Annotated in this window: 47 protein-coding genes, 2 tRNA genes and 1 pseudogene (1 of these 50 only partly in view); 17 read left to right on the top strand and 33 right to left on the bottom strand. The window is 57.0% G+C overall.

What is annotated here, in order from left to right:
- Nucleotides 1-12 precede the first annotated feature (12 nt).
- From GKG36_RS10055 to GKG36_RS10045, 3 genes are read right to left on the bottom strand one after another with little or no spacing between them, the layout of a single operon-like run.
- A complete protein-coding gene (locus GKG36_RS10055) occupies nucleotides 13-1,083 on the bottom strand; it encodes an alpha/beta hydrolase (protein ID WP_243139044.1) in 1,071 nt (356 codons plus the stop codon).
- 15 nt (nucleotides 1,084-1,098) lie between these two features.
- Complete coding sequence (locus GKG36_RS10050; protein WP_223389754.1) at nucleotides 1,099-2,175, bottom strand: alpha/beta hydrolase; 1,077 nt, start codon at nucleotides 2,173-2,175, stop codon at nucleotides 1,099-1,101.
- A gap of 21 nt (nucleotides 2,176-2,196) precedes the next feature.
- Nucleotides 2,197-3,264 carry an alpha/beta hydrolase gene (locus tag GKG36_RS10045; protein ID WP_243139046.1) on the bottom strand — a complete coding sequence of 356 codons (1,068 nt, stop codon included), beginning with the start codon at nucleotides 3,262-3,264 and terminating at the stop codon, nucleotides 2,197-2,199.
- 205 nt (nucleotides 3,265-3,469) lie between these two features.
- On the opposite strand from GKG36_RS10045, the gene GKG36_RS10040 reads away from it, so the two are divergent.
- Nucleotides 3,470-3,988 carry a GNAT family N-acetyltransferase gene (locus tag GKG36_RS10040; protein WP_005945939.1) on the top strand — a complete coding sequence of 173 codons (519 nt, stop codon included), beginning with the start codon at nucleotides 3,470-3,472 and terminating at the stop codon, nucleotides 3,986-3,988.
- 80 nt (nucleotides 3,989-4,068) lie between these two features.
- Here GKG36_RS10040 and GKG36_RS10035 read toward each other — a convergent pair whose 3' ends face one another.
- The 3 genes from GKG36_RS10035 to GKG36_RS10025 all read right to left on the bottom strand — a co-directional run bounded on the left by GKG36_RS10035 (nucleotide 4,069) and on the right by GKG36_RS10025 (nucleotide 5,969).
- Entirely contained in the window at nucleotides 4,069-4,599 is a 531-nt protein-coding gene (locus tag GKG36_RS10035; protein WP_097777640.1) for an HD domain-containing protein, read from the bottom strand.
- Nucleotides 4,600-4,634: 35 nt separating this feature from the next.
- Nucleotides 4,635-5,075: a hypothetical protein gene (locus GKG36_RS10030; RefSeq protein ID WP_005945935.1), complete on the bottom strand. Its 441-nt coding sequence runs from the start codon at nucleotides 5,073-5,075 to the stop codon at nucleotides 4,635-4,637.
- Between the two features lie 114 nt (nucleotides 5,076-5,189).
- Entirely contained in the window at nucleotides 5,190-5,969 is a 780-nt protein-coding gene (locus GKG36_RS10025; protein WP_154260518.1) for an alpha/beta hydrolase, read from the bottom strand.
- A gap of 202 nt (nucleotides 5,970-6,171) precedes the next feature.
- On the opposite strand from GKG36_RS10025, the gene htpG reads away from it, so the two are divergent.
- The 4 genes from htpG to galT all read left to right on the top strand — a co-directional run bounded on the left by htpG (nucleotide 6,172) and on the right by galT (nucleotide 12,480).
- Complete coding sequence (gene htpG / locus GKG36_RS10020) at nucleotides 6,172-8,100, top strand: molecular chaperone HtpG (protein ID WP_097781712.1); 1,929 nt, start codon at nucleotides 6,172-6,174, stop codon at nucleotides 8,098-8,100.
- Nucleotides 8,101-8,258: 158 nt separating this feature from the next.
- The gene (locus GKG36_RS10015) at nucleotides 8,259-9,362 is read left to right on the top strand and encodes a 5-bromo-4-chloroindolyl phosphate hydrolysis family protein (protein WP_154260516.1); all 1,104 of its coding nucleotides are present in this window, start codon (nucleotides 8,259-8,261) and stop codon (nucleotides 9,360-9,362) included.
- A gap of 335 nt (nucleotides 9,363-9,697) precedes the next feature.
- Nucleotides 9,698-10,984, top strand: coding sequence for a galactokinase family protein (locus GKG36_RS10010; protein ID WP_120080264.1), 1,287 nt, complete (start codon nucleotides 9,698-9,700; stop codon nucleotides 10,982-10,984).
- The gene (gene galT / locus GKG36_RS10005; RefSeq protein WP_097775378.1) at nucleotides 10,981-12,480 is read left to right on the top strand and encodes a UDP-glucose--hexose-1-phosphate uridylyltransferase; all 1,500 of its coding nucleotides are present in this window, start codon (nucleotides 10,981-10,983) and stop codon (nucleotides 12,478-12,480) included. Before GKG36_RS10010 ends, galT begins: the two co-directional genes overlap by 4 nt.
- A gap of 191 nt (nucleotides 12,481-12,671) precedes the next feature.
- Here the strand turns inward: galT and GKG36_RS10000 are convergent, their stop codons facing one another.
- Together GKG36_RS10000 and GKG36_RS09995 are read right to left on the bottom strand one after the other, a co-directional pair.
- A complete protein-coding gene (locus tag GKG36_RS10000) occupies nucleotides 12,672-13,409 on the bottom strand; it encodes a YebC/PmpR family DNA-binding transcriptional regulator (protein ID WP_044954219.1) in 738 nt (245 codons plus the stop codon).
- A 181-nt stretch (nucleotides 13,410-13,590) separates the two neighbouring features.
- Nucleotides 13,591-15,138: an RsmB/NOP family class I SAM-dependent RNA methyltransferase gene (locus GKG36_RS09995; protein WP_154260512.1), complete on the bottom strand. Its 1,548-nt coding sequence runs from the start codon at nucleotides 15,136-15,138 to the stop codon at nucleotides 13,591-13,593.
- 105 nt (nucleotides 15,139-15,243) lie between these two features.
- On the opposite strand from GKG36_RS09995, the gene GKG36_RS09990 reads away from it, so the two are divergent.
- Nucleotides 15,244-15,426: a hypothetical protein gene (locus GKG36_RS09990; protein ID WP_154260510.1), complete on the top strand. Its 183-nt coding sequence runs from the start codon at nucleotides 15,244-15,246 to the stop codon at nucleotides 15,424-15,426.
- Between the two features lie 117 nt (nucleotides 15,427-15,543).
- On the opposite strand, the gene GKG36_RS09985 is transcribed toward GKG36_RS09990, so the two are convergent.
- The 13 genes from GKG36_RS09985 to GKG36_RS09925 form a co-directional block, all read right to left on the bottom strand.
- Nucleotides 15,544-15,948, bottom strand: a complete 405-nt coding sequence (locus tag GKG36_RS09985) for a ribonuclease III domain-containing protein (RefSeq protein ID WP_005945912.1) — start codon at nucleotides 15,946-15,948, stop codon at nucleotides 15,544-15,546.
- Between the two features lie 9 nt (nucleotides 15,949-15,957).
- Nucleotides 15,958-17,241 carry a GTPase ObgE gene (gene obgE / locus GKG36_RS09980; RefSeq protein ID WP_097777632.1) on the bottom strand — a complete coding sequence of 428 codons (1,284 nt, stop codon included), beginning with the start codon at nucleotides 17,239-17,241 and terminating at the stop codon, nucleotides 15,958-15,960.
- A gap of 243 nt (nucleotides 17,242-17,484) precedes the next feature.
- Nucleotides 17,485-17,736 (bottom strand): 50S ribosomal protein L27, encoded by a 252-nt coding sequence (gene rpmA / locus GKG36_RS09975; RefSeq protein WP_005945908.1) that lies wholly within the window; start codon nucleotides 17,734-17,736, stop codon nucleotides 17,485-17,487.
- Nucleotides 17,737-17,750: 14 nt separating this feature from the next.
- The gene (gene rplU, locus GKG36_RS09970) at nucleotides 17,751-18,062 is read right to left on the bottom strand and encodes a 50S ribosomal protein L21 (RefSeq protein WP_044954216.1); all 312 of its coding nucleotides are present in this window, start codon (nucleotides 18,060-18,062) and stop codon (nucleotides 17,751-17,753) included.
- A gap of 148 nt (nucleotides 18,063-18,210) precedes the next feature.
- The gene (gene lgt / locus GKG36_RS09965) at nucleotides 18,211-19,263 is read right to left on the bottom strand and encodes a prolipoprotein diacylglyceryl transferase (RefSeq protein WP_154260509.1); all 1,053 of its coding nucleotides are present in this window, start codon (nucleotides 19,261-19,263) and stop codon (nucleotides 18,211-18,213) included.
- Complete coding sequence (locus tag GKG36_RS09960; protein ID WP_154260507.1) at nucleotides 19,260-20,570, bottom strand: pitrilysin family protein; 1,311 nt, start codon at nucleotides 20,568-20,570, stop codon at nucleotides 19,260-19,262. The genes lgt and GKG36_RS09960 overlap by 4 nt, the downstream gene beginning before the upstream one ends.
- Nucleotides 20,557-21,852 carry an insulinase family protein gene (locus GKG36_RS09955; RefSeq protein ID WP_154260505.1) on the bottom strand — a complete coding sequence of 432 codons (1,296 nt, stop codon included), beginning with the start codon at nucleotides 21,850-21,852 and terminating at the stop codon, nucleotides 20,557-20,559. The genes GKG36_RS09960 and GKG36_RS09955 overlap by 14 nt, the downstream gene beginning before the upstream one ends.
- Nucleotides 21,853-21,891: 39 nt before the next feature.
- Nucleotides 21,892-22,704: a M15 family metallopeptidase gene (locus GKG36_RS09950; protein ID WP_097781704.1), complete on the bottom strand. Its 813-nt coding sequence runs from the start codon at nucleotides 22,702-22,704 to the stop codon at nucleotides 21,892-21,894.
- Nucleotides 22,705-23,017: 313 nt separating this feature from the next.
- A complete protein-coding gene (locus GKG36_RS09945; protein ID WP_154260503.1) occupies nucleotides 23,018-24,217 on the bottom strand; it encodes an aspartate kinase in 1,200 nt (399 codons plus the stop codon).
- 93 nt (nucleotides 24,218-24,310) lie between these two features.
- Nucleotides 24,311-25,216 (bottom strand): homoserine kinase, encoded by a 906-nt coding sequence (gene thrB / locus GKG36_RS09940; protein WP_005945895.1) that lies wholly within the window; start codon nucleotides 25,214-25,216, stop codon nucleotides 24,311-24,313.
- Nucleotides 25,217-25,244: 28 nt separating this feature from the next.
- Entirely contained in the window at nucleotides 25,245-26,480 is a 1,236-nt protein-coding gene (locus GKG36_RS09935) for a homoserine dehydrogenase (protein ID WP_005945893.1), read from the bottom strand.
- A 30-nt stretch (nucleotides 26,481-26,510) separates the two neighbouring features.
- A complete protein-coding gene (locus GKG36_RS09930) occupies nucleotides 26,511-26,951 on the bottom strand; it encodes an ACT domain-containing protein (protein ID WP_005945891.1) in 441 nt (146 codons plus the stop codon).
- 180 nt (nucleotides 26,952-27,131) lie between these two features.
- Entirely contained in the window at nucleotides 27,132-29,657 is a 2,526-nt protein-coding gene (locus GKG36_RS09925) for a transglycosylase domain-containing protein (RefSeq protein ID WP_154260502.1), read from the bottom strand.
- A 269-nt stretch (nucleotides 29,658-29,926) separates the two neighbouring features.
- On the opposite strand from GKG36_RS09925, the gene GKG36_RS09920 reads away from it, so the two are divergent.
- Both GKG36_RS09920 and GKG36_RS09915 read left to right on the top strand, forming a co-directional pair.
- A complete protein-coding gene (locus GKG36_RS09920) occupies nucleotides 29,927-30,301 on the top strand; it encodes a hypothetical protein (protein ID WP_097775368.1) in 375 nt (124 codons plus the stop codon).
- A gap of 132 nt (nucleotides 30,302-30,433) precedes the next feature.
- The gene (locus tag GKG36_RS09915; protein WP_154255643.1) at nucleotides 30,434-30,604 is read left to right on the top strand and encodes a hypothetical protein; all 171 of its coding nucleotides are present in this window, start codon (nucleotides 30,434-30,436) and stop codon (nucleotides 30,602-30,604) included.
- Between the two features lie 54 nt (nucleotides 30,605-30,658).
- On the opposite strand, the gene GKG36_RS09910 is transcribed toward GKG36_RS09915, so the two are convergent.
- Both GKG36_RS09910 and GKG36_RS09905 read right to left on the bottom strand, forming a co-directional pair.
- On the bottom strand, nucleotides 30,659-32,437 hold the full coding sequence (locus GKG36_RS09910) for a Na/Pi cotransporter family protein (protein ID WP_154260500.1): 1,779 nt from the start codon (nucleotides 32,435-32,437) through the stop codon (nucleotides 30,659-30,661).
- 588 nt (nucleotides 32,438-33,025) lie between these two features.
- Nucleotides 33,026-33,478 (bottom strand): CBS domain-containing protein, encoded by a 453-nt coding sequence (locus GKG36_RS09905; protein WP_097775366.1) that lies wholly within the window; start codon nucleotides 33,476-33,478, stop codon nucleotides 33,026-33,028.
- 439 nt (nucleotides 33,479-33,917) lie between these two features.
- Between GKG36_RS09905 and GKG36_RS09900 the strand changes: the two genes are divergently transcribed.
- Both GKG36_RS09900 and GKG36_RS09895 read left to right on the top strand, forming a co-directional pair.
- Entirely contained in the window at nucleotides 33,918-34,268 is a 351-nt protein-coding gene (locus GKG36_RS09900) for an Asp23/Gls24 family envelope stress response protein (protein WP_005945874.1), read from the top strand.
- A gap of 60 nt (nucleotides 34,269-34,328) precedes the next feature.
- A complete protein-coding gene (locus GKG36_RS09895) occupies nucleotides 34,329-36,023 on the top strand; it encodes a DAK2 domain-containing protein (RefSeq protein ID WP_097781699.1) in 1,695 nt (564 codons plus the stop codon).
- Nucleotides 36,024-36,139: 116 nt separating this feature from the next.
- Here GKG36_RS09895 and GKG36_RS09890 read toward each other — a convergent pair whose 3' ends face one another.
- The 9 genes and pseudogenes from GKG36_RS09890 to GKG36_RS09850 all read right to left on the bottom strand — a co-directional run bounded on the left by GKG36_RS09890 (nucleotide 36,140) and on the right by GKG36_RS09850 (nucleotide 47,882).
- On the bottom strand, nucleotides 36,140-40,429 hold the full coding sequence (locus GKG36_RS09890; RefSeq protein WP_243145082.1) for a PolC-type DNA polymerase III: 4,290 nt from the start codon (nucleotides 40,427-40,429) through the stop codon (nucleotides 36,140-36,142).
- Between the two features lie 78 nt (nucleotides 40,430-40,507).
- A pseudogene (gene ispG / locus GKG36_RS09885) lies at nucleotides 40,508-41,569 on the bottom strand (flavodoxin-dependent (E)-4-hydroxy-3-methylbut-2-enyl-diphosphate synthase); the annotation flags it as partial.
- A gap of 8 nt (nucleotides 41,570-41,577) precedes the next feature.
- A complete protein-coding gene (locus GKG36_RS09880) occupies nucleotides 41,578-42,690 on the bottom strand; it encodes a site-2 protease family protein (RefSeq protein WP_154260496.1) in 1,113 nt (370 codons plus the stop codon).
- Between the two features lie 74 nt (nucleotides 42,691-42,764).
- Nucleotides 42,765-43,916 carry a 1-deoxy-D-xylulose-5-phosphate reductoisomerase gene (gene dxr, locus GKG36_RS09875; RefSeq protein WP_154260494.1) on the bottom strand — a complete coding sequence of 384 codons (1,152 nt, stop codon included), beginning with the start codon at nucleotides 43,914-43,916 and terminating at the stop codon, nucleotides 42,765-42,767.
- 15 nt (nucleotides 43,917-43,931) lie between these two features.
- A complete protein-coding gene (locus GKG36_RS09870) occupies nucleotides 43,932-44,792 on the bottom strand; it encodes a phosphatidate cytidylyltransferase (protein WP_005945868.1) in 861 nt (286 codons plus the stop codon).
- A 112-nt stretch (nucleotides 44,793-44,904) separates the two neighbouring features.
- Nucleotides 44,905-45,618 (bottom strand): polyprenyl diphosphate synthase, encoded by a 714-nt coding sequence (gene uppS, locus GKG36_RS09865; protein WP_005945867.1) that lies wholly within the window; start codon nucleotides 45,616-45,618, stop codon nucleotides 44,905-44,907.
- 92 nt (nucleotides 45,619-45,710) lie between these two features.
- Complete coding sequence (frr, locus tag GKG36_RS09860; protein WP_005945866.1) at nucleotides 45,711-46,265, bottom strand: ribosome recycling factor; 555 nt, start codon at nucleotides 46,263-46,265, stop codon at nucleotides 45,711-45,713.
- A gap of 81 nt (nucleotides 46,266-46,346) precedes the next feature.
- Nucleotides 46,347-47,057 (bottom strand): UMP kinase, encoded by a 711-nt coding sequence (gene pyrH / locus GKG36_RS09855; protein ID WP_005945864.1) that lies wholly within the window; start codon nucleotides 47,055-47,057, stop codon nucleotides 46,347-46,349.
- Between the two features lie 129 nt (nucleotides 47,058-47,186).
- Nucleotides 47,187-47,882, bottom strand: a complete 696-nt coding sequence (locus GKG36_RS09850) for a DNA alkylation repair protein (RefSeq protein ID WP_154260492.1) — start codon at nucleotides 47,880-47,882, stop codon at nucleotides 47,187-47,189.
- Nucleotides 47,883-48,027: 145 nt separating this feature from the next.
- Between GKG36_RS09850 and GKG36_RS09845 the strand changes: the two genes are divergently transcribed.
- A tRNA-Gly gene (locus GKG36_RS09845) sits at nucleotides 48,028-48,102 on the top strand.
- A gap of 48 nt (nucleotides 48,103-48,150) precedes the next feature.
- Here the strand turns inward: GKG36_RS09845 and GKG36_RS09840 are convergent.
- The gene (locus GKG36_RS09840) at nucleotides 48,151-49,758 is read right to left on the bottom strand and encodes an MBL fold metallo-hydrolase (RefSeq protein WP_097775360.1); all 1,608 of its coding nucleotides are present in this window, start codon (nucleotides 49,756-49,758) and stop codon (nucleotides 48,151-48,153) included.
- A gap of 216 nt (nucleotides 49,759-49,974) precedes the next feature.
- On the opposite strand from GKG36_RS09840, the gene typA reads away from it, so the two are divergent.
- From typA to GKG36_RS09810, 6 genes are all read left to right on the top strand, one after another.
- Nucleotides 49,975-51,798, top strand: a complete 1,824-nt coding sequence (typA, locus tag GKG36_RS09835) for a translational GTPase TypA (protein ID WP_005945857.1) — start codon at nucleotides 49,975-49,977, stop codon at nucleotides 51,796-51,798.
- Nucleotides 51,799-51,957: 159 nt separating this feature from the next.
- Nucleotides 51,958-52,034 (top strand) — tRNA-Asn (locus GKG36_RS09830).
- Between the two features lie 459 nt (nucleotides 52,035-52,493).
- Nucleotides 52,494-54,824 (top strand): peptidase domain-containing ABC transporter, encoded by a 2,331-nt coding sequence (locus GKG36_RS09825; RefSeq protein WP_005945852.1) that lies wholly within the window; start codon nucleotides 52,494-52,496, stop codon nucleotides 54,822-54,824.
- Nucleotides 54,825-55,188: 364 nt separating this feature from the next.
- Nucleotides 55,189-55,638 carry a hypothetical protein gene (locus tag GKG36_RS09820; RefSeq protein WP_005945849.1) on the top strand — a complete coding sequence of 150 codons (450 nt, stop codon included), beginning with the start codon at nucleotides 55,189-55,191 and terminating at the stop codon, nucleotides 55,636-55,638.
- Nucleotides 55,639-55,640: 2 nt separating this feature from the next.
- Nucleotides 55,641-56,753, top strand: coding sequence for an HlyD family efflux transporter periplasmic adaptor subunit (locus GKG36_RS09815; protein WP_005945848.1), 1,113 nt, complete (start codon nucleotides 55,641-55,643; stop codon nucleotides 56,751-56,753).
- Nucleotides 56,754-56,810: 57 nt separating this feature from the next.
- Nucleotides 56,811-57,671, top strand: partial view of an Ig-like domain-containing protein gene (locus GKG36_RS09810; RefSeq protein WP_154260490.1) — the 5' portion only. It continues 660 nt past the right edge of the window; the window shows 861 of its 1,521 coding nt (coding positions 1-861); the start codon lies at nucleotides 56,811-56,813; the stop codon falls past the right edge of the window.

Genomic DNA, 57,671 nt, shown 5'->3' with positions numbered 1-57,671 from the left:
GCGCACCTTATATTATTTTGTCTGTTCTTCCCAGAAGGCAGCGGCTTCGTCCAGCCAGCCATCTGCAGCCGTGCCGCGGCCAAGGCCGATGCCATGGGCTGCGTGGTCATATACCACTTCTTTGTAAGGTACGCCATGCGCGGCCAGTGCCTTGCTGAGGGCCGGCCCCTGCAGCGGCCAGCACAGCAGGTTCAAGGTCAGGTCATCCCTGCCATACCAGAAGTACACCGGCGGATAGTCCTCTGTGATCAGGTCGGCAAGGCTGTATTCATAGTAGAACCGGCCGCACACAAAGGGGTCGATGCCCACACGGTAGATCGGTGTGATCTCGGAAAACTGCACGATGGGATACGCCAGGATCACTGCGCCGGGCTTGGGCAGGCCATAGTTTTTATAGCCCAGAGCGTCCGATGCAAACAGGCCCGCCAGATGTCCGCCGGAAGAATAGCCGATCAGGGCGTAGCTTTCCGTCTGCACGCCGAACTGCTGTGCGTGGCCGGTGATGTACTTCACCGCCCGTGCAATGTCCTCCATGGGGCCGTTGTTGTCGTTATCCGGGTAGGCGCGGTAGCGCATCACGAACACCGCATAGCCTTTCTGGTGCAGCTGGTAAGCTGTGGAGATGCACTCCTTTAACTCTGCCGTGCGGTTGAAGATGTTGCCGGAGAGCACCAGCGCATACTTTGCATCCGGCGTGCTGGCCGGGTAGTAATAGAATTCCACATTGTTGCGGGAGCTGTCCTCGGCGATCTCCTGCTCCGAGTAGAGCTTATAGGTGATCTGCACGCCCGCATTGTAATTGCGGATGAGCAGGTTCAGACCATCGGCACAATCCTGTGCCACATGGCTGCTCACATATTTTTCCAGCGTCTGGTCATTGCACCAGTCCTCGGTGCCGGGCAGGTTCTGCTCCTTGGAATAGGTCCAAACGCCTGCGCCAAGGATGCTGGGGTTTGAGCGGATCTCGCCCATGGTGGTCTGCGGCGTGATATCCGGCTCGCCATACTCTGCTGCAAATGCGGGCAGCGCCATCATCAGCAGAAGACAGATACAGGCTGCTGCGGTGCATATCCTGTGTTTCAACTCAACATCTCCTTTTCATCCGACCTGTTCCTCCCAGAAGGCAACTGCTTCATTCAGCCAGCCCTCTGCATCGGTGCCCTTGCCTGCGGCCACTGCATGGGGAGCATCATCATACACATGGTAGATATGCGTCACATGGTTGCGGGCCAGTGCCTTTTCCAGCACAGGCCCCTGCGCCGACCAGCACATGGTCATAAGGGTCATGTCGTTTTTGCCGTACCAGTGATAGGTAGGCGGGTAATCCGGTGTGATGTAATCAGACAATGTCATTTTATAATACCGCTGCTTGCACACGCCGGGGTCCAGCAGGATATTATAGACCGGTTTGAACTCCAGAAAGGTGTTTACCGGGTAGCCCAGCAGCATGGCACCGGGCTTTGGCAGGCCGTAATTTTTGTAGCCCACCGCGTCGGTGCCGAACAGTCCGGCGATCTGCCCGCCTGAGGAATAGCTTACAATGGCATAATCCTCCGCCTGCACGCCAAACTGTCCTGCATGTTCCGTGATGTATTGCACCGCGCGGACCACATCCTGCAGCGGCGCATTGTTGGAAGCCTTCATGCCGATGCGGTAGCGCAGCACGAACACCGGATAGCCCATTTCGTGCAGGTTCCATGCAGTGGAAATGCCCTCGCGGATCTCCGCGCTGACCACGATCGCATTACCGCCGATCACCAGCGCATATTTCTGGTTCGCCTGCGCCCCTTCTGCCGGCAGATAATACAGTTCCACACCGTCCCGGCTGGTATCCTGCGCGATCTCCTCCGCCGTATAAAGCGGGAAGGTCACCCGCTGCCCAGCGTTATAGGTGCGGATCAGATAGTTCAGTCCATCCGCCGCATCCTGTGCCGTCCAGTGATTGGAAAGGCAGCTCAGCGGCTGCGCGTCCCAGTACATCCGGTCCAGCACACGGTCCTGATCCAGCGAGTAGGTGTAGATGCCCGCACCCACAACGCTGGGGTTGGAGCGGATCTCTGCCATTTTGGTGCGCGGTGTGATGTTGGCCTGACCAAGCTCCTCCGCAAACGCCGGCTGTGCCAGCAGGATCATCAGGCCAATACCAAACATCACCGTGCGCAATCGATTTCTCACAGCAATCCCCCGTTTATCTCTTTATTTGCACTGTTTTTCCCAGAATGCCGTTGCCTGCCGGATCCAGCCGTCCGCATCGGTGTGGCGGCCCGGGCCAATGGCGTGGGGTGCGTTCTCGTACACATGGCACTCATAAACAGCCCCGCTCTCCCGGAGCTTGCGCTCCAGCAGCGGCCCCTGCTGGGAGTAGCACATGCGCTGCATATAAAGATCATTTTTGCCGTAGAAGAAATAGGTAGGGGTAAAGTTTTCGTTCACCACATCCGAAATATCGGTCCAGTAGTAACGCCAGCCAAGCACCAGCGGGTCAATGGCCAGCTGATATAGCGGCTTCACCTCAAAGAAATCGTTGATGGGGTAACCCAGCAGCAGCGCTGCAGGCTGTGGGAGGCCAAATGCCTTATAGCCGAACTTTTCGTTGTCTGAGCCGATCAGGCCCACGATGTGTCCGCCGGAAGAAAAGCCCATCAGCGCATAGTTTTCGCGCTGAACGCCAAACTGATCTGCATTTTCGGTCAGGTACTTTACGGCATTGGCAATATCGTACAGTGGCGCATTGTCGGATGCATTCAGGAAAGAGCGGTACCGCAGCACAAAAGCCGCATAGCCCAGCTCGTGCAGCTGGTTGGCAATGGATGCACCCTCGTTCAGCTCTGCGGTGGTGTTGCCGCCGTTGCCGGGCACCACGATGGCGTACTTTGCGTTGGCTGTTTTAGCCGGGAAATAATACAACTGCACCATGCCCAGAGAAGGATTTTCCGCAATTTCTTCCGGGGTATACACCTGCCATGTGATCTGTACGCCCCTGTTGTAGTTTTCGATCACAAGGTTCATGCCTTCGGCGGCATCCTCGGCAGCCGCGTAGCTTACATAGCCCTCAATGGGCGTATCATCGTACTGCGTGCTGCCCTCGATCCATTCGTTGCAGTAGGTATAGTAGCCGGAGCCTTTGATGCTGGGGTTCTCCCGCAGCTCTTTCATGGTCGTCTCTGTTGTGATGTTCGGCTCGCCGTACTCTGCAGCAAATGCCGAAAGCGATACGCACGCCAGCATTCCCAGCGCACACACCATCGTTCTGATCCACTTCATTTTGGGACATCCTCCATTCTGCAGCGGCGTATCCTGCCGTGCTTTTCTTTGTTATGATTTATTGTATCACAAACCTTCCGCTTGTCAAAGAAATTTCTGTGCAGTACGGCGCTTGTACCGCACCGCAAATTCTGCTATACTGGAGCCGGATATTTTTGAGAGTTGAGGGCGCGGAAAGCTATGCACTTTCCGCCGGGATCGAAATATGAGCAAAATCGAGATCCGGCCCATGGAGCCGGAAGACTGGAGCGCTGTTTCCAGAATTTATTTGGAGGGCATTGCTACAGAACATGCCACTTTTCAGACCACCTGTCCGCCGTATTCTGCGTGGGATGCTTCCCACGCAAAAGAATGCCGACTGGTACTGCTGGCCGACGGCGTGATTGCCGGGTGGACGGCGTTGCGCCGGGTGGACCCGCGCTGGTGCTACCGCGGCGTTGCCGAGGTGAGTATTTACGTGGGTGAGCAGTTCCGGGGCCATGGCCTTGGCTATCACCTGCTGACCGAGCTGTGCCATCAGGCAGAAAAGGCCGGCTACTGGACACTGCAGTCCACCGTGCTGCAGGACAACGCTGCCAGCCGCGCCCTGCACACAAAATGCGGCTTTCGCTTAGTGGGCCGTCGGGAACGCATTGCCCGCGACTGTCACGGCCGCTGGCTGGACACATTCTTAATGGAATACCGCGCTGCCGCCAATGAACCGGAAGGCTATAAAAAGCTGTAAGATACAAAAAGAACTCCGCGCCCTGTGAGGTGCGGAGTTCTTTTTTGTCCATTGATAAAATGATAAAGGTAAAAACAGGCTTACCACTCTTCGCCGTCGATGTCCACGCTGCCGTCCACCACGGCACCGGCACGGGAACGCTGGAACATGCTTTCCACCACGGCGCAGTACTTATCGGCCAGACAGACGATGACTGCTTCGCGGCAGGTGGGCACATGACGGAAGGTCAGCGGCCACATGTGGCTTGCAATGATGCTCTGTTCCTTTGTGGTAATGCTGAACACCCGCTTTGCATTGACGCAGGCATAGCCCGGATGGGAGAAGCCGTGCATCTCAAACAGGCGGCGCAGGCCGTGAAAGGTACCGGTGGTGTGCCAGTCGTACAGATAAAAATCATGCAGCAGGGCACCCACTGCCAGCGAGGTCTCGTCAGCGTGCAGATGCAGACGGCGGTTGAGCCAGAAGCTCACCAGCGCCACATTCTTGCAATGCTGGTAGGTGGTGACAGAGCCGTGCTGGATGTACTCCCGCATCCGCTGCACATCCGGGTGATGATCGTATTTTTCAACGATGGCATAAAGCTGTTCGCGCTCGATTTCAGAAAGCTGCATGCTGCAAAATTTCCTTTCGCTTTAAGGTGATGTTTTCAGGAGCGGAGCTGGACCGGATTGGAATTGCCGAAGTTCTCTGCACTGGAAGGGTTCTCCCGCTTGAGGGAAAAATCTACCAGATACTGCTTGCCGTCGCCCAGTTCTTCCAGCTGGGCCAGTTTTGCCTTTGCGGCGGCTTCGTCTGGGTACCACTGGATCAGGAAGAAATTTTCTTCCTCTACACCGTAGTACAGCCACTGGCCGTCGGCACGCAGCCAGTCGTCCAGATGATCCACTTCTTCGCCGTCCGGCAGTCCAAGGCCTTCTTCGGCATAAAGGTTTTCCGGTTCCACCTGCAGCATTTCGATCACCTGAATGGAGCTTTGCAGGTATTCGTCCTGCGAGACCGTCTTGTCCGAAAGCTCCCATCCGGTGAGAAAAGCCTGCATCATCAGGTCGCGCACAGAGATGCGCGGCAGGGTCGGGTCCATAACCATAGGTATTTCCTTCTTCCTTTAGTTTGTCCCTGCTGACCAGTATACGTCAAAGGCTTATGCAAGTCAACAGTTTAATTGTGAATTTTTTGTAGGTTCGTTCAAATATATCCAGACTTAACAGACGGAAAAGGCAAAAGTGTCTTCCAGCCATTCCACTGCCAGTTCCACCCAGTGATGCCGGTGGTGGCTGGGCTGGTCCACCTCTACCGTGCTGATGCTGGTACCGTGCACCCCCTTTTCAAACAGATGCGCCTCGCATGGCACACCCGCCCGGTGCAGAGCGTTCACCAGCATCAGGGTGTTCTCCACCGGAACGGTGGCATCCTCCATGGTGGTCCATACGAACACCGGCGGCATCTGCGGCGTGATCTTATCCTCCAGCCCGAACACCTGCTGTGCCGCCGGGTCGGCGCTGCCCGCCAGCTGCACAAAGCTGCCGCGGTGGGCATACTGCCCTGCCGTGACCACCGGATAGCCCAGAATGACCGCATTGGGCCGGGGCTGGGCCGCTTCGCCGGGAATGTCCAGCACAGCACCGGAAAGGGCCAGGTGGCCGCCCGCTGAAAAGCCGCACACGGCAATTTTTTCCGGCAGGATATGCCACTGGGCCGCGTGCTGCCGCACAAGACCGATAGCCTCGGCCAGCTGGCGCAGCGGCATGTAGTCCTTTGCCTTTTCGCAGATGGCGTAGTCCAGCACAGCGGTGTGGTACCCCGCCGCCGCAAACTGCAGCGCCACCGGGTCGCCCTCGCGGGCACTCACATGGGTATAGCCGCCGCCGGGCACCACCAGCACCAATGGCCGGTCAAGCACATTCGGCATCCGCTCACAGCAATCACGCAGATAAACGGTCAGCGTCCCACCGCCGGCCAGTTCCAGCTGTTTCAGCTGCATGATATTTCCTCCTTTTACAGCATCCTTTGCGGTTCATTATAGCACAAAACGAACCATTTTTTAAACTTTTTATGAAAGCCCTTGATTTTTGCTTTTTGTCGGTGTATATTAGCACTCGAAAGTTACGAGTGCTAAGTATTCAAAAGCAATATCCTATTCCGAGTGCTTGGTGCCGAATACAGATAAAAAGAGGTTTTGCATTATGGCTAAGAAAGAATTTCAGGCTGAAAGCAAAAAGCTGATGGATATGATGATCAACTCCATCTACACCAATAAGGAAATTTTCCTGCGCGAGCTGATCTCCAACGCATCGGATGCCATCGATAAGCTCTATTATAAGAGCCTGACCGATCCTTCTGTGGGCATGAACAAGGGCGATTTCCGCATCCTCATCACCCGCGATAAGGAGAACCGCATCCTGACCATTGAGGATAACGGCATCGGCATGACCAAAGAGGAACTTGAGCAGAATCTGGGCACCATTGCTCACTCCGGTTCTCTGGATTTCAAGAAGGACAACAAGGACGAGAACATCGATATCATCGGTCAGTTTGGTGTCGGCTTCTACTCTTCCTTCATGGTAGCCGATAAAGTCACCGTCATTTCCAAGGCTTATGGCTCGGATGAAGCATGGCAGTGGGAGTCCTCCGGTGTGGACGGCTACGAAATGACCCCCGCCCAGAAGGACACCGCAGGCACCCAGATCATCCTGCACATCAAGCCGGATACTGAGACGGACCACTACGACAACTTCCTCGATGAGTACGGCATCGTGGCCATCGTGAAGAAGTACAGCGACTATGTGCGCTATCCCATCCAGATGGAGCGCCAGCACGAGCGCCAGAAGCCGGAACCCGATCCCAAGCCGGAGGATTATAAGCCCGAATGGGAGACTTACACCGAGCTGGAAACTCTGAACAGCATGGTGCCCATCTGGAAAAAGCAGAAGAGCGAAGTGACCGACGAGGAGTACGCGAATTTCTATAAGGAAAAGTTTGGTGATTATACCGACCCCGCCCGCGTCATCGTCAGCCGCACCGAGGGCACTGCAAATTATAATGCCCTGCTGTTCGTGCCCAGCCACCGTCCCTACGACTTCTACACCAAGGATTATGAAAAGGGTCTGGCCCTGTACGCATCCGGCGTGCTCATCATGGAGAAGTGCGCCGACCTGCTGCCCGATTACTTCAGCTTCGTCAAGGGCATTGTGGACAGTCAGGATCTGAGCCTGAACATCAGCCGCGAGATGCTGCAGAAGGACAACCAGCTCAAGCTGATCCACAACGCTCTGGAAAAAAAGATCAAGAACGAGCTGCACGCCATGCTGGCCAATGACCGCGAGAAGTACGAGGAATTCTGGAAAGAGTTCGGCCGTCAGATCAAGTTCGGTGCTTACTCCGACTACGGCATGCACGCCGAGCTGCTGCGCGACCTGCTGCTGTTCTGGTCTGCCAAGGAGCAGAAGATGGTCACTCTGCAGGAGTATGTGGACAAGATGCCCGCTGAGCAGAAGTATATCTACTTTGCTGCCGGTGATTCTACCGACCGTCTGGCAAAGCTGCCCGCCGCTGAGCTGGTCATGGATAAGGGCTATGACGTCCTGCTGCTGACCGAGGATGTGGATGAGTTCTGCCTGCAGATCCTGCGCACCTATCCCCGCAAGGATGCCGAGGGCAAGGACGGCACCGTGGAGTTCAAGAATGTCAACAGCGGTGATCTGGGCCTTGAGACCGAGGAAGAGAAGAAGGCCGCCGAGGACGCTACCGCTGAGAACAAGAACCTGTTCGATGCCATGAAGGACGCACTGGACGGCAAGGTGAAAGAGGTCAAGGTCTCTACCCGCCTGAAGGATCACCCTGTGTGCCTGAGTGCTGACGGCCCGCTGTCCATTGAGATGGAAAAAGTGCTGTCCAAGCAGCCCGGCAGCGAAGGCGTAAAGAGCGATAAGGTTCTGGAACTGAATGTCAACCACCCCGTGTTTGCCGTGCTCAAGGCCGCACAGGAGGCCGGTGACACCGACAAGCTCAAGAAGTACAGTGCTCTGCTGTACGCACAGGCTCAGCTGATCGAAGGCCTGCCGGTGGATGATCCCGCCGCCTACGCCGAGGCCGTCTGCAGCCTGATGAAGTAACTTTTTCCGGTAGGCAGCAGACTTACTCCCCTGCCGCTTCCACGCACATCAATATTTCCCCCTTAACAAAAAGGCCGTGCTCCGCTATAATAGAGTGGAACGCGGTCTTTTTCTGTTCTTTTGCCGGACAGTCAGGATAAATTGAGAGGTTTTTGCTCATGCAGCCCAAAAAACATTATTTTGCCCACATCCCCACCATTGCCATCTTTATTGTGTTTGCCATGTCGGCACCGTTGGGCGTGCTGCTGTTCATCTTAAAAAGCATCGATAAAAACGCTGAAAAAGAAGAAAAAGCTGCTGCGCAGGCGCAGGCAGACTATCGTTCCGACCTCGGCCCCGCCCCTGCGCAGACGGCACCCCGGCAGGAAAACGAGCCAGCCTACGGCCACGATGTTCCCACCAAAGAGCAGACGGACGCTAAGGAGCGTCATAAGCTCCTTACCACCCTGTGCACCATCGGCGGTGCTGTCTTTCTGTTCGCGGGCTTCAGCACCCTGTTCATGGATGGTGCTGCCAGCATGATGGAGGCCTTTACCGCCATTGCCCAGATGCTGGGCGGCGGTGCTGCTCTGCTGACCGGCCTGCGCATGGATCGTACCCGCAAGCTGGAACGCCTGTTGGACAAGATCGCAGGCGACCGCGACAATATTCCGCTGGACGAGCTGTTTGCTGCCGCGGGCATCGATGCCGCAAAGGGGCGCACCGTGGTGGAAAGTGCTATTTCCCACGGTTACTTCGGTGCAGATGCTTACATTGATAACCGCACCAATACTCTGGTAGTGCGCGGCGCGGCTCCCCAGCCGCCCCGGAAACCGAAGCCTGCGCCCGCCCCAGAACCTGCACCAGCGGACCAATATACCGCAATTCTGCAGCAGCTGCGGCAGGTCAACGATGCCATCCCGGACCCCGTGATGACCGCCAAGATCAGCCGTCTGGAAGCGGTCAGTGCCCGCATCTTTGAGCTGGCAAAGCAGGACCCCGGCAAAAAGGCTCAGCTGCAGAAATTCATGGACTACTATCTGCCCACCGCCCTCAAGCTGCTGAACACCTATGCCAGCCTTCCTGCGCAGGATGTGCAGGGGGAAAACATCGCCGATGCCAAAAAGAACATCGAGCGCAGCATGGACCTGCTGGTGACCGCCTTTGAAAATCAGCTGGATAAGCTGTTTCAGTCCGACGCACTGGACGTTTCGGCAGATGTGGCCGCACTGGAAGGGATGCTGAACATGGACGGCCTGACCGGAAACGAGTTTACAAAATAATATTTGGGGAAACAGGGAAAAGGCCCATGAGCTTTTTCCCTGTTTTTTCAAAGCGCAAATCTCCATGTTGTGCAGGCCTCGTCCGTCCCACGCAAAGCCGTGGATTTGCAGGCATTTTTGCCAATGGTTTTTCCGTTTTATATCTAATTTTATTTCAACCGTCAAATTCCACTCTGTGCGCCAATTTCAGTCTTTTTGCAACTTTTCATCCAGATGCAACAATAACACATGGTTTTTTCTGTCCGGATTTTATATGATAAGGACAGAAGTGTGCAGAGCATCCTGTATGCGGCCCTGCACTGCAGTTCCAACCCGCTCAAAAGGAGGATTATCCTATGATGAAATCTGTTTCCGCATGGAAGCAGGAGCTTTCCAGCGGCGCTCACGCTGCCCGGCTGGCAGCACTTTACTGCTGTGCGCCCGACGAAACTCCTGCACAGGCTGCCCGCTACGAAGCTGTTCTGAATGGTCTGGATGCCACCTTTGGCCCCCATGCTGAAGCTGGTCTTTACAGTGCCCCCGGCCGCACCGAGATCGGCGGCAACCACACCGACCACCAGCATGGCCGCGTGCTGGCCGGCAGCGTGAATATTGATATGATCGCTGCCGCCGCGCCCAACACCCTGAACCAGCTGCGCGTGCAGAGCGAAGGCTACGACCTGTGTGTGATCGGCCTTGATGACCTTGCTGCCCGCAAGGAAGAGGAAAACACTACCCTCTCTCTGCTGCGCGGCGAATGCGAAGCCTTCCGTCAGCGCGGCGCAAAGCTGGCCGGTCTGGATGTGTACATTTCCTCCAACGTGCCCAAGGGCAGCGGCGTTTCTTCCTCCGCCGCCTTTGAAGTGCTGATCGGCGTGATCCTGAATGACTGCTTCATGACCGATAAAGTCTCCCCCATCGAGATCGCGCAGATCGGCCAGTGGGCAGAGAACGTCTACTTTGGCAAGCCCTGCGGCCTGATGGATCAGATGGCTTCCAGCGTTGGCAACATTATTACCATTGATTTTGCGGACCCTGCCCACCCGGATGTGGAGCCGGTGGCCGTGGATTTTTCCAAGGCAGGCCTTGCCCTGTGCATTCTGGATTCCTGCGCAGATCATGCCGACCTGACCGACGAATATGCCGCTGTGCCCGCCGAGTGCCGCGCTGTGGCTGCTGTGTGCGGCGGCGAAGTGCTGCGGGATGTGCCGTTTGAGACCTTCCTTGCAAAGCTTCCGGAGTGCCGCAAGCAGTGCGGCGACCGTGCCGTGCTGCGCGCCTTCCATATCTATGCCGATAACGACCGCGTGGCAAAACAGGTAGCTGCCCTGCGCGAGGGCGATTTTGACACTTTCCTGCGTCTGGTCAACGAGTCCGGCCACAGCAGCTGGGAATACCTGCAGAACGTGATCCCCGCCGGTTACAAGGAGCATCAGGAGATGGGCGTGACCATTGCAGCTGCCAAGCATTATCTGAACGGCAAGGGCGCTGTGCGCGTGCACGGCGGCGGCTTTGCCGGTACGGCTCAGGCCTTTGTGCCGGTGGAAATGCTGGCCGACTTCAAGGCCCACATGGAAGCCATCCTTGGTGAGGGCCGCTGCCATGTGCTGAGCATCCGCCCGGAAGGAGGCGCAGTCCTGTGATTTCTACCGCCATCCAGCAGCTCGTGAATTACGGGCTGGACACCGGCCTTATCCTGCCCGATGATGAAATTTACATCCGCAACCAGCTGCTTATGACCATGCAGCTGGACGACTTTACCGCGCCGGAGGGCGAGGTGTGCTATACCGATCTGGAAAGCATCCTCAAAACGCTGGTAGATGATGCCGTTGCCCGCGGTGTGTGCGAGGACAACTCCACCGCCCGCGACCTGTTCGACACAAAGCTCATGGGCGTATTGACCCCGCGGCCCAGCATCGTGCGCGCCAATTTCGAGGAACGCTACGAAAGCGAAGGCCCGCAGGCCGCGACCGACTGGTTCTATAAATTCAGTCAGGACACCGATTATATCCGCCGCTACCGCATCAAACGCGACCTGAAATGGGTCACCAAGACCCCCTACGGCGATCTGGATATCACCATCAACCTCTCGAAGCCCGAAAAAGACCCCAAGGCCATTGCCGCCGCCAAACTGGCTCCCCAGAGCGCCTACCCCAAGTGCCAGCTCTGCGCCGAGAACGAAGGCTATGCAGGCCGCATGAACCACCCCGCCCGCGAGAATCACCGCATCATCCCTCTCACCATCAACGACAGCGCTTGGAACCTGCAGTACAGCCCCTACGTCTACTACAACGAGCACTGCATCGTGTTCAACAACCAGCACACTCCCATGAAGATCGAGCGTGCTACCTTCCGCAAGCTGCTGGATTTCGTGGGCCTGTTCCCCCACTATTTCGTGGGCAGCAACGCCGACCTGCCCATCGTGGGCGGCAGCATTCTCAGCCACGACCATTTCCAGGGCGGCCACTATGAATTCGCTATGGCAAAGGCTCCCGTCGAGAAGAAGTGGGTCTTCCCCGGTTTTGAGGATGTGGATGCCGGTATCGTGCACTGGCCCATGAGCTGCATCCGCCTGACCAGCGAGGATGATGCCCGTCTTGTGGAGCTGGCCGATAAAATTCTGACCGCATGGCGCGGCTACTCGGACGAAAAATGCTTCATCTTTGCCGAGACCGACGGCGAGCCACATAACACCATCACCCCCATTGCCCGGATGCGGGACGGCAAGTATCAGCTGGATCTGGTGCTGCGCAACAACATCACCACCCCGGAGCATCCGCTGGGCGTGTTCCATCCCCATGCAAAGCTGCATCACATCAAAAAGGAAAACATCGGCCTGATCGAGGTCATGGGCCTTGCCGTGCTGCCCAGCCGCCTGAAAAAGGAGCTGTTTGAGCTGGCCGATGCACTGGTGGCCCGCACCCCGGTGAGCCAGTACCCGGAAGAACTGCAGAAGCACGCCGAGTGGGCCGAGGATATTCTTGCCCGCCACCCGGAACTGAACGGCGACACCGTGCACCTCATCCTGCAGGACGAGGTGGGCCATGTGTTCGCTCAGGTATTGGCCGATGCCGGTGTCTATAAAATGGACGAGGCTGGCCGCGCAGGCTTTGTGCGGTTCCTTGCAAGCGTGCAATAATCTATTAAAAAACGCTCTCCCCCTTTCCCCCGCCGGTATGCCTTGCCGACGGGGGATTTTTATTGTTCAGTGGAGGTCCCAAGCCGTTTTCAGTCCCGTAACACAGCACAAAAAAGCCGCCTTTCGTGCCAATTAGCACAAAAAGCGGCTTTTTATCGTCTTATTTCAGGAGCAAAGAGCCTTGCGGAAGGTTATTCCGGCAGATCCTCTTCGTTCTCCAGGCTGTGCCAGACGTTCTGGACATCATCATTGTCTTCCAGCGCATCCAGCAGCTTGCCCATCAGCTTCAGCTGGTCGGGGTCGGTCAGGCGGGTGGTGGTCATGGGCACCATGGCCAGATCGTCGGAGAGGATCTCGTAGCCCTTCTCCTCCATGGCCTTGACCACAGCAGAATAGTTCTCGGGATCGGTGGTGATCTCGGCTGCATCCTCGCTGGCATCGAAGTCCTCGGCACCAGCATCCAGAGCATCCATCATAGCCTCGTCGGCATCCTTATCTTCCAGAGAGATGTCAATGACACCCTTCTGGCTGAACAGGAAGCCCACGCAGCCCATAGCACCCAGATTGCCGCCGTTCTTGTCGAAGTAGTGGCGCAGGTCGGCAGCGGTACGGTTGCGGTTGTCGGTCAGGGTCTCCACCATGACAGCAACGCCGCCGGGGCCGTAGCCTTCGTAGGTGATTGCTTCGTACTCAGTCTTATCGCCGCCCTCAGCCTTCTTGATGATGCGCTGGATGTTATCGTTGGGCACGCTCATGCGCTTTGCCTTGGCGATCAGGTCAGCCAGCTTGCTGTTGGAAGCAGGGTTCGGGCCGCCGGTACGCACGGCAACGCTGATCTCGCGGCCGATCTTGGTAAAGACCTTTGCCTTTGCGCCATCGGTCTTTTCCTTCTTGCGCTTAATATTGTTCCATTTGCTATGTCCAGACATGGGAAAGAGCCTCCTGTATATTCTCAAATCTCCGCCTGCGGGCAGACGGGCTGTGGTCGCCCGCATTGTGGCAGCACACAAAATCTAACTCTATTATTGTAGCACAACCGGGCAGAGCGTTCAAGCCTTATCCGCCCGGTTTTCAGCATTCTGCGCGGAAAAATGCGCTTTTTCTGCCCGTTCACAGCAGCCGCAGCGCCTTGGGATAATGGTTTTTCACCCGCCCGCCGGACACCTTGCCGCCGCCCAGCGGCCAGCCGTCCACCGTCACGCAGCACCAGCCGTCAGCAGCGATGCGGGCTTCCACCTCACGGCCGGAAAGATACTCCACGCAGCGCGGGTCATCAAGGGTGAGTTCTTCGCGGTTCACGCACTGTGCGCCAAATGCCGTGAACAGATGGTGCTCCGGCACAAAGCGGCCTTTCTGCACGCTGCCCACAAATACGCCCGCCCGCAGCACATGCAGGTTCGTCTGCGGGAACGGCACCGGCAGCAGCACACCGCCGCCGTGCACCACAGCCGGGCGGTCAACCAGCGCCGGGAAATACTGCCCGGCAAACGCGTGCCATGCTGCAAGGCTCTGGGCAGGACTTGTCTCCCCTGCCTGTGCTTCGCGGCTGCGCTTTTCACCCTGCACCGCTTCCCGGCAGGCACGGGCATTCTCGCGGCGGGCACTGCGGGCATCCGGGGTCTTGGCAGGCTTGCCGCCCTTCCCCTTGGCCTTTTTGCCCGCAGCTTCCGCTGCTGCCAGCCAGAGCTGTTCTTCGGCAGTGTACTCGCCCTCTGCGGGCAGAACGCGCGGAGTGCCAGCTTTGACGAGCCGGGCCATAAAGTGGCCCTCGCCGCCCTGACAGGGCCAGATACGGCGCACCTTGCTCACATCCAGCGGCAGGCCGCCGGTGCGGTTGGCTTCGCCCTCACTGCCAAAGGTGTAGTCCACATTGCCAAGCGCATCCGCAAGGGTGAACTCCGGGTGGCGCTGCAGGAACGCCGCCACCTGTCCCTCGTCCTCCTCGGGTGCAAAGGTGCAGGTGGAATACACCAGCTGCCCGCCCGGGGCCAGCACAGCGGCTGCACAGTCCAGAATTTCTGCACCCAGCTCAGCACACTGCTTCACCAGCGCTTCACAGTGCTGCTGACGGGCCACCGGCTCCTTGCGGAACATTCCCTCGCCGGAACAGGGCGCATCCACCAGAACGCGGTCAAAAAACTCCGGCAGGGCATCCGCAATGCGGGCGGGCGTCTCATTGAGCACCACCGCATTGGACACGCCCATGCGTTCCAGATTGCTTTTCAGGATATCCGCACGAGCTGCAACGTATTCGTTGCTCACCAGCACACCCCGGCCCTGCAGCGCCGCCGCCAGCTGGCTGCTTTTGCCGCCGGGCGCGGCGCACATGTCCAGCACACGCATCCCGGGCTGCACGCCCAGCAGCGGTGCCGCCGAGGACGCAGACGGCTCCTGCGAGTAGAACACGCCCGCATGGTGGTACGGATGCCGCCCGGGCCGGAATTTCAAATCATCCGGCTGATGCACCACGAATGCCGCCTTGCAAAAGGGCGATGCTTCCAGTGGGAAATCGGCTTTTGCGGCAAACTGCTCCGGTGAGCTGCGCAGGGCCGACACCGTTACGCCGCGCTCCGCCGTTTCCTGCGGGGCTGCATACAGGACATCGAACCGGTCTCCCAGCAGAGCGCGCTCCCGCTGTTCAAAATATTCCATGGGCATTCTGCATTCCTCCTGTGGGATGTATAAAGCCGCCGTCTGCGGCCAAACTAGGTCTTGTGAGGGGCACACCGCCCCGCACGGAAAACCGAAAGGAGATCATTCACTATGGCAACCGAAAACCGCAGCAATAACTGCAAGAATCAGACCTCGAACCGCACGTCCAACCAGATCACCAACAGCGCCACCAACGAGCACAAGCACCCCAACCAGTACACCAAGGGTGCCGACGATGAGAGCGCCAAGAACTCCACGAGCAGCCGTTCCAGCAACGCCAAAAACAGCCGCTGACGCTGCCCTTCGCGCCTGATGGACCACGGGCGCGAACCTCTGATCTTTCTCAAATCGCAAAGCCCGCTGCCCTCCGGCACTGTTTTCCAGTGCGGAAAGCAGCGGGCTTTCGCGTTTTTATTTTTCGTTGGGGTCGAACTGCTGCCACAGTGTTTCAAACAGCTCGTGCACACGGCCCAGCTGACCGTTCAGATACAGCCAGCCCAGCAGGCACTCGAAGCCGGTGGAAGCACGGTATTCCTCCGGGGAAGCGTGCTTTGCCACGCTGGCCTTGCTGGCGTTGCGGCCCCGCTTGAACACGGCCAGTTCGTCCTCAGTGAACAGCGGCTCCAGCAGCTGTTCCTCCCGGAACTGTGCCCGGGCCGAGACGTATTTGACCTTTTCTGCGTTGAGCTTTCCGGCAGACAGGCGGTGATGCTCCACCAGACGCTGTCGCACCAGCAGTTCCAGCACGCTGTCGCCCACAAAGGCCAGCGCCAAGGGGCTAAGCTCCCGCGGGTCGATCTTTTCAGGTTCGTTCATAGTGACCTCTTAGAAGATATAATCGAACTGGTAATCGCCAATGAGAATGGTGTCGTTCTCCTGCACGCCCTTTGCCACCAGAGCGTCCAGAATGCCGCTCTCACCCAACTGACGCTGGAAGAACTGCAGGCTTTCGTAGTCGTCCACATTGCTGCCGGCCAGAATGTATTCCAGCCACGGGGCTTCCACGCTCCATACATGGGCTTCCATGCGCTTGATCTCAAACGCACGGTCGTTGGCCTTGGGTTCGGGCTTCTTGTACTCGGGAGCAAACACCGGCACCGGCGGGATATCCTTCAGGCGGTTATACACGAGGCCCGGCAGTTCCTTCACGCCCTGCATCGTAGCGGCAGAGATGGGCACAAAGGTCAAGCCCTTGCCCTCCACATACTTGCGGAAAGCTTCGATCTGCTCCTCGGTGGCCAGATCGCACTTGTTGCCAATGACGATCTGCGGGCGCTCAGCCAGCACAGGGCTGAACTTTGCCAGCTCCTCGTTGATCTTTTCAAAATCCTCAATGGGTTCACGGCACTCGCTGCCAGAAACATCCACCACATGCAGCAGCAGGCGGCAGCGCTCCACATGGCGCAGGAAGTCATGTCCCAGACCGATGCCCTCGCTGGCACCCTCGATCAGGCCGGGGATGTCGGCGCAGACAAAGCTTGCGCCCTCCGCCACGGATACAACGCCCAGCGTAGGCACCAGCGTGGTGAAGTGGTAGTTTGCGATCTTAGGCTTGGCTGCGCTGATGGTGGAAATGAGGGTGGACTTACCCACATTGGGGAAGCCGATCAGACCCACATCGGCGATCAGCTTCAGCTCCAGCGTCACCTGAATGTCTTCGCCGGGCATACCGGGCTTTGCAAACTTGGGGATCTGTCGGGTGGGAGTGGCAAAATGCGCATTGCCGTAGCCGCCGCGGCCACCCTTTGCAATGGTGACTGGGGTGTGGTCGGACAGGTCCGCAATGACAAGGCCGCTCTCGGCATCCTTGATGACGGTGCCCAGCGGCACCTTGATGACAAGGTTCTCCGCGTTTTTGCCGTGGCACAGGCTTGCACCGCCCTTGCCACCCTCCGGGGCCACATACTTGCGCTTATAGCGGAAATCCATCAGGGTGGTCAGGTGATCGTCCACCACAAAGATGATATCGCCGCCGCGGCCGCCGTCGCCGCCGTCCGGGCCGCCAGCGGCCACGAATTTTTCACGGTGAAAGCTCACCGCACCGTCGCCGCCCTTGCCCGCGTGGAGCCATATCGTGGCGATGTCGATAAAGTTGGTTTGTGCTGCCATACAGCCCCTCCTTAGTTTTATATGTTCGTTTATTCTCCTTCCCTTGCCGGGAACTCCTTCCGGCATCGCTGCACGATGCCACCTCCCTCAAGGAGGGAGGCTTTAAGGCCCCCTCCCCGAGGGGGCTGTCGCCACAGGCGACTGGGGGAGTTTCTGCCAGACAGTCAAAAAGAGAATTCTTCATCAAAAAGAGCCGGGCCACGAGGGTCCGGCTCTCTACGTTTTGCAGTTATCCGAAAGAAGTTACTGCTTGACGCTGCACTTCTTGCCGTCCTTACCCACGCGCTCAAAACGGACGGTACCGTCCACCAGAGCAAACAGGGTGTCATCGCTGCCCTTGCCAACGTTCTCACCCGGCATGATGTGGGTGCCACGCTGACGAACCAGGATGTTGCCGGCCAGAACGAACTGACCGTCTGCACGCTTGGTGCCCAGACGCTGTGCTGCGGAATCGCGGCCGTTCTTGGTGCTGCCTACGCCCTTTTTATGTGCCATTGTAATTTACCTCCTTAGCCGTTGATCGCAGTGATCTCAACCTTGGTGAAGGGCTGACGATGGCCCATACGGCGAGCACTGTGCTTCTTTGCGCGATAGGTGATGATGTTCAGCTTCTTGCCCTTGCCATTCTTGATAACCTTGGCAGTAACGGTAGCACCCTCAACAACAGGAGCGCCAACCTTCACAGAACCCTCCTCGCCAATAGCGAGAACCTGATCAAACTTCACTTCGGAGTCGGCCTCAACGTCCAGCTTTTCGATGTAGACGATGTCGCCCTGCTCCACGCGGTACTGCTTACCGCCGGTAACAATGATTGCGTACATTTTGTTCATTCCTTTTCGTTGTACTCGCTGGTCGTAAAGGCAGGCCCTTACACTGGGCCATTTCAGGCGCCCACACCACGCGGCTAGAATAGTATAGCAAAAAAACGATGGAAATGCAAGAGGAATTTTCCTCTTTCCGAAAGATTTTTTATTGTTTCGCCTTCCCGCTTTCCGCGATGGTGCGTTTTACTTCGGCATTATACGCTTCGGTGCGCTCCACGAAGAGCTTACGCGGGCTGGAGGCCAGCAGTTCAGTATCTGCATCCGTCATCAGACCGATAACAGTTTTTTCTTTGCTCAGCTTATTGACTGCGGCTTTGTTGTCCGCCGTCATTGCCAGCTTTACCATCAGGGGCTTGTCCTTGAACTTGTGGGTGAAGTAAATTTCCGCAGCCACACCGACTACCACAGCGATACCTGCCACCAGCTGGGATGCCCGCAGGCCAATGGAAGGCACCAGCATCAGACTGTCGGTGCGCAGGGCTTCGATCCAGAAGCGGCCCGCGCCGTACCAGATCATATACCGCAGGGCAATGTCACCGTTGAACTTGCGCTTTTTAATGTAACGGAACAGCAGGAGAAAGCCCACGAAGCACCAGATGCTTTCGTACAGGAAGGTGGGATGCACCGGCAGATTCGGGTCAATGGTCACGCCGCTCTGGGCCGTGACTGTGCTGCCCATCAGGTAAGCGCGGGTCGTTTCGCTGAACATGCCCCACGGCAGGGTGGTGTTGCAGCCGAAGGCCTCCTGATTGAAGAAGTTGCCCCAGCGGCCGCAGCCCTGTCCCAGCAGAAAACCCATAGCGGTCAGGTCGAACATGGGCAGCACCGGCACGCCCCGCCGTTTGCAGGCCAAGCCGCCGAACAGAAAACCGCCGATGATGCCACCGTAGATGGCAAGGCCGCCATCCCGAATGGCGATCATCTCCCAGATGCTCTCATATTTAAAAGGTGCCATGGCCACGTAGTAGGCGCGGGCGCTGACAATACCCAGCACGATGCCGATCAGGATCACGTCCACCATGCTGTCCGGGTCCACGCCGAACTCGATGCTGTGGCGGAACGCAAATACCAGCGCCAGACAGATGCCAAAGGCAATGCACACGCCATACCAGTAAATATTGAACCCGCCAATGGAAAGGGCCACGCGGTTGATCTCAAAGCTCAGGCCCAGCCCCGGGAACTGCACCAGATTTGTCATTCTGCTTCCTCCTCGTTCTCGGCCAGTGGCGCAGTGCCATCTGGCAAAATATCCATCACAGCCATGCGGTCGGTGCTGAGGATGTGCTGCAGCGCAGCGTCCGCATCCTCGGCAGTCAGCCCTGCCAGCATGGTGATCTGCTGCGCCACCGTCTGGCCGGAGAGGGCAAAGTCTGCCATCTGGCTGGCCGAGTCCTCCACATTTTCCAGATTTTCGATCAGCTGGCCGTACTTTTCGTTCTTGCACAGGGTAAAGATCTCCCGGTCCACACCCGCGGCACGGATGCGGGCGATCTCGTCCAGAAGCATCTGCTTCACGGCATCGGGGGCATCGCTCTCGCCGGTGAACAGGATGCAGCAGCAGCCGTCCACCCGCAGCACTTCCCCGCCAAAGCCGGGGTTCACAAGGCCCCCGTCGTACAGGCGGCGGTACAGCGGCGACATGCCGCCTGTGATGCAGCTCAGGATCAGATCATACAGCGCTTCCGTGCGCAGATCGTTCGGGGGCAACGGCTTCTCCTTGAAGCCCACGCCGAAGCAGGGCTTGGACACCGGCATTTTCAGGGTCTTATGGGTTGCCGCCAGCGTCATGGGTTCCGGCTTCCACAGCCGCTGCACCCTTTCGGTGCTGCGCGGTCTCATCAGGCCGTGGCGCTCACAGGCAGCCAGGATCTGCTCCATGGTAGTGTTGCCGGCAGCCGCCAGCACCATATTGCCCGGTGCATAGAAGGCTTTGCAGCTGTCGTAAAGCATCTCCGGCGTGATCTCAGCAATGCTCTCCACCGTGCCCGCGATATCGCTGCGGATGGGATGCTCGTGGTACAAGCACTCGAACAGGCCGGTGATGAGCCGCCAGTCCGGGCTGTCATCGTACATTTTGATCTCCTGTCCGATGATGCCCTGCTCCTTGGCGATGGTCTGCTCGGTAAAGTACGGATGAGTCACCATGCCCAGCAGCACATCCAAGCTTTCGTCCAGCTGCTGGGTCGCAGTGAACAGGTAGCAGGTGCGGTCAAAGCTGGTAAATGCGTTGGCATTGGCACCGGTCTTGGCATACTTTGCAAAGGCATCGCCGTCTTGATCTTCAAACATCTTGTGCTCGAGGAAGTGTGCCACGCCTGCTGGCAGATGCACCTCTTTGCCGTCCAGCCGGAAATCCCGGTCAATGGAGCCAAAGCGGGTAGCAAAAATGACATGAGTGCTGGAATAGCCCGGCATGGGCCGCACGATAACGGTCAGTCCGGAGGGCAGGGTCTGCCACTGGTCAGCCACGGTCTTTTCCAGCAGGGTCTGGTTATTCTGCGGCATGAGCGGCCACCTCCTTTGTGAGCAGATAGCTGACCGAGAGGGTCAGTTTGCGCAGGATGGCGCGCACGTCGTCCTTGGTCACGGCCTGCAGAGCGGCGCGGGCTTCGGCGGGTGTCTGCACCTTGGCCGGGTCGCCGCCGCGCAGCACTTCAATGTAATACCATGTCTCGATGCCGCCCAAGGTATCCTCTACCCCCTGCATCCCGCTCAGCAGACCCCGACGGCAGTCCTCAAATTCATCGTCGGTGATGGGGCCATCGCACAGGTCGGCCAGTTCCTTCAAGATGGCCTGCTCTGCCCGGGCTGCGTCGGCGTGCTCCACGCCGCTGTTCACAGCCATGCTTCCGGTAAAGCTCTGGAACGAGGACGAGCAGTAGTAGCACAGGTGGTCACGCTCGCGCACATTCAGGAACAGGCGGCTGGTCACACTGCCGCCGTACAGCGCCATGGCAAGGCGCACAGCAGCCAGCTGTTCGGTGCGCATGGGTTCGCCCAGCGTGAACAGCATGCAGAGCTTCGCCTGCACCATATCATAGGTTTCGGTTTTGTGCACCGGCTCCCGGCGGGGCATGGCAATGTTTTCCGCCAGCGGCAGCGGTGCGCGGTCAATTGCCGCAAGCTCTGCCAGCAGTGCATCCTTTACCGCAGCGGTCTGCTCTGCCGTGCAGCCCAACACAAGCAGTTCAATGTTGGCGGTGCGCAGCATCTCGTAATAGGCTGCGGTAAGCTGTTCCGGTGTCAGGCTTTCCACCTCTTCCAGATAGCCCTCCTGCCGCACACCCGCCGGGCTGTCGCCAAAGAATTCCCGGTTGGCCTGATGCAGGCAGTAAAGGCGCTTATCGTTGATCTCATCTTCCAGCGCCTTTTTCAGCATCTGCTTTTCAATGCCCACGGCTTCCGGATCAAAAGTGCCGCCCACAAAATACGGGTGAAAGGCCGCACCCAGTGCAATGGATGCATATTCCCTTGTAAGGGTCTCCCCTTCCAGCGCAAACTGATCCTTGATGCCGGTAACACTAACACACAGGTTGTGGCTGCAGCCCATGGGCCGGGCATCCACTGTGAGGTCTGCACCGTAGAGCTTGGCCAGCTTTTTGGTCAGGCGGGTCATATCCGGGCAGTCGGCATAGCCGCGCTCCAGCACCAGTGGCAGCAGCGCATGTGCTGTGGCCGTTTCCCGCTTTGCCGGAAAGGCAAAGTGGACGCTGATGCGGCAGCGGTTGAATTTTTCCGCCGGGTCACAGGAAAGATGCACACCCGGCGCAATGAGAGTACGTTCCAATTTGTTCCTCCGCCCTGCTTTCACAGGGAGCTTTTATTTTTATGATGCCTTCTGCAAGGCAAGAAATTCTTCCAGACTCAGGCCGCTGGCACGGATGGCAAGGGCATTTTCAACGCCCACATACCGCCAGTGCCACGGCTCAAACACCACGCCGGTAGCAGCCTGCCTGTCCTGCGGATAGCGCAGGATAAAGCCGTATTCGGCGGCGTAGGCGGTGAGCCACTCGTAGGCGCGGGTCGTATCAAAGCCGGTATCACGGGTCGGGTAGTCCGTACTGAGGATATCCGCCGCATAGCCGGTGCCGTGATCATTGCATTCCGCAGGCGGCTGGATATCTGCTGCAAGGCTGGCGGCTTCTTCCTCGGTTTTGCCCTTTTCCAGATACTGCTGCTTCTGCGTCTCATAGGCCGCGCTGCGGGCATCTGCGTCCTGATAGCCTGCCGTCAGCACCAGTGCAACGCCGTCCTCGGCCGCAGCCGCAGCCATTTTCTGGTAGGCTGCAGCTGCTTCGGCTTCCAGTTGGATACCGCTGGCTTCATCGGCATCGGCAAGGGCCGGAGAGGGTTCCTCGGCAAAAGGCAGATTGGTGTTCACCAGCACAAAACGCTCATCGTCAGCATCAAAGCTGTAGCCGGTGCCATCGTAGCTGGCCGCATCAAAGCTCTGCGGCCCTGCAAGCATGGCGTTCACCTTTGGCAGCAGCCAGAGGATGCCTTTGGTCATAAGCGCCACAATGGCAGCGCAGACGAGAATGAGAATGGCCCAGTTGCGGGCCAGACGCAGCCGCTTGCGGCGCTTCCACTGAGCGCGGGTCAGGCGGGGCTTTGCAGCATTTCTATCAGTCGGTTCCATGGTGCGTTGCAGCTCCTTTTGCAGAATTTGCAGCGCACTGCGCCGCACAGATACAGTGTATATTATACACCCCTTTGCATTTTGTGTAAACGCCGGAAGTGTAAAATAAGTATGACCGAAAAAACTCCTTCCGTCTGCTCGCACACTCGCATCCACCTCCCTCAATGAGGGAGGCTCTGGCGAAACAGAAAAGTTTCCCGCTCTGTCAAAGGCCCCCTCTCAGAGGGGGCTGTCGCCGCAGGCGACTGGAGGAGTTTTCCACGCAAAAATGCCGCACCACCTAAAAGGCGATGCGGCATTCCTATATTTTTATTTAATCAAACAGCATATCGTGGATCGCAGAAACAGCCTTGTCGGCATCGTCGCGGTTGATGATGCAGGAGATCTTGATCTCGCTGGTGGAGATCATCTTGATATTGATGTTGTTGTTGGACAGTGCCTCAAACATCTTGGAAGCAACGCCGCTGTGGCTCTGCATACCGGCACCCACAATGGAGACCTTGGCGCAGGTGGTGTCCACGCTCACATCGTTGAAGTGTGCGCTCTCCTTCAGCACGCGCATGGCCAGATCGGCTTCGCCCTCAGAGCAGGTAAAGCTGATATCCTTCTTGCCGTCACGGCCGGTGGACTGCAGGATGATGTCCACGTTGATGTTCTTCTGGGCCAGCAGACCGAAGATCTTGAAGCTCATGCCCGGCTCATCGGGAACGTTCAGAATCGTGATAACAGCAACATCAGTGTCTTTTGCGACACCCTTGATCAGCATACCTTCCATGTCTTTTGTAACCTCCTTGACCACCGTACCGGGCACGGGATTCAGGCTGGAGAGCACCTCCAGCTCCACATTATACTTTTTGGCCAGCTCCACGCTGCGGTTGTTCAGCACCTGTGCACCCAGAGATGCCAGCTCCAGCATCTCGTCAAAGGTGATCTCATCCAGCTTGCGGGTGTTGCGCACCTTGCGCGGGTCGGCCGTGTAAACGCCTTCCACATCGGTAAAGATCTGGCAGCGGTCTGCGTGCAGGGCTGCTGCAATGGCAACAGCGCTGGTGTCGGAGCCGCCGCGGCCCAGAGTGGTGATGTCATCCATCTTGTTCAGGCCCTGGAAGCCCGCCACAACGACCACACGGTTGCGCTCCAGCTCAGAAGAGATGCGCTCTGTCTCCAAGCGGGTGATGCGCGCCTTGGTATAGGCGCGGTCGGTGCGGAAGCCAGCCTGCCAGCCGGTCAGGCTGATGGCATGGCAGCCCAGCTCATTCAGTGCCATGGCCAGCAGCGAAATGCTGATCTGCTCGCCGCTAGCCAGCAGCATATCCATTTCACGGGCCGAAGGGTTGTGGGTGATCTCCCCAGCCTTGGCGATCAGTTCATCGGTGGTATCGCCCTGAGCGGACACCACCACAACTACGTCATTGCCCGCGTTGTGGGTGTTTGCCACAATGCGTGCCACGTTGAAGATACGGTCACGGTCCTTCACCGAAGAACCGCCGAACTTCTGTACGATCAACGCCATATCTTGTCACTCTCCTCTTTTTGTCCCTTTGTCAAAAGGGGGTACACCGGGCGGAAGCGGTCAGCAGCGCCTTGCACTTCCCTTACCCATTTATCATTCCACCGTTGCGCCGGTGTTATCGGCATCCAAACGCAGCAATGTAAATGCTTCACATCCGTCCAGACCTTCCAGCAGCTCCAGACCCTTTTCCAGCTTGGAATAGAACTTTTCGGCCTCCGCCTTTTCCGCTACGGCCATCACGGTGCTGCCCGCACCGGAAACGTAAACAGCCTTTGCACCGCACAGGCGTGCCATATCGAACACTTCCTTGGAGCCGGGCATCAGCGGCATACGGTAGGGCTGGTGCAGCTTATCCTCGGTGGCAATGGCCAGCAGGTCGTGTCTGCCCTCGCAGAAGGCGGCGGGCACCAGCGCAGCGCGCGAAAGGTTATATACCGCGTCCTTGTGGGAGACTTCTTTGGGCAGGGCCGCACGAGCGGCTTCCGTCAGCAGCTTGTAGTCCGGCACGATGGCGGCGAAGCACAGCGTTTCATCCACATTGCGCTTGACCGAGTACACCTTGCCATCCTCGAACACGCTGCTGGTCAGGCCGCCCAGAAGAGCCGGGGCCACGTTATCCGGGTGGCCCTCGATGGAGGTAGCCAGCGTGAGCAGCTCCTGCGTGTTGAGCACATCGCCCAGCATCCGGTTTGCACCCAGCAGTCCCGCAATGATGCAGGCCGAGGAAGAACCAAGGCCGCGCGCCATGGGGATGGGATTCGTCTGGGTGATCTTGAGGGGCGGGATCTGCTTGCCCACCTTCTCAAACAGCCCCTTTGCCGAACGGTACACGAGGTTCGATTCACCGCGCGGGATGCGGGTACCGTCCGCAGACGAGATATCCAGCACTTCGCTCTCTTCAAAGGTGACCGTATTATACAGCGTCACCGCCAGACCCAGCGCATCAAAGCCGGAGCCGATGTTTGCACTGGTGGCCGGGACAGAAACCTTGATCTTCATAGCCGCCGCACCTTTCCTTATTCCGTTATCAGTTTTCTTCCGGCAGACGCTTGAGCACCAGCTTCACGCTGCCGCCCACGGCTTCCACCTTGCGGGCTGCTTCGGCCAGTGCCTTTTCGTCGGCGCGCTCCACAAAGTAAGCGCAGCCTTCGTAGCGTTCGTCCACCACCCTGCCATAGCCGTAGATGGCTTCCACCACCGCCGGAGCAATGCCTGCTACACGCACATAATATGCAGCAGGAGCCGGGTCGGTGAGCATTCCCTCCACCGGCTCAGCAGGCTGCCAGAACAGGCTGTCGTGCACCTTGGAGCCATGCTTCAGGGCATCCACAACGTCGGCCACCACGGCGCTGGCGGTGGGCAGCTTGCCTGCGCCCTTGCCGTAGAACACCACGTCGCCCAGCATATCGCCCTTGACCAGCACTGCATTGAACACATCGTCCACGCTGGCCAGCTGGTTTGCCTTGGGCACCAGACACGGCTCCACACCGGCAGCCACGCTGCCGTCCTTGCCGCGCTTCATCCATGCGATCAGCTTGATCACACAGCCCAGCTTTTCCGCCGCTTCCACATCTGCCGTGGTAATGGCACGGATGCCGCGGGTAGGAATGTTCTGGGGGTAGATCTGATGGCCGCACACCAGCGAGGACAGAATGGCGATCTTGCGGCAGGCATCACGGCCGTCCACATCGTCGCTGGGGTCCTTCGTCTCGGCGTAGCCCAGCTCTTGCGCGATCTTCAGCGCATCGTCAAAGCCCAGATTTTCGCGCACCATCTTGGTGAGCATGAAGTTGGTGGTGCCATTCACGATGCCCTCCACCTCGGTGATGACGTTTGCCGCCAGACACTGGTGCATCGGGGTAATGATGGGCGTACCGCCGCCCACAGAAGCCTCGAACAGGAAGGCACAGCCGTGCTCTTTGGCAAGGCCCAGCAGCTCTGCGCCGTAGGTGGCCACCATCTCCTTGTTGGAAGTGCATACGCTGCGGCCGCTCTCAAGGCAGGCCTTTACATACGGATACGCAAAGCGGGTGCCGCCGATGGTCTCCACCACCACCTTGATCTCCGGGTCTTCCAGAATGGTATCGAAGTTCTTTATAAACAGGTGTGCATCCGGATGGTTTGAAAAATCCTTCGGGTCAAGGATGTACTTGACCTCCACCGGCTCACCTGCACGGCGGGAGACACCCGCAGCGTTGCGGCACAGTACCTCGTACACGCCGCTGCCCACCGTGCCAAAGCCCAGAATTGCAATTTTAGCCATTGTTGTTCTCCCTCGTTTTCTGAAGACTGCTTACAGATTGTACCCGCAGTGCACGCCTACCACCATACGCTGACGCGAAAGTTTTTCGGTCAGCTCTTCGGGGGTCATCTGCATGGTATCGGTGCGGATGGTGACTGCCACCAGTGCGGCACCGTTTTCCGGTGTGGACTGGTTGATGGTCACAATGCTTGCACCTGCGGCGCTGATGCCGGCCAGCAGGCTCTGCAGTGCACCGGTCTCGTCCCGCAGAGTAGCCATGACGGTGATCACCTCACGGCCATTCTCGGAGTCAAAAATGCAATCCTTATACTTATAAAAAGCGCTGCGCGAAAGATCGACTGCGCGGGTGGCTGCGGAAATGCTGCGTGCCTCCCCGCTGGCCAGAAGTTCCTTGGCACGCACCACCTTGAGAAAAACCTCAGGCAGCACCTGCGCATCTACCAGATAAAAGCGGCGTTCCAACTTGTTCACCTCACAAACACAAGTGTTCTTGCAGTGAATATAATAGCATCCGGCCCCCTGCAATGCAAGAGGTCGGATGCGTTTTTGTCAGATTATCCAGTTTTGCTGCGGCAAGCGCGGTATTTCCTTGCCGGATTCACTCCGCGCCGGTGCCGATAGTACGCCTTTTGTCCTTCATATGGCTACAGATCAGTCTGTATCCTGATTACCTGTATCCGCAGGAATGACAGCCTGCTCCGGTGCCGCAGTCTCCGCAGGTGCAGCCGCTGCAGGAGCTGCTGCATGGGAGTAGTTGCAGGTACCAGGCAGATCATCGGCGCGGTAGTAGCCCACGGCGGTGCTGGGGCAGGAGCCGCCTGCCAGCAGGCCGCTCTGGGTGCAGTAGCGGCGCTCCACCACACCGGCAGAGGTCGGGAATGCCTTATACGGCAGGTTTGCCTGCACCTGTTCCATCAGGGCCTTCCACGCCATAACACAGGTACGGGTCTTGGCCTGCTGCTTACCCAGCGTCTTGGTCATATCATAGGGTGCATCGTAGCCCCACCACACGGCGGTAACGTAGTACGGCGTGCCGCCCACGAACCACAGATCCTTTTCGTCGCTGGCGGTACCGGTCTTGCCAAAGGCTTCCATGCCGTTGGAGTTGGGGTAGCGGCCGCCGGCGGTGCCCACGCTGGAGTACAGAACGTTCTTCAGCAGGCGGTTCATCACATAAGCGGTATCCGGGGTCAGGGCCTGATAGCTGGTGGAGTTGTTCTCCAGATAGATATTGCCGTCACGGTCCAGCACGCGGGTATACAGGTGCGGGGTGGTGTACTGGCCATCGTAGAAGATCTGGAACGCAGCTGCCAGCGCCGTGGGCGTAACGCCATGAGTCTGACTGCCCATGACCATCTGCGCCAGACCCACATCGTTTACCGGGTCCAGCGTGTTCAGCTGCAGGGTGTTGTACACAAAATTGAAGATGTTGCTTGCGCCCACCAGATCACCCACACGCACCGCAATGGTGTTCAGCGAGCGGGCCAGACCGTTCCACAGCGGCACATCACTGTTGTCGCCGTAGTTGCCGCCATAGTTGCGGGGCCAGCTGCGCCATGCGTTGGGATAAGCGCGCAGCTGCTTGTCGGAAAGGCCCATCAGGCCGTTCTTGCGGCAGTAATCTTCATCGCGGATCACCATATCCTGCTTCTGATACAAGGGCGAGTTGTTGAGCATGGTGGACCAGTTCACCAGACCATACTCTACACCCAGTGCATATGCACCGATAGGCTTGATGGTAGAACCCGTCTGACGAGTGACACTGTAGGCACGGTTCAGCGAGAGGCTCTTGTTCTTTTCGCCCAGACCACCCACAATGGCGATCACATTGCCGTCATAGTCCAGTGTGACCATGGCTGCCTGAGTACGCACATTGCGGTAATAGTAAACGGTACCGTCGTCGCCGGTGCGGGTCTTGGGCGTACCGTCCTCGTTCATCACCTGTACATCGTCGTCCGAGATAGAGGTCACCTCTTCCTCATGCCAGCCGGCCGGGAAGTAGGCATCATCCGTGTTGAGCATCAGGTTTTCCATGGCGGACTGCACCTTGGTGTTCACAGTCGACTCAACGGTAAAGCCGCCGGTGTACAGCAGCTTCTGTGCCTCGGATTCCGAAATGTTTTCCTTGTCCATGATGTCCTGCACCAGCTCGGTGAACAGTGCATCGGTAAAGTAAGAGGTAACGGAAGAATTCTTCTTGGTATCCTCTTCCTCGGCCAGTACCAGCGGCTGGGCCGCTGCGTTGCGGTAGTCCTCTTCGCTGATCACGCCCTGCTGCCACATGTTGTACATGAGGAAGTTACGGCGGTTGATCAGGTTTTCGGGGTTGGTGTAGGGGTTATAGTTGGTGGGGTTTTTGGTGATGGACGCAATGGTCGCACACTCCCACAGGGTCAGCTGGCTGACGTCCTTATTAAAGTATTCGTTGGCCGCAGTCTGCACGCCCTGAATGGTGCCAGTAAAGCTGATGGTGTTCAGGTACGCTTCCAGAATGGTCTCCTTGGAATAGCTGCGGCTCAGGCAGAGGGCGCGGTAGATCTCGCGCAGCTTGCGCAGTGCACCTTCAATGCCGCTGGCGCTCTTGTCGTCGGTCAGGTTCTTGATCAGCTGCTGCTCCAGCGTGGATGCACCCTGCTTGGAGCTGTAGATGGGCAGCAGGTATTCGTTGACCATTGCGCCGATGGTGCGCTTGAAGTTGACGCCGGGCTCGTTGTAAAAGTCCTTATCCTCGGTGCAGATGAACGCATACTGCAGGTTCGTGGGGATCTGCTCCAGATCCGCCCACACGCGGTGGCTGTTGGAAGAGCGCAGCGTGGCATACTCCACCTGTGCACCGGTGTCCGGGTCGGTAGCCATCACCACACTGGACTGGCTCAGCTCAATGTTGTCCAGATCCAGCAGGTCGCCGTCGTTGGCGGTAGCCTGCACCACGTAATACACAGCACCCACTGCCACCAGACTGCCTGCCATGATGCCCAGACAAATCAGTGTAGCAATGGTTCGGCCAATGAAGCGCAGAATGGGATGTCTGCCCTTTTCACAGGGTTCCTTTGGTTCTTTGGGTTCCCGGCCGTGTTTGGGTCCCGGCTGGGACTCCCGGCGGCTGTTGCTCACATTTACCTTCCGCCCCGCCGGTGCCGGGGAATGCCCCTCACCGGCACGGTTGATCTTTCTCATATCGGAGATAGAAATCGCCTCCTAACATTCAGGCTGCTTTTTCAGCGCCATGCGCTGGTACTTTTCCATCAAAGCGCACAGAACTGCACGCAATACCATATTATAGCACGTGCACAGAACGCGGGCAAGAACCAATCTTCGGCCCTGATAGGTCTAATCATCTGTAGTATAACACAATCTGCCGGACAAAGTACAGCATTCCCGTGTGAAAATTGACTGTTCTCCCCTGTTTTGGGGCATACTTCAGCCGGAAAGGAGCGTGTTTCTCCATGCGCAAACTGTGCACCTGCCTGTTCTACGGGCTGTGCGTATTCACCATCGTGTTCAGCCTGTTCTGGATGGCCCTGCCCAAGCTCAGCCTTCCGGTGCCCGACCCCGGCAGCGAAGCACCGCCTTCCTCCGCAGCAGACCTTGCCGCACAGGCCATGCCGGAGCTTGCTGCCCAGAGCTACCGCCTGTGCGACAAAGGCGGGCGCGTGGCCGTTTACCGCTGCGGCACCAATGGCCAGCCGGATGTGCTTGTCACCGTCACCGGCATCTACACCAATCTTCTGCCGGAGAACGATGCCGTGCGCATCAAGCGCGGTGTGACCGTGTACAGCGAACGGGAACTGGACCTGCTGCTGGAAGATCTGGGCGGTTGAGTGCAGAATGCTCAATTTTTATCTACTTTTACTGATTATTTTTATTGACATCCCGATGTAAAAATTATATAATGATAATAGAAGTAAAGTTTCTTAACCACCTGCAGCGATCATAAAAGGAAGTGCTTCCTCATGTCAGAACAGATCACCCTCCATTACCAGTGCCGTCTTTGCGGCAAGCAGCTGGACCGCGGTATCCACCTCGGCCCGCCCAGCCCCGGCACCTGCAGCAAAGCCGCCAAGGTAGACGGCTTTCACGGGCCGCACCGCTGGGTCATTGTCTCTTTGCCCAAAAGTGCTTGATTTTTAACGCAAAAAAGACCTCCGGGAAAAGCGTCCCGGAGGTCTTTCTTAGTTTCAGGCTTCCATTTCTTCCAGCGGAACAAGGTAGGCCTTGCGGCACTCCTCGTATTCCAGCATGTAGTCCTTGGTGGGGTTGTGGTGCATGATGCTCTTGAGGGTGTGGGAGTCGTAGTCCTCGCCGGCATCCATGCCGATCAGGCGGGCAGCAACGTTGGAGCAGTGATCCGAGATGCGCTCTGCATTGTTCAGCACATCCAGGAACACGACACCCGTATCAATGGAGCACACGCCGTCCTTCAGGCGCAGGATGTGCTGGTCGCGCAGGCGCTCCGCCATCACATCGATCACCTCTTCCAGCGGTTCCACCTGAGCCGCCAGACGCATATCGCTGTTTTCAAAGGCATCGTTGGTCAGGTTCAGGATGCGGTTCAGCGCATTCTCCAGCAGCTGCAGCTCCTTGGTGGCGTTTTCACTGAAGGACGCTTCCTTTTCCTGCAGTTCTTCTGCCTTTTCCATAATGTTCACCGCATAGTCGCCGATGCGCTCGAACTCGGTAACAAAATTCAGCAGTTCGGTCACAGTGTGGCTTTCATCGTCGCCCAGCTCCTGATCGGTCATCTTGATCAGATAGTTGGAGATTGCCACCTCCATGCGGTCGATCAGGTTTTCACGCACCCGGATAGCGCTGACGGTATCCTCGTCCATCTTCAGCAGCAGCGGTGCAGCCAGATTCACATTGCGGGCAGCACGGCGGGACATCTTGACCACAGCGCTCTTAGCCTGCTGCAGGGCCACAGCCGGGCTTTTGAACAGACGTTCATCCAGCACCGGCATGCTCAGCTCCTGTGCTTCCTCGGCGCTGTCCGGCACAGTGAGCAGTGCCAGCTTGGACAGCACACCGCTGCAGGGCAGGAACAGCAGCATGGCGCACACGCTGGAAAGGGTGTGGATGTTTGCGATGGTGCTCTTGTTCATCACGTCGTTCCACATGGGGATGCCAACGGTAAACTGCACCGCATACACCAGCGCCAGCAGGATCACGCTGCCAATGATGTTGAAGTACAGATGGATCAGTGCAGCGCGCTTGCCGTCCTTGGAGGAGCCGCCAATGGTGAGCAGCGGCGTAAAGGCCGTGCCGATGTGTGCGCCCAGAATAATGGGGATGGCAGAGCTGAAGGTGACCAGACCCGTGCTGGACAGTGCCTGCAGGATACCCACCGATGCCGAGGAGGACTGGATGATCACCGTGACCACCACGCCCACCAGAATGCCCAGAACGGGATTCGTCATGGTAACGAACAGATTCTGGAACACGGCGCTCTCACGCAGAGGAGCCACACCGGTGTCCATCAGGCTCATGCCGGTAAACAGGATGCCGAAGCCCAGCATGATCTGGCCGATGTTCTTCCTTTTAGCGCTGCGCAGGAACACATAAAAAATGCAGCCGATAAACGCCACCACGGGCGCAAAGGTCTTGGGCTGGATCAGTGTCAGCCAGAGACTGTCACCGGAGATATCCGCCATGCGGATCAGCTGGCCGGTAACAGTGGTACCAATGTTTGCACCCATAATGACGCCTACCGACTGCGTAAGGGTCATGATGCCGGAGTTTACCAGACCGACACAAATAACGACCGTGCCGGCCGAGGACTGGATGACACCCGTGATGAGGGTGCCAAAAATAACGCCCTTGAGCGTTGAGGAGGTCAGCTTTTGCAGCACGCCCTGCATTTTGCCGCCGGCCAGTTTTTCCAGACCAGCGCCCATAATGGACATGCCGTACAGAAACAGCGCAATTCCACCCAACAGAGAGGTAATGTGTGTGATATCCATAACGATACTCCTAAAAATGATCTTCCTTTTGATCCTTGTACATCTGCCCTGCCCGCACACCGGGCCTGCTTGATCCGGCAGATGCTGCGGCCTGCCGCTCTGCTGCGCAGAACGGCGCACAATGACCGCGCTTGGATCTATTATATCATTTTTTATCCTGTCACAACAAGGTTTATTTTACAAGAAAATCACTTTTTCTACACATTTTTCCGTCTCTTAATGAATTCGTGCTCTTTCCTTTTCAATTATTTTACATCAATTTTACATTTGCACCGAAGTCCCTGTCTGTTTGCGGGCGCTTACTCTGCCAGTTCTTCCATTGCTTCCCGCACCGTATCGGCCGAAAACAGGAACACTCCGCTGCCGGTGTATACTTCCACATGGCTTCCAACATAACGCAGTTCAAAATCTTTCATCCGTGTTCCCTCCTGTATCTCGTTTTTTGCAGCTTTTCAGAACGTTTTTGTTCCATGGCTGTATTATCGCACACAGCAGGTACTATAAATCGGATTTTCAACGCATTTTGCAGACAAAAAGCCGCCCGGCTTCAGATGCGGAACCGGGCGGCTGGCCACCTATTTATATCGTTCAATGCACAGCGGCATATTCCGGGATGCGCTGCTCATGGGCCTGCTGCTCTGTGCGGGCCTTCTCATAGCAGTAACGGATGATCGCCTGCCTGCGCACGATGCCAATGAAGATGCCGCGGTCATCCACAACCGGCACAAAGTTCTGGTTCATGGCCGCTTCGATCAGCTGATCCATGCTGGTGGTCACGGTGACAGCCTTGTAGTCGCGCTTGTGCGGGAAGGCCGAAATGGGGACATCCTCAGCCGCTTCCAGATCCAGACCATGGAACTTTTTCAGCCCCCAGAGAATGTCGCCCTCGGTCAGGGTGCCCACATATTTTCCCTGCCGGTTGAGCACCGGAATGGACGCGTAGCGGTTATTCTCCCACTTTTCCAGCGTCTGCCGAAGGGTGAAATCGTCGTAAACATACATCAGATCCTGCTTGGGTGAAAGGAAAAACAGAATATTCATGACAACAGCTCCTAAACATTGTTCCACGCGCCGTGCGCAAAAAATAACGCAGTTCATCCGCACAAGCGGGACCCTGCGCCGCAGTCCCTATCCTTGTTTCTATTTTAGCACTTTTTCATAGTCGGATAAAGAGTTATCACCCACCTTTTATATTTTTTTAACAGATTGTTTGCTTTCTTTCGTCATACTTTCGATTTTGATAAAAAGCAACCAGCGTCCGTTATGCTATCACCTTCCCGGTGCGAAGCCGCCCGAACCATGCCGTCAATGCAGAAACCTGCGCAAAAAGTTGATATACCAGCATTTTGCGCTGTACAAGCGCGCCCCAAAGTTGTATAATAATGTGGGTGTTTCTCGGCGCAGTATGTGTATCTGTCCGCCGCTGCGCCCCAGACCTTGAATGTGTTTTATGAAAATAACATAAAGGAGCAGAGCGACTATGATCACTTCCCGTTTCCCTCTGGGGGATGTCAGCTTTACGTCCGGGTATTTTGCTACTCTGGTAGGTGAAGCAGCCAAACAGTGTTACGGTGTTGCCGCAATGGCACCCCGTGATATGACCGATGCCGTCAGAAGCATGGTGCACGGTTCTGATTACCCGGAAAAGGGTGTCCGTGTCACGCAGGAGGATGGTCGTCTGGTGATCGAACTGCACATTGCAGTGAGCTATGGCCTGAACATTTCCACCGCCGCACGCAGCATCTCTCACCGCGTCAAGGACGAGGTGGAGCAGGCTACCGGCCTGAAGGTTGCCCGCGTTGTGGTTTCGGTAGACGATGTGATCGCCTGATTTTTGTTGGTTCATCCGAATGCGCCGGGCTTTTCCGGCAAGTACAAGGAGTAAAAAAGAATGATTTCTGGTAAGATTTTGCGTGACGCCATTATCTCTGGCGCCAACAACATCAACAATCAGCGCTCCCGCGTGGACGAGCTGAACGTTTTCCCTGTTCCTGATGGCGACACTGGCACCAACATGGGCATGACCGTGGGTGCTTCTGTGCGCGAGCTGGAAGCATTGGACGACAGCTGCACCGTGGGTGAGGCTTCCAAGACCGCTGCTTCCGCCATGCTGCGCGGCGCACGCGGCAACTCCGGTGTTATCACCAGCCTGCTGTTCCGCGGCTTCTCCAAGGCGCTGGAAGGCAAGAAGGAAGCCACCGCTGCCGACATTGTCGAGGCCCTGAAGAAGGGTGTTGAGGGCGCTTATAAGGCCGTTATGAAGCCCACCGAGGGCACCATCCTCACGGTTGCACGCATTGCCTCTGAGGAAGCTGCTGCCTGCGGTGCCGAGGATGTGCCCGCTCTGTGGGATGTGGTGATGACCGCCGGCCAGAAGGCTCTGGAGGACACCCCCAACCTGCTGCCTGTTCTGAAGAAGGCCGGCGTTGTGGATGCCGGCGGTCAGGGCATCATGGTCATCTTTGAGGGCATGGGCAAGGTGTTCCATGGCGAAGGCATCGTGGCAGGCGGCGAGGCTGCTCCCAACAAGGCAAAGCTCTCCACCGAGAACGCCGGCAAGGGCGTGTTCACCGACGACCTGATGAAGGTGGAGGACATCAAGAACGGCTACTGCACCCAGTTCCTGATCAACAAGTATGAGGGTGCAAGCGCCGCAAAGATGCGTGCCTTTGCAGAATCCAACGGCGACAGCGTGGTGTGCATCGAGGATGACGATGTGATCAACCTGCATGTGCACACCGCTGACCCCGGCAAGATCCTGAGCGAAGCCATCAAGTATGGCTACCTGACCAACTTCAAGATCGAGAACATGCACGAGCAGTTCCTGGCCCGTCAGAAGCAGGGCAAGAGCCTGGAAAAGCAGGCTTCTGCTGAGAAGGCCCCTTCTCAGTCCAGCGAGTTCGTCTACGCTGCTGTGGACCCCAGCCGTGACTATGGCTTTGTTGCCGTTGCCGCCGGTGAAGGCCTGAAGGCCGTGTTCACCGATCTGGCTGCAGACGCAGTGGTCTCCGGTGGTCAGACCATGAACCCAGCCACCGAGGATATCCTCGCCGCCATCCAGAGCGTGCCCGCAAAGACCGTGTTCGTGCTGCCCAACAACAAGAACATCATCATGGCTGCTGAGCAGGCCCAGAAGCTGGCCGACCGTCAGGTGGTCGTTCTGCCCACTCGCACCGTGCCCATGGGCATTACCGCCATGCTGAACTTTGATCCCTCTGTGAACGCCGAGACCAACACCATCAACATGATGGCTGCTGCCGACAAGGTGTCCACCGGTCTGATCACCTATGCTGCCCGCGACAGTGAGTACGACGGCAAGCGCATCAAGAAGGGTGAGATCATGGCTCTGGAGAACGGCAAGATCGTTTCCACCTCCAACGATATCACCAAAGCTACCTACCGTCTGGCACGCGGCATGTGCAAGAAGGATTCCAGCTTCGTCACCATCATCTCCGGCTGCGACGTGAGCGATGAGGATGCCGAGAAGGTCACCGAGATCGTAAAGGCAAAGTGCCCGAACCACGTTGAGGTCAGCCACATCCGCGGCGGCCAGCCCGTTTACTATTATATGATCAGCGTGGAGTAAACACTCCCCCGTTCTGCTGAATTTTTAAGCACCTGCGATTTTTGCCGCGGGTGCTTTTTTAAAGCAAAAGTGCCTGCACAGCTAAAGCCGTGCAGGCACTTTTGCTTTCAGAATCCTCAGAAGAAGCTTACCTGACTGCTCTCCGGCAGGTCGCCCAGAGCGCCCACCTGACGCAGACGGTCCAGAATGCTGCTGCCGACACCGGAAGCCTGCTGCAACTCTTCCACCGAGATATATTCTTCGCCGTGGATGGTCACCTTTTCCAGTGCATCGGCGGCAGCACCGCCAAGACCCTTCAGCGAAGAGAAAGGCAGACGTACCTTGCCGTCCTCCACCACATACTTGGAGCCGCGGCTCTTGCCCAGCTCAATGGGTAAAAACTCGTAGCCGCGCACCAGCATCTCGTTGACGAGCTGCAGGCTGACCAGCACATCTTCGTCCTTGGCGTTCTTCTCTTCCTTCAGGCGGCGCTTGACTTCTTCCATGTGGGCGCGGGCCACTGCCGCACCGCCCACAGCGGCTTCGTAGTCGATGTCGTCGCCGCGTACGGTAAAGTATACCGCATAGAACTCCGGCGGACGGTAGATCTTGAACCACATCAGACGAATGGCCGACATCAGGTAGGCCACGGCATGGGCCTTGGGGAACATATACTTGATCTTGCGGCAGCTCTCGATGTACCAGTCCGGCACCTCGTGCTCCCGCATGGCTTCCTCCCAGCCATCCTTGAAACCGCCCTTGGCCACCTTGCCCTTACGCACGGCCTCCATGATATCAAAGGCCATCTTGGGTTCCAGACCCTTGCGCAACAGGTACAGCATGATGCTGTCACGGCAGCCAATGACCTCCGCAATGGTGCAGGTGCCGCTGCGGATCAGCTCGTCCGCGTTGCCGGTCCACACGTCCGTTCCGTGGGACAGGCCCGAGATCTGGATCAGCTCGGAGAAGTTCTTGGGCCGTGCCTCCACCAGCATACCGCGCACGAAGTTGGTGCCCATTTCCGGGATGCCGAAGGTGCCGGTCTGGCTGTCGATCTGTTCCGGGGTCACGCCCAGCGCTTCCGGGCTGGTCAGCAGGCTGTACACCTTGGGGTCGTTCATGGGGATACTGTCGATGGGGATACCGGTGTACTCCTCAAAATACTTGTAGAAGGTGGGCATATCGTGGCCCAGTTCGTCCAGCTTGAGCAGGGTATCGTGCAGGTACTTGAACTCGAAGTGGGTGGTCAGCAGGCCGCCTGCCACATCGTCCGCCGGGTGCTGGATGGGACAGAAATCGTAGATCTCGTAGGTGTCCGGCACAACGACCATGCCGCCGGGGTGCTGGCCGGTGGTGCGCTTGACGCCGGTGCAGCCCAGAGTCAGGCGGTTCTCCTCCGCATGGTTCACCGTGCGGCCGCGCTCATCCAGATATTTTTTGACATAGCCGTAGGCGGTCTTGTCCTGAATACCGGACACGGTGCCCGCCTTGAACACGTTGGCTTTGCCGAACAGCTCCTCGGTATAGCGGTGCACATTGGACTGATATTCGCCGGAAAAGTTCAGGTCGATATCCGGCTCTTTATCGCCGTAGAAGCCGAGGAAGGTCTCGAAGGGAATATCGTGGCCGTCCACCAGCATCCGGGTGCCGCAGTTGGGGCAGTTTTTATCCGGCAGGTCAAAGCCGTCGTCCACGCTGCCGTCGGTGATGAACTCGCTGTGCTTGCACTTGGGGCAGCGATAGTGGGGCGGCAGGCTGTTCACCTCCGAGATGCCGGAGAAGTGGGCCACGGCCGATGAGCCGACCGAACCACGGCTGCCCACCTGATAGCCGCCCGCGTTGGAATAGGCCACCAGTTTGACCGCAATGACGTACAGCACGGCGTAGCCATGGCCGCAGATGGAGTCCAGCTCCTTCTGCAGCCGCTTTTCCACAATTTCGGGCAGCGGGTCACCGTAATCACGCTTGGCGTGTTCCCACGTAGCATCGCGCAATTGCTGCTCTGCACCCTCGATGCTGGGCGGGTAGGTGCCGCGCGGGATGGCACGAACATTGTTGTCGATCATCGCCGCGATCTTGCGGGGGTTCTTCACCACTACCTCGTAGGCTTTTTCCTTGGGCAGATAGTAGAACTGCGCCAGCATATCCTGCGTGGTGCGGAAGAACAGCGGCGGCTGGTTGTCGGCATCTTTAAAGCCGTTGCCCGCCTGCAGCACGGCACGGTACGCCGCGTCCTCCGGCTCGGTAAAGTGCACGTCGCCGGTGGCAATGACCGGCTTGTGCAGATCTTCGCCCAGCTTGATGACCGTGCGGTTGAAGTTTTTGATGTCCTCTTCGCTGTCCACCTTGCCGTCCCGCACCATGTAGGCGTTGTTGCCCAGCGGCTGGATCTCAAGAATATCGTAGTAGGACGCGATCTTTTTCAGTTCTTCATAGCTGGTGCCATCCACGATGGCCCGGTACAGCTCGCCGGCTTCGCAGGCGGAAGTGAGCAGCAGGCCGTCCCGGTATTTGTTCAAAAGGCTCCGGGGCACCCGGGGCTTTTTGAAAAAGTAGTTCACATGGGCTTCGCTGACGATCTTGTACAGATTTTTCAGGCCCATCTGGTTCTTGACCAGAATGATGAGGTGGTAATACTTCTTTTTCAGCACCTCGCGGTTGCCGCCAAGGCCGGTGTTGATCTCACTGACCTTTGCTACCTGCTTTTCTTTCAGGTCATTCAGCATGACCCCGAAGATGCGGCCCAGCGCGGCAGAATCCTCACAGGCACGGTGGGCCTCGTAGGCAGGCAGCTCCAGATGCTTGTTGATGGTGCCCTGCTTGTAGTTGTGCAGGCCGGGGTACATGGCCTGCGCCATGGTCAGGGTGTCGATATAGGTCGGCTCCAGCTTGATGCCGCTGCGCTTGGCGGCGGCGCGCAGGAAACGCATATCAAAGGCGTGGACGTTGTGGCCCACAAGGATGCGGTCTCCCGCAAATTTGAGGAAGGCTTCCAGTGCATCCTTTTCGCCGGGAGCATCCGCCACCATTTCGTTGGTGATGCCGGTCAGCTCGGTGATCTTGGGGGTGATGGGCTTGCCGGGCTTGACAAAGGTATCAAATTCCTCCACCACTTCGCCGTTTTTCACGATGACGGCACCGATCTCGGTCATATACTCCACGCCGGGGTCAAGGCCGGTGGTCTCGGTATCAAACACGCAGAACTCCCCGTCCAGCGGCTGATCCTTCACACCGTATACACAGGGGATCATGTCGTCCACAAAGTAGGCTTCGCAGCCGTAGATCAGCTTGAAGTCCGGGTCTGATTTATGGATATCGTCCGCTGCCAGCATGGCTTCCGGGTAACCCTGACACACACCGTGGTCAGTGATGGCAACGGCCGGATGTCCCATGCGGTGGGCCAGCTTGACGATGCCGCCGGGGTCACAGAAGCCGTCCATGCTGGAAAGCTTGGTGTGCAGATGCAGCTCCACACGCTTGACCGGCGCGGTATCCTCCCGCTTTTTGCGCTCCACGATGAGCACATCGTAGGGGTAGACGATATAATCGTGTTCGTACTTGTCGTAGGAGCAGTCGCCGCGCACGATGAGGGTGGTGCCTTTGCCAAGGCTCTCCCACTTGGAGCAGTCCTCACCTTCCTGCGCGCGGATCTTCAGGTTGATGGAGCCCTGATAATCGGTGATGGATACGGTATAAATTTTGCGGAAGTTGCCCTTGACCTCCGAGAAGAACACATCGCCCCAGATCGTGCACTTGCCGCCCTCGCCGCCAAGGTCTTTCAGCGGGGTGAGGTTCTTGGGGGTGAACATCTTGCCGTGGAAAATGGTGACGGGCTTATCGGTCAGGTCCAGACCATCCACCTTGATGGACGGTGCTGTGTTCTTTTTCTCAAACTTGACCACCGGTGGCGCGATCTTGCGCTCCAGCTTTTCTTCCATCTGGTGCTGCTCGGCTTCGCTTACAGCGCTTTGCAGCGTTACCTGCGGCGTTACCCCGGTGTGGGCCGCAACGCGCTCTGCCAGCAGCTTTTCAAAGTGCATCTCCTGCAAAAACTTGGTGCCATGGCATACGCCGATGGTGATCTTCTGTCCGATGATGTTGATCTTGCACCGGTCCAGAAAGCCGTTGATGGGCACGCCGTCCCGCTTCATCTCTTCCATCAGATCGCGCAGGGCCGCTTCGTCCAGCATGGCATAGCCAAACAGGTTCTGGATGCGCAGCTCAAAGCCCTCATAATCCGGCTGCAGGGATGCCAGCAGCCGGGCACAGAGATTTTTGTCCAGCGGCGCACCGCTGCGCAGGGTAAAGATGACCTGCCGTTCCTGCCGCAGCATCTGCGCATGCTCCACAATGACCTGCCCGAAGCAGGCCGCAAATGCCGGGTCCACCATGAACTGCGGCCACAGGTTGGATACGAGTGGTGTCACAAATGGTACTCCTTTTTATACAGCACAAACTGCCGCACCCGTTTTTTTGCAGGTGTGGCAGCTGTGAAAAAAGCCAAATTACAGTTTATAGATCTCATCCATGAACTGATCCAGGATGTTGTCTCCGGTCAGCTTTTTGATGGGCTTGCCGTGGATGAACAGCACCGCCTCGCCCTTGCCGCCGGCAATGCCGATGTCTGCTTCGCGGGCTTCACCGGGGCCGTTGACCACGCAGCCCATCACGGCCACCTTGATGGATTTTTTGCAGCCCTGCAGCCGCTTTTCCACCTCATTGGCGATCTCGGTGCAGGGATACTGGGTACGGCCGCAGGTGGGGCAGGTGATGACCTCCGGGCCTGCTACCGGGAAGCCCACGGCGCGCAGGATGTTGTAGCCCGCTTCCACTTCCTTTTCCGGCTCTGCGGCCAGCGAGACGCGGATGGTATCGCCAATGCCTTCCAGCAGCATTCCGCCGATGCCCATGCCGCTTTTCAGCAGACCCATCTGGTAGGTACCCGCCTCGGTAACACCCACATGGAGCGGGTAATCCGTGACAGCGCTGAGCTGGCGGTAGGCCTCCATCATGCGGGGCACATTGGAGTTCTTGATGGAAATGACGATGTTGTTGAAATCGAATTTTTCCAGCAGGCGCACATGGTACAGTGCACTCTCCACCATGGCCTCCGGCGTGGGGGCACCGTATTTTGCAAGGATGTGCTTTTCCAGACTGCCGCCATTCACGCCGATGCGGATGGGAATGTCCTTGCGCTGACAGGCATCCACCACAGCCTTCACCCGGTCATCGTCGCCGATGTTGCCGGGGTTGATGCGGATCTTATCCACGCCTACATCTGCGCAGGCCAGAGCCGCCTTATAGTCAAAATGGATGTCTGCCACAATGGGGATGTTCACCGCATTCTTGACGGCTTCGATGCACTTTGCATCCGCCGGGCTGGGGCAGGTCACGCGCAGGATCTGACAGCCAGCAGCTTCGCACCGCTTTGCCTGCGCCACATTGCCCTCAATATCCTCCACCGGCACGTTGAGCATCGTCTGCACCGCAACAGGATTCTTGCCGCCGATGGTCACATTGCCGATTTTCACTTCCCGTTTTAACTGCCGCATAAAGCTTCCCTTTCTGTTTTTGCTTACATTACACCGGTCACAAGCCGGATGATATCATTATAGGTTGCAAAGAGCATCAGGCCAAACAGCAGTGCAAAGGCCGCAATGGTCAGTGTACCCTGCAGCTTTTCCGGCACTGCATGGCCGGTAACGCCCTCAATGATCAAAAATACCACCTTGCCGCCATCCAGTGCCGGGAAGGGCAGCAGATTGAACACGCCCAGATTGATGGTGATGAGGGCCAGCAGCTCCAGCAGATCCTGCCAGCCGTAGCTTGCCGCCTGACCGATCGCTGTCACGATACCCACCGGGCCGGACAGATTGTTGATGCTCTCACGTCCGCGCACAAGGTCTGCCAGCGAGATAAACGCGATGCGTCCGTAGTACAGGGTACTGTTCCATGCTTCTTTTAACACATTGAGCGGTGTTTTTTTGATGCCGTACACCGTAAAGCCAAGGGTCATATGGGTCTGGCCGTCCTCGTCCTGCCAAGTGTCGAACTGCACGTCCGGCAGTTCCACCTTTTGGCCGTCCCGCTTCACGGTGAACCGGGCGCGATAGGCTTCGGTGCGCACCAGCTCATAAAGGATGTCGTTGGCCACAAAGCAGCGCCTGCCGTTCACGGCAACGATCTCGTCCCCCGCCTGCAGGCCGGTCTGGCCGCAGAGGGCATCGTTCTCAATGGAATAGATGGTCTTGCTGGTGATGGCTCCTTCCTGTGCTGCCACAAGAATGACCAGCACCACAAAGCCCAGCACAAAATTCATGAAGGCACCTGCCACCATCACAAGCACACGCTGCCATACCGGTGCCTCGTTCAAAGGGATACCGGTGCGCTGCTCCGGCGGGACAGGGTTTTCGTCCTCTGCTTCCCGTTCGTCGCGGGCCGCCTCGGCCTGCTGGCTCTCGGGGCTTTCCTCGCCCTCCAGCGCCACATAGCCGCCTACCGGCAATGCACGCAGGCTGTACTGGGTGCCCTTGTAAATTTTCTTCCACAAAGCCGGCCCCATGCCGATGGAAAACTCGTTGACCTGAATGCCGCAGAGCTTTGCCACGGTAAAGTGTCCGAATTCATGAATGGCGATCACGGCGCTGAACACGATCAATGCGGCGATCAGGGTGATAAAAATTGACATTGCGTCTCCTAAAGCTGAAAAGTCGGAACCCCTCTCAGTCAGGGCTGCCGAACGCAGTGAGGCTGAGAGGGTTTTTATAAGTGCGCTCTTACAAATTCCCGTGCCATGCGGTCGCACTCGTACACATCGCTGAGGGTATACTCGCCGCCAAAGCTGTCGCTGTCCACGACTGCTTCCACCAGACGGCCAATATCGAGGAAGCCAATTTTGTCCTCAAGGAAGAGCTTGACAGCTTCCTCATTGGCACCGTTGGCAGCACATGGGCCGAGACCGCCCTTTTTGATGGCCTTTTTGCAGGCGGCAAGGCAGCGGAAGGTCTCGTCGTCTGCCACATCGAAGGTGAGCACCTTGAGTGCAGCAAAGTCCAGCTCCGGCACAACGCCGGGTACGCGCTTTGGGTAGGTGAGCGCATACTGGATGGGAATGCGCATATCCGGCACACCCAGCTGAGCAATGACCGAATTATCGCTGAACTGCACCGCCGAATGCACGATGCTCTGGCGCTGGACAACGATCTGGATCTTCTCCGGCGGCAGGCCGAACAGCCACACTGCCTCGATCAGCTCCAGACCCTTGTTCATCAGGGTGGCAGAGTCAATGGTGATCTTTGCGCCCATGTTCCAGTTGGGGTGCTTGAGGGCATCCGCCTTGGTCTTACCGCGCAGCTCCTCGGTCTTCATCCCGAAGAAGGGGCCGCCGGATGCCGTGAGCAGGATCTTGGTCAGGCTGGGGGCACTCTCCTTATCCTGCAGGCACTGGAAGATGGCCGAATGTTCACTGTCCACCGGCAGCAGCTTTACACCATGCTTTGCCACGGCCTGTGTGACCAGATGGCCGCCGGTGACAAGACTCTCCTTGTTGGCAAGGGCCAGATCATGCCCGCTTTCGATCGCGCACAGGCTGGCACCAAGGCCTGCAATGCCCACCACGCTGTTCAGCACCACATCGGTGCCGTCCAGTGCGGCCAGCTGCTTGAGCCCTTCTGGCCCTACCAGCAGCCGGGGCGCATCTACACGACCGGAAAGCTCCGCATCCAGCCTGCGGGCCGCATCCGGGTCGGTCATGCAGACATAGCGCGGATGAAACTCTTCGATCTGCTGCAGGATCTTGTCTACATGGCTGTGGGCAGAAAGGCCGAACACCTCATAGCCCTGTGCACGGATCACATCCAGACTCTGGGTGCCGATGGAACCGGTAGAACCCAGCAGAGTGATTTTTTTCGACATCACACGTTCCCCCTTTTAATAGTAGAACACCGCCGTAATGACCATGGTCACAAAGGGCGCAATGAACATCACACTGTCAAAGCGGTCCAGAATGCCGCCGTGCCCCGGGAAGATGGTGCCGTAATCCTTGATGCCGCACTGGCGCTTGACCACGCTGGCAAACAGATCACCATAAATGCCCAACACCGCAGCCACGCAGCCCAGCAGCGCAATGATCACGTACATGGAAACGCCAATGTTGGAGCGGGTGAAGGCTTCCATCCGGTTTGCCGCCACTGAGTACACCAGTGTGATGATCACACCAAACACCATGGTGCCCAGAACACCGCCAATGGCACCTTCCACGGTCTTTTTGGGGCTGACCACCGGGCAGAGCTTGTGCTTGCCAAAGGCACGGCCTGCAAAGTAGGCACAGGTATCGCCGCCCCAGGCAAAGCAGAGGATGAGCAAGATAAAGAACACCGCATCGTAGCCGTACTGCTCCACCGGCAGCAGCTCCTTGAGCCGGATAAAGGAATAGAAGCAGAAGATCACGATACCGGAGAACATCAGCAGGCCGCTGGCCTTCTGATAGCTGATGGTACCGTTGCGCACCACCAGATAGATGGCGTAAAAGGTGACCAGCAGAAAGGACATCGGCATCACCAGCCGCCGCATGACCTGATAGTTGCTCGTCATGACCAGCAGTGTATACGGCACCAGAACCGCATACATCAGCCAGTCCTTCTTTTCAAAGCCGAGGGCACTGTAGATCTCGTGAACGGCGATCAGCGTAATGGCCGCGATGACCAGATTAAAGATCAGAGTGTTGAAGGTGAACATCACGCCGATCAGTACGATGATGCCCACGATCGCAGTAATAACACGTGTTTTCATAGATTGGATCTCCTTTTCACCGGTCGGTGCCGCACCCCTCTGGATTAAGTTTGGCTCCGGCAAAGCCGCCGGGCCGTCCGGTCCCTGCACCGTGTGCAGGAGGTCTTGGGTTTTACAGTCCGCCAAACCGGCGGGAGCGATGATTGAACTCCTCAATGGCAGCGTCCAGATCGCTGCGGGTGAAATCCGGCCACAGAACGTCCATTTCTACCAGCTCCGAGTAAGCTGCCTGCCAGAGCATGAAGTTGGACAGCCGCTTTTCTCCGCTGGGACGCAGGATAAAATCCGGGTCCTTCTGGCCAGCGGTATACATGGCATCGCTGAGCAGCTGTTCCGTGATCTCTTCGGGCTTTATCTCCCCTGCCGCCGCCTTTGTCGCCAGCTGCTGCGCCGCCCGCACGATCTCCGGGCGGCCGCCGTAGTTGATGGCAATGTTCAGGGTCATGCCGGTCTTGACCGAAGAATCTGCTTCCAGCTTGTTCATCAGCTGCTGCAGCTTTTCATCCAGCACCGTGCGGTCGCCCATGAACTTGATGCGGATATTGCGGTTCTTGTAGTCAAAGCCCTTCAGCAGATATTCGCCGAACAGCCGCATGATGGCGTTGACCTCTTCCAGCGGACGCTTCCAGTTCTCGGTGGAAAACGCATAGAAGTACACCGACGAAACGCCCAGCTCATCGCAGTAATCTGCGATATCGCTGAACACCTCTGCGCCTCTTTTGTGCCCGGCAGTGCGGGGCAGGCCGCGGTTCTTTGCCCAGCGGCCGTTGCCGTCCATGATGATGCCGATGGAAAGGCCCTCGGCAAATTCTTTAGGATGCGCCATTGTTTCCTCCCGGCAGCAACGCCGCCTTCAACAAAAGTGCCGCGCACTCTTCTTCAGCGCACGGCACCTCCAGTTTATTGCATCTGCGCAGATCAGACAGACATGATCTCCTTCTGCTTTTCTTCCACCGCAGCATCGATGTTCTTGATATACTTGTCGGTCAGCTTCTGGACATCCTCTTCCATGGTCTTCTGGCTGTCCTCGGTCAGCTCGCCGGCCTTCTTCATGGCCTTGGCCTTATCCATAGCCTCGCGGCGGATGTTGCGCACTGCCACCTTAGCCTCCTCGCCCAGCTTGGAAACTTCCTTTGCCAGCTGCTTGCGGCGCTCCTCGGTGGGAGCCGGGAAGTTCAGGCGGATGGTAGAGCCGTCATCAATGGGAGTGATGCCCACATCGCTGGCCATGATGGCCTTGCTGATGGGGCGCAGCAGAGTACGGTCCCACGGGGTAATGGTCAGGGTGCGTGCTTCGGCCACAGCCACGGATGCCACCTGCTGGATGGGAGTGGGGGCACCATAATAATCCACGCTGACCTTATCCAGCACAGCGGGATTTGCGCGGCCTGCGCGCACAGCGCCCAGTTCGCGGCCCAGATGTTCGACCGAGCTCTTCATCTTGTCTTCGTAAACCTTGGTGTTGCTGCTCATTGCGGTAGTCTCCTGTTCCTTTTTATCTTGGGGCTGCGCTGCAATGCGTCTGCCCTATAATGTATGTCGGCTGCAGGCGTTTCAGCCCTCGTAAACCAGTGTGCCCACATTCTCGCCCTGCACGGCACGGGCAATGTTGTCCGGGTCGGCCAGATCGAACACGAGGATGGGCAGCTTGTTGTCGCGGCACAGAGTGGCAGCAGTGCCATCCATAACAGCCAGCTGGTCTTCCAGCACCTTGGTAAAGGTGAGGGTATCATACTTCTTTGCGTCGGCGTACTTGTGGGGATCCTTATCGTAAACGCCATCCACCATAGTAGCCTTGAACATCACATCGGCGCTCACTTCCACAGCGCGCAGAGCGGTTGCCGTATCCGTGGAGAAGAACGGGTTGCCGGTGCCGCCGCCGAACACGGCGATCTTGCCCTCATCCATGGCGCGCAGAGCATCCTTGCGGGTAAAGGGCTGTGCCACCTGCGGCATGGTGATGGAGGTGAACACCTCAGTGGGCACACCCAGCTGTTCCAGCTTGTCGGAGACAGCCAGTGCGTTCATCACGGTTGCCAGCATACCGATCTTATCGGCCAGTGTGCGCTCCATCTTGCCGCTGGAACGGCCGCGCCAGAAGTTGCCGCCGCCCACAACAATGCCGATCTGTACGCCGAGGTCGTGTGCTTTCTTCACGCCGCCGCAGATCGCGTCCATGGTGGGTTCATCAAAACCCATGCCCTTTTCGCCGCCCAGTGCTTCGCCGCTGATCTTCAGAAGGATACGCTGATATTTCAATGCCATAATCCAAACACCACCTGTTTTTATCTTCCGTCAGGGCATAGGCATACCCTGACATTTTTTACTATAGCTTATTTTACAATAAAACATTCATAAAGTAAACAGGAAATCTGCGCGGAAATCCGGAAGCTTTTATGAACGGCTGCGCAGAACGCGCAGCAGCTGCTTCATTCCGGGCGGAATGCGGCGGCTTTCCACCGCTTTCTGGATGGCTTTGTTGTGGGTCCACAGATCCAGCCGCTTTTCTGTGAGCCACGGCAGCGCGGCATCCGGCTGCTTTGCCAGTGCCGTGGCGAAATACCATGCCCGCATCATATTGATATAGTATGCCGTGCTGTGCACATCGGCCACCCATTCCAGATATTCCGGCCGGAATGCATCATCCAGATAATAGCGCATCAGCATCTCCATGCCATAGCGCACGGTGTACACCTCGCCCGAATCCAGCCAGCGGCGAATGGGCACCAGCAGTTCCTTCTTGTACTTTGCAAACACTTTGGGGCAAAAGCAGTCGCAGGTGGCCCAGTTGTTGATGTAGGGCAGGAACGCTTCCGTTTCAGCCAGCGCCCTATCGTAGTCCCGGATAAGTTCGATCAGAAACGCGTGGAGGTTGTTCTCTTCGTAGTATCCATGCGGCAGGGCCTGTAAAAACACTTCTGCCTGCGCTGTGCCTGCGAGCTGTTTTGCCAACTTGCGCAGAGCCGGAACGCGCACGCCGATCACCGTTTCCGGCGGCACGGTGGGCATCAACGCACTGTGAAAGGTGCGGTATGCTTCATCCCGCAGGGCAAACAGCTGCGTACGAATGATCTCTGCTTCCGGCTCCATCCTCTCTCCCTCCGTTCTTTTCTATTGTAGCAGAGCCGTATGGAAAAGCAAGGCCGTTCCGGCATTCTTTTCCGGTGCTTTAAGGAACATACAAAAATTGGGCTGGACATTTATGCCGGAACATGCTATAATATCGTTCGTAAATGCGGGCATCGTACATCGGCTAGTATATCAGCCTTCCAAGCTGAGGAGGTGGGTTCGATTCCCATTGCCCGCTCCATGCAAAAAAGCGCCGTGGCCTTTTGGGTCACGGCGCTTTTGTTTTGCTTTATCGGTCCCACTTATCGCACAGGGCATTGATCTGGTCGGCAAACTTGGCAAGGTCTTTGTTTGCGCCGCCCTCGTTGTGCTCGATGACCCGCAGCAGGCGCTTGCCGGCGCTGACCAGCCGCTGGAACACACTGGCAGCACGGCTCTGGCCTTCATTGGCCTTGTGCTCAATGCGGACGCGCATGCCCTCCTGCAGGCATACGGCTCCCTCGGCTCCGATGGCCCACTGTGCGCCGTTGTAGGGTGCGCAGGCAGTGAAGCCCTGTTCCGTCAAGGTCTGCACAAAGTGGTCCTCGGTCTCATCTTCGCCGTGCATCACGAACACACGCTTTGGTTTCTGCTCAAAGGAGTTCACCCACCGCAGCAGACCTTCTCTGTCCGCATGGCCGGACATGCCGGTGAGCTGGCACAGTTCTGCCTGCACCTCAATAGGTTCACCGAACAGTTTTACCGTCGTGGCACCTTCCAGCAGGGTGCGGCCCAGCGTGCCCACCGCCTGATAGCCCACGAACAGAATGGTGCACTCCGGCCGCCACAGATTGTGCTTGAGGTGGTGGCGGATGCGGCCTGCCTCGCACATACCGCTGGCCGAGAGGATGACCTTTGGCACGCGGTCTGCATTGATCATGCGGGATTCATCACTGGTCACCGTGACGCGCAGCCCCGGGAAGGTGATCGGATCAATGCCTTTTTCCAGCAGAGCGCGGGTGTCCGCATCAAAGCAGTCTGGGTCGGTATCTTTAAAGATGCGGGTCGCCTCGATGGCAAGCGGGCTGTCAATGTACACCGGGAAGTTGCCGTGTCCCTTCACAAGGCCCTTTTCCTTGATCTCACGGATAAAGTAGAGCATCTCCTGCGTGCGGCCCACCGCAAAGCTGGGAATGACCACATTGCCGCCCCGGTCAAAGGTGCGCTGCAGGATCTTCGTCAGCTCGCTCACATAGTCCGGCTTCGGGCCGTGGCTGCGGTCGCCGTAGGTAGATTCCATAAAGGCGTAGTCCGCCTCTTTGATGTAAGCAGGATCCTTGATGATGGGCTGATCCAAATTGCCGATATCACCGGAGAATACCAGCTTGGTCGTGGTCTCACCCTCGGTGATCCAAAGCTCTATGCTGGCCGAGCCAAGCAGATGGCCCACATCCACAAAGCGGGCTTCAATGCCCGGTGCAAGCTGGAAGCGCTGCTCATAGGCCTTGCCCACAAACAGCTTCATGGCTGCTTCAGCATCCTGCACAGTATACATCGGTTCCACCGGTTCTGCGCCAGAGCGCTGGCCCTTGCGGTTTTTCCACTCCGCTTCAAATTCCTGAATATGGGCCGAGTCCCGCAGCATGATGCCGCACAGCTCCACCGTGGGGTTCGTGGCATAGATCTTGCCGCGGAAGCCGTTGCGCACCAGCAGCGGCAGCATACCGGTATGGTCGATGTGTGCATGGGTGGCCAGTACCCAGTCGATCTCGCCGGGTGCCACCGGGATGGGCTGGTTCTCGTATACGTCCTTGCCCTGCTCCATGCCGCAGTCGATCAAAAAGCGCTGCCCAGCCGCTTCGATCAAAGTGCAGCTGCCGGTGACCTCATGGTTCGCGCCCAGAAATGTGATCTTCATAAAAACACCTCCGGCTTTATTTTTTCTGTACCCTTAGTATAGCATATTCTAAAGGTACACGCCGCACAAATCGCATGGCTTTTCTCAGGCATTTTGCCGAAAGGTTGAAAAATTTTTTATACAATCTTGACAAACCACCCCTTTCTGTTATAAACTTAAACTTGTATGACGTTCGTTCGTATTTTATGAGTTTTAATAATAGAGAGGTTGAATTTTATGGTTCGTAACGATTTGCGCAACGTTGCCATTATCGCTCACGTTGACCACGGCAAGACCACCCTGGTGGACGCAATGCTGCGTCAGAGCGGCGCATTCCGCGATAATCAGGTCGTGGCTGAGCGCGTCATGGACAGCGGCGATATCGAGCGTGAGCGTGGCATTACCATTCTGGCCAAGAACTGCTCCTGCACCTACAAGGGTGTCAAGATCAATATTGTCGATACTCCGGGCCATGCCGACTTTGGCGGCGAGGTGGAGCGCGTGCTGAAGATGGTCAACGGCGTTCTGCTGCTGGTGGATGCCGCCGAGGGCTGCATGCCCCAGACCCGTTTTGTGCTGCAGAAGGCTCTGCAGCAGAACCTGAGTCTGGTGGTGGCCATCAACAAGATCGACCGCCCCGATGCCCGCATTAAGGAAGTCATCGACGAAGTTCTGTACCTGCTGATGGATCTGGGCGCCACCGATGAGCAGCTGGACTGCCCCATGCTGTTCTGCTGCGGCCGTGATGGCACCGCAAGTCTGGACCCGGATGTGCCCGGCACCGACCTGATCCCCCTGTTCGATACTCTGCTGAGCACCATCAAGCCGCCTGAGGGCGACCCCGAGGCTCCCTTCCAGATGCTGGTGTCCTCTGTGGACTACAACGACTTTGTGGGCCGCATCGGCATTGGCCGCATCCAGAACGGCGTTGCCAAGGTGGGCGAGGAAGTTGTCGTCTGTGACTGGCACAATCAGGATCTGAAGATGCGCGGCCGTCTGACCAAGCTGTACGACTTCCAGGCCAATGGCCGTCAGCCGTGCGATAACATCACCGCCGGCGATATCGTGGCATTCTCCGGCCTGCCCGACGTGACCATCGGCAATACCCTGTGCAGCCCCTCCAATGTGGAGCCGCTGCCCTTCGTGAAGATCAACGATCCTACCGTTGAAATGACCTTCTCCGTCAACGACAGCCCGCTGGCCGGCCGTGAGGGCAAATACGTCACCAGCCGCCAGATCCGCGACCGTTTGCAGAAGGAGCTGCTGAAGGATGTCGCTTTGAAGGTGGAGGATTCCGCCACCACCGATTCCTTCCGCGTTATGGGCCGTGGTGAGATGCACCTGTCCATCCTGATCGAGACCATGCGCCGTGAAGGTTATGAGCTGCAGGTCTCTCCCCCGCACGTTCTGACCAAGGTCATCGACGGCAAGACCTATGAGCCTATGGAGCATGTCGTCATCGATGTGCCCACCCAGTATCAGGGCGCTGTCATGACCGGTCTGGGCCAGCGCAAGGCTATCCTGCAGCAGATGGAATCTCTGGGCACCGACCGCGTGCGTCTGGAGTTCCGTATGCCCAGCCGTGGCCTGTTCGGCTACCGTAACCAGTTCCTGACCGATACCCATGGCGAAGGCATCATCAACCAGATTTTCGACGGTTACGATGTCTGGGCTGGCATGATTGCCAACCGCTCCACCGGTTCTCTGGTCAGCTTTGAGACCGGCGAGGCTGTCACCTACGGTCTGTTCAATGCTCAGCAGCGCGGCACCCTTCTGGTGGGCGCTGGTGAAAAGGTCTACGAGGGCATGGTCATTGGCTACACCGCTTCCGGCGAGGATGTGGATGTCAACGTCTGCAAGACCAAGCACCTGACCAACACCCGTGCATCCGGCTCCGACGATGCTCTGCGCCTGATCCCCATTAGCAAGCTCAGCCTGGAAGGCTGCCTGGAATTCTTGGCACAGGACGAGCTGCTGGAGGTCACTCCTGAAAATCTGCGCATCCGCAAGCAGATCCTGAACCACGAGCAGCGCATGAAGGCCAAGAGCAAGCTGAAATAAGCCTTTCCTTCTTTTATAATATGTACTTTACCGTCCTGCAGCGTTTCAAAACACTGCAGGACGATTTTATTTTGCCAAAAATGATTCATTTTTTAAAAAAAGGCTTGCAAAAGGCATTCTTATGCGGTATAATATCTCTCGCAGTCACAAATGTGATCTGCCTCTTTAGCTCAGTCGGTTAGAGCACCTGACTGTTAATCAGGGTGTCGCCTGTTCGAGTCAGGCAAGAGGCGCCAGAAGAAAAGGCAATGTTCCACAGAACATTGCCTTTTTTGTTTGTCCCATACTACACCCTTTTTCTGTACAGCCATGCAGTCGTGTTTCTCCTCTGTTTTTGGGCTTCTCTGTCCCAAAAACACAGCATCCATGCGAAAAAAGCATCAAGCATAATGATTTCTTAAAATTTGACTACTTGAAGAAGATGTCACATTGTGGTATACTGCTTATAAGCTTTGGGAATTTGTATCTGTTTTTCCAAAGTCCGGCACACAGATCAAAGGGTAGGTGCTCCCTTCTTTTGATAGCAGCCGACCGGTGTTTTGTCATGGTTCTCCGCAGGACAGGACAAAGCACCGGTCTCTGTGCTGTTGTTTCAGGCTCCGGCTCTTTTCACGTTGTCAGATCTGCGGCAGGCCGCTTCTTCAAAACGCCTGCCGCTGTTTGAATAAATTTGTATATGATCAAAGGAAGCATCTATGCGTTATACCTATGTCCGGCAGCACGACACCACTGACTGTGCGGCTGCCTGCCTCGCAATGGTGTGCCTCCATTACAAAAAGGAAGTTACCATCACCCGCCTGCGCGATATGATGGGTACCGACCTGAAAGGCACGAACCTTGTTGGTTTGCAGAAAGCCGCTAATGAGTTGGGTTTCACCACTGCAGCGGTTCGCGTAGACCGTGAAAATTTCCTCAGCGATTTCTCGCTGCCCTGCATTGCGCAGGTCATCACCGATCAGGGTCTGGCCCACTTTGTGGTCGTCTTTAAAAAGACCACCATCAAAGATGACGGCGAGCGTCGTCGGCACATGCTGAAAGAAGCCGAAGCCGCTAAGGAAGATGAGAAGAACGGCAAAAAACACAAGTGCAAGGATTATGTCGTGATCGGCGACCCCGGCAGTGAGCTGAAAAAGATCTCTCTGGATGAGTTCTACAAGAACTTTACTGGTGTTCTGCTGCTGATGAACCCCACCTCGGAGTTCAAGGGTGGTAAGATCGAAAAGGGCGGCATGTTCAAGCGTTACGTCGACCTGTTGCTGCCCCAGAAAAAGCTCTTTGCCTATGCGATCCTGAGTTCTCTGATCGTTACGATCCTGGGCATTGCCTCCTCCATGTTCAACAAGATCCTGATGGACGAGGTCTTGCCATATGGCCTAGACAATCTGCTGGTCACGCTGATCCTTGTGTTCAGCATGGTCAGCATCACCAATACGCTGGTGGGCTTTGTCCGGCAGTGGGTTCTGATCCACCTATCCATCAAGATCGATATTCCGCTGATGCTGGGTTACTTCGGGCATATCTTCCGTCTGCCCATGAAGTTCTTTGCCACCCGCAAGACTGGTGATATCACCACCCGTTATTCGGATGCAAACACCATCAAATCCATCTTCACCAGCATTGCGCTGAGCCTGATCATGGATATCTCGATGGCCATTATCACCGGTATCATCCTGTTCCGCATGAATGCGATGCTCTTCTCGATCTCGCTGTTCATGGCTCTGGTCAGCATTCTGCTGGTGCTGATCTACAAGCAGCCTTACAAAAAGATCAACGAAGAGACCATGGTGCAGTCCGCTGCACTGAACAGCCAGATGATCGAAAGCCTGCGCGGCATTGAGACGGTCAAGTGCAACGCCAACGAGGATACCGAAATGGAGAACCTCGAGCGTGAGTACATCAAGAGCCTGAAGATCAGCCTGCGCTCCAGCAAGATCAGCACCACGCAGGGCCTGATCTCCTCCTTCATTTCCACCGGTTTCAGCATGCTGACCACCTATGTGGGTATCAGTCAGGTTCTGAAGGGTGAGATGACACTGGGCGGATTCATGGCCTTCAGCACGCTGTCCTCTTACTTTACTTCCCCGCTGAGCAACCTGATCGGTCTGCAGATGCAGATTCAGGAGGCCAGCATTTCCATGAAGCGTCTGGGCGAGATCATGGATTATCCCTCCGAGACGGTCGGCGACGAAGACCGCACCGATCTGGACAAGGTGGAGGGCGATATCGAGTTCAAGGATGTCACTTTCCGTTATGGCAACCGTGCCCCTGCACTGGATCACATCAGCTTTACCATTCCGGCCGGTAAAAAGGTCGCGCTGGTGGGCAGCAGCGGCAGCGGCAAATCCACGATCACCAAGCTTCTGCTCAAGTATTATGAGCCGGAAGATGGCGAGATCGACTTGAACGGTGTGAATCTGGCTGAATACACCAATGACTCTGTCCGCCGCGCAATTTCTTATGTGCCGCAGAACGTTGAGCTGTTCAGCAAGACCATTTATGATAACATCCGCGTTTCCCGTATGGACGCTACGATGGACGAAGTTAAGGAAGCTGCCAAGAAGGCAGATGCTCACGACTTTATCCGTCATCTGCCCCTGCAGTATAACACCTATCTGGAAGAAGCAGGCAACGGCCTGTCCGGCGGTGAAAAGCAGCGCATTGCGCTGGCACGCGCTTTCCTGAAAGATTCCAACCTCTACATTCTGGATGAATCCACCAGTAATCTGGACTTTGCTACGGAAAATCTGATCTTCAACATGATCTACGATCAGCTTGCAGATCGTTCCATGCTGATCGTAGCTCACCGCCTGTCCACCGTTCGTGACTGTGATCTGATCCTTGTGATGGATCACGGCAAGATCGTGGAACGCGGCACGCACGATGAGCTGCTTGCCAAGGAAGGCAAGTACTACGAGCTGTGGAACATGCAGCAGGGTATCTACCGCAGCAAAAAGGCAGAGCCCAAGCAGTCTGTCATGCAGGCCGTGGTGGAAGAGGATGACGACGGTGAGTCGATCACCTATTGATGTGTTGCAGCCGGGTGCGTACCCGGTTACATATGAAAGGGAGTCATTCATGATGGATAGCTTGATTTGACATAGTTTTGCTGTGTCAGATAAAAAGAGCTAGAAAGACTTTCTGTTTAGTAGAAGTAGATGGTGTTATCCTGAACAGGCCCCGCCTGCTCAGGTAACTATGCCTCACTATGGTGTGCCCGGAGGCAAAATGCCTCCGGGCACATTTTATTTGCAAGATCCCTATTACTTTTATAAGTAGTAGGCGATCGGGAGCGGAGAGGAAGCTGCTCTCTGCAGCGATTTTCTCCCCTTTCTCGATTGCCTATTACTGCCTCTTCTGAGGTAAATCTGAAAAGGAACCGAGGTATTCAACATGAAAGAGATCAAAGTAGCCGAGAACAAGACCCTGAAGCTCACCAATGTGCTCTCCCGTGAGATCCATCCGGAAGAGATGGCCAGTCTGCCCGTGGTGCTGACCCAGATGCACAACTTTATCAAGAGCAACAACGCACAGCCCATTGGCCCCATTGTGCAGGCCATGGTGGTTGGTGAGGACCGTCAGATGCACCTGTACATGATGCAGCAGGCTACCCAGTTCATCGGCCAGATGGAGCAGGACTACCATATGGATGCTGTTCTGCGCGTGAAGAACTGCCTGTATGCCCACTACACCGGCCCCATGCCCGAAAGCCAGCTGGCTTCCTACAAGCTGCAGGTCCACGCTTTTGAGAATGAGCAGAAACTGACCGGCACCTCCTATACCATCTATGTCAATCAGGACGAGGATGATGCCGTGGTCGATGTCTTTATGGAGACCAAGTAATTATGACGATTAAAGTTCAGAACCTTTCGGATCTGCAGGATCGCCGCATCATGATGGAAAAAAAGCTGCCGCCTTATGGCTACGCTTTTGTCATTCTGGTGGGCATCTTCATGCTGTTTCTGGTGGTGTGGAGCACCCATACCAACCGCATTTATGTCAGCCAGAACGCAGGCACCGTGCAGGCCAGCAATAAAACCTATATCATGTCCAGTTATTCCGGCTCCATTACCGAGATGTATATTTCGGAGGGCAGCTATGTGAACGAGGGCGACCTCGTGGCCCACATCAAGAGCACGGATATCGACATGCAGCAGGATAACCTGGAAAGCCAGCTCAAGATCTACCAGACCCAGCTGGACCAGTACAACAAGCTGCTGCAGTGCGTGCAGGATGATACCAACTACTTCAGCGAGACAAACCCCGAAGATCAGCCCTACTACTATCAGTACGAGACCTACAAGAGCCAGGTCTCTCAGAAGACCTTTGATGCCACGGCCTATCAGGCTGCCGGTTACTCCGATGCTCAGATCAAGACCATGATGGAGCAGAGCCAGAGCGAAGTAGAAGCTCTGTACTACTCTACCATGCAGTCCATCTCCCAGAGCATTACCAGCGCACAGAGCAACGTGGACAACGTTCAGGCTCAGCTCGATGCCTTGAACACCGGTGCCAACGATTACTACATCTACGCCCCCACCTCCGGTGTGATCCACATGGATACTCCTTACAAAGAGGGCATGGTGCTGAGCGCAGGCTCCCCGCTGGCCACTGTTGCCAGCGAGAACGACGATCTGGAGATCGTTGCCATGGTCACCGTGAATGACCGCCCGCTGCTTCATGTGGGTGACCCGTGCAAGATCGCCATTACCGGCCTTTCGGAGTATTCCTATGGCACCCTGACCGGCACTGTAACGGCCATTGACAGTGACGTGACGGCCAGCTCCAACGCTTCCTACTATAAGATGACCATTAAGCCCGACGCCACTTATGTGGTGAGCCGCAGCGGCGACAAGGTGGATCTTTCCAACGGCATGAGCGTTACTGCCCGCGTGGAGTACGATCAGGTCACCTATTTCGAGTACGCAATGGAAGCCCTGGGCGTTCTGTTCCGCTAAACCGGAGCTGTGCTGACTGCCAGCCGCCGTTATATCACCCAAAGAGGTACACTTACTATGAAATCAACCGCAAAAAAACTGGCCGTCTGTGCGGCAGCGCTCTGCCTGCTGGCCTGCGGCACAGCTGTGTCTGCGGCCGCAGCAAGCCCTGTCTCCGGCCTTGCCCTGAGCGGCGTTGCCATGCCGTGGGATCAGGACGTGCCTGCCGAAAGCATTGAGGCCGGCAGCTATACCGCCAACATGCTGCTGGGTTCCTCTCAGCAGCTGTCTCCTGTGGTGCGTCCGCGCAACTCTACCGACTCGGTTGTCTTTATCTCGGACGATACTTCCATTCTGACCGTGAGCAACTCCGGTGTCGTGCAGGCTGTGGGCGTAGGCACCACCCGCATCACCGCTGCCGCAGGCAACCAGATCTGTGCCTACACCATCGTTGTCTCCATGGATTCTTCCATGATCGTTACCGAGATGGACCTTTCCCTTTCCTCCAACACCATTTATGTTGGCAACTCGGTCTCGGCACAGCTGCAGGTGCGGCCTACTTCGGCTTCCAACTATGCCACCGTCGCCCTGACCTCTTCCAATGAGAAGGTCGCCACGGTGAACAATTTCGGCCGTGTTACCGGCATTGCCCCCGGCACCGCCACCATTACCGCTACCTGCGGTTCGGTGACTGCTACCACCAATGTCACGGTCATGAGTATTCCCAACTCCAGCACCGGCACCGCCAGCACTGGTTCTTCCAACAGCGGTCAGGTCGTCACGGTGAATCCTTCCTACGTTGTGCTCAAGCCCGGTGCCACCCGCACCCTGACCGCCAGTGTCAAGCCTTCTTCCGCTTCCCAGAAGTTCACCTATAAGTCCGCCAACAGCAACATTGCCACGGTCAGCCCCAGCGGCGTGATCACGGCTGTGGGCACC

Origin of the sequence: Faecalibacterium sp. BIOML-A1, from assembly GCF_009679715.1 — a bacterium.
GTDB classification, from domain to species: Bacteria; Bacillota; Clostridia; order Oscillospirales; family Ruminococcaceae; genus Faecalibacterium; species Faecalibacterium taiwanense.
Note: the sequence above shows the minus strand (reverse complement) of the source record. Positions and strands in the feature narration are given on the sequence as shown.

What these genes read in the sequence shown, in the direction of transcription:
- GKG36_RS10045 (WP_243139046.1), bottom strand. Translation starts at nt 3,264, where the DNA reads ATGAAGTGGATCAGAACGATGGTGTGTGCGCTGGGAATGCTGGCGTGC.
- GKG36_RS10040 (WP_005945939.1), top strand. Translation starts at nt 3,470, where the DNA reads ATGAGCAAAATCGAGATCCGGCCCATGGAGCCGGAAGACTGGAGCGCT.
- GKG36_RS10035 (WP_097777640.1), bottom strand. Translation starts at nt 4,599, where the DNA reads ATGCAGCTTTCTGAAATCGAGCGCGAACAGCTTTATGCCATCGTTGAA.
- GKG36_RS10030 (WP_005945935.1), bottom strand. Translation starts at nt 5,075, where the DNA reads ATGGTTATGGACCCGACCCTGCCGCGCATCTCTGTGCGCGACCTGATG.
- GKG36_RS10025 (WP_154260518.1), bottom strand. Translation starts at nt 5,969, where the DNA reads ATGCAGCTGAAACAGCTGGAACTGGCCGGCGGTGGGACGCTGACCGTT.
- htpG (WP_097781712.1), top strand. Translation starts at nt 6,172, where the DNA reads ATGGCTAAGAAAGAATTTCAGGCTGAAAGCAAAAAGCTGATGGATATG.
- GKG36_RS10015 (WP_154260516.1), top strand. Translation starts at nt 8,259, where the DNA reads ATGCAGCCCAAAAAACATTATTTTGCCCACATCCCCACCATTGCCATC.
- GKG36_RS10010 (WP_120080264.1), top strand. Translation starts at nt 9,698, where the DNA reads ATGATGAAATCTGTTTCCGCATGGAAGCAGGAGCTTTCCAGCGGCGCT.
- GKG36_RS10000 (WP_044954219.1), bottom strand. Translation starts at nt 13,409, where the DNA reads ATGTCTGGACATAGCAAATGGAACAATATTAAGCGCAAGAAGGAAAAG.
- GKG36_RS09995 (WP_154260512.1), bottom strand. Translation starts at nt 15,138, where the DNA reads ATGCCCATGGAATATTTTGAACAGCGGGAGCGCGCTCTGCTGGGAGAC.
- GKG36_RS09990 (WP_154260510.1), top strand. Translation starts at nt 15,244, where the DNA reads ATGGCAACCGAAAACCGCAGCAATAACTGCAAGAATCAGACCTCGAAC.
- GKG36_RS09985 (WP_005945912.1), bottom strand. Translation starts at nt 15,948, where the DNA reads ATGAACGAACCTGAAAAGATCGACCCGCGGGAGCTTAGCCCCTTGGCG.
- obgE (WP_097777632.1), bottom strand. Translation starts at nt 17,241, where the DNA reads ATGGCAGCACAAACCAACTTTATCGACATCGCCACGATATGGCTCCAC.
- rpmA (WP_005945908.1), bottom strand. Translation starts at nt 17,736, where the DNA reads ATGGCACATAAAAAGGGCGTAGGCAGCACCAAGAACGGCCGCGATTCC.
- rplU (WP_044954216.1), bottom strand. Translation starts at nt 18,062, where the DNA reads ATGTACGCAATCATTGTTACCGGCGGTAAGCAGTACCGCGTGGAGCAG.
- lgt (WP_154260509.1), bottom strand. Translation starts at nt 19,263, where the DNA reads ATGACAAATCTGGTGCAGTTCCCGGGGCTGGGCCTGAGCTTTGAGATC.
- GKG36_RS09960 (WP_154260507.1), bottom strand. Translation starts at nt 20,570, where the DNA reads ATGCCGCAGAATAACCAGACCCTGCTGGAAAAGACCGTGGCTGACCAG.
- GKG36_RS09950 (WP_097781704.1), bottom strand. Translation starts at nt 22,704, where the DNA reads ATGGAACCGACTGATAGAAATGCTGCAAAGCCCCGCCTGACCCGCGCT.
- GKG36_RS09945 (WP_154260503.1), bottom strand. Translation starts at nt 24,217, where the DNA reads ATGGCGTTGATCGTACAGAAGTTCGGCGGTTCTTCGGTGAAGGACCGT.
- thrB (WP_005945895.1), bottom strand. Translation starts at nt 25,216, where the DNA reads ATGAAGATCAAGGTTTCTGTCCCGGCCACCAGTGCAAACATCGGCTCC.
- GKG36_RS09935 (WP_005945893.1), bottom strand. Translation starts at nt 26,480, where the DNA reads ATGGCTAAAATTGCAATTCTGGGCTTTGGCACGGTGGGCAGCGGCGTG.
- GKG36_RS09925 (WP_154260502.1), bottom strand. Translation starts at nt 29,657, where the DNA reads ATGAGAAAGATCAACCGTGCCGGTGAGGGGCATTCCCCGGCACCGGCG.
- GKG36_RS09920 (WP_097775368.1), top strand. Translation starts at nt 29,927, where the DNA reads ATGCGCAAACTGTGCACCTGCCTGTTCTACGGGCTGTGCGTATTCACC.
- GKG36_RS09915 (WP_154255643.1), top strand. Translation starts at nt 30,434, where the DNA reads ATGTCAGAACAGATCACCCTCCATTACCAGTGCCGTCTTTGCGGCAAG.
- GKG36_RS09910 (WP_154260500.1), bottom strand. Translation starts at nt 32,437, where the DNA reads ATGGATATCACACACATTACCTCTCTGTTGGGTGGAATTGCGCTGTTT.
- GKG36_RS09905 (WP_097775366.1), bottom strand. Translation starts at nt 33,478, where the DNA reads ATGAATATTCTGTTTTTCCTTTCACCCAAGCAGGATCTGATGTATGTT.
- GKG36_RS09900 (WP_005945874.1), top strand. Translation starts at nt 33,918, where the DNA reads ATGATCACTTCCCGTTTCCCTCTGGGGGATGTCAGCTTTACGTCCGGG.
- GKG36_RS09895 (WP_097781699.1), top strand. Translation starts at nt 34,329, where the DNA reads ATGATTTCTGGTAAGATTTTGCGTGACGCCATTATCTCTGGCGCCAAC.
- GKG36_RS09880 (WP_154260496.1), bottom strand. Translation starts at nt 42,690, where the DNA reads ATGTCAATTTTTATCACCCTGATCGCCGCATTGATCGTGTTCAGCGCC.
- dxr (WP_154260494.1), bottom strand. Translation starts at nt 43,916, where the DNA reads ATGTCGAAAAAAATCACTCTGCTGGGTTCTACCGGTTCCATCGGCACC.
- GKG36_RS09870 (WP_005945868.1), bottom strand. Translation starts at nt 44,792, where the DNA reads ATGAAAACACGTGTTATTACTGCGATCGTGGGCATCATCGTACTGATC.
- uppS (WP_005945867.1), bottom strand. Translation starts at nt 45,618, where the DNA reads ATGGCGCATCCTAAAGAATTTGCCGAGGGCCTTTCCATCGGCATCATC.
- frr (WP_005945866.1), bottom strand. Translation starts at nt 46,265, where the DNA reads ATGAGCAGCAACACCAAGGTTTACGAAGACAAGATGAAGAGCTCGGTC.
- pyrH (WP_005945864.1), bottom strand. Translation starts at nt 47,057, where the DNA reads ATGGCATTGAAATATCAGCGTATCCTTCTGAAGATCAGCGGCGAAGCA.
- GKG36_RS09850 (WP_154260492.1), bottom strand. Translation starts at nt 47,882, where the DNA reads ATGGAGCCGGAAGCAGAGATCATTCGTACGCAGCTGTTTGCCCTGCGG.
- GKG36_RS09840 (WP_097775360.1), bottom strand. Translation starts at nt 49,758, where the DNA reads ATGAAGATCACATTTCTGGGCGCGAACCATGAGGTCACCGGCAGCTGC.
- typA (WP_005945857.1), top strand. Translation starts at nt 49,975, where the DNA reads ATGGTTCGTAACGATTTGCGCAACGTTGCCATTATCGCTCACGTTGAC.
- GKG36_RS09825 (WP_005945852.1), top strand. Translation starts at nt 52,494, where the DNA reads ATGCGTTATACCTATGTCCGGCAGCACGACACCACTGACTGTGCGGCT.
- GKG36_RS09820 (WP_005945849.1), top strand. Translation starts at nt 55,189, where the DNA reads ATGAAAGAGATCAAAGTAGCCGAGAACAAGACCCTGAAGCTCACCAAT.
- GKG36_RS09815 (WP_005945848.1), top strand. Translation starts at nt 55,641, where the DNA reads ATGACGATTAAAGTTCAGAACCTTTCGGATCTGCAGGATCGCCGCATC.